The sequence below is a fragment of the Streptomyces sp. NPDC002403 genome (assembly GCF_053593015.1).
The window spans coordinates 225,506-280,375 of the sequence record NZ_JBSFBQ010000001.1; the positions used below are offsets into that span (position 1 = coordinate 225,506).

Annotated in this window: 55 protein-coding genes and 4 tRNA genes (1 of these 59 running past the window's edge); 38 read left to right on the forward strand and 21 right to left on the reverse strand. The window is 70.1% G+C overall.

The window, feature by feature from the left end:
* Window positions 1-92: 92 nt before the first annotated feature.
* Window positions 93-494 (reverse strand): hypothetical protein, encoded by a 402-nt coding sequence (locus tag ACWCPY_RS01045; RefSeq protein WP_451262206.1) that lies wholly within the window; start codon window positions 492-494, stop codon window positions 93-95.
* A gap of 424 nt (window positions 495-918) precedes the next feature.
* Between ACWCPY_RS01045 and ACWCPY_RS01050 the strand changes: the two genes are divergently transcribed.
* Together ACWCPY_RS01050 and ACWCPY_RS01055 are read left to right on the forward strand one after the other, a co-directional pair.
* The gene (locus tag ACWCPY_RS01050) at window positions 919-1,494 is read left to right on the forward strand and encodes an RICIN domain-containing protein (protein ID WP_451262207.1); all 576 of its coding nucleotides are present in this window, start codon (window positions 919-921) and stop codon (window positions 1,492-1,494) included.
* A gap of 385 nt (window positions 1,495-1,879) precedes the next feature.
* On the forward strand, window positions 1,880-2,857 hold the full coding sequence (locus ACWCPY_RS01055) for an SGNH/GDSL hydrolase family protein (protein ID WP_451262208.1): 978 nt from the start codon (window positions 1,880-1,882) through the stop codon (window positions 2,855-2,857).
* A gap of 134 nt (window positions 2,858-2,991) precedes the next feature.
* On the opposite strand, the gene ACWCPY_RS01060 is transcribed toward ACWCPY_RS01055, so the two are convergent.
* Together ACWCPY_RS01060 and ACWCPY_RS01065 are read right to left on the reverse strand one after the other, a co-directional pair.
* Complete coding sequence (locus ACWCPY_RS01060) at window positions 2,992-3,510, reverse strand: hypothetical protein (protein WP_451262210.1); 519 nt, start codon at window positions 3,508-3,510, stop codon at window positions 2,992-2,994.
* A gap of 96 nt (window positions 3,511-3,606) precedes the next feature.
* Window positions 3,607-4,056: a VOC family protein gene (locus ACWCPY_RS01065; RefSeq protein WP_451262211.1), complete on the reverse strand. Its 450-nt coding sequence runs from the start codon at window positions 4,054-4,056 to the stop codon at window positions 3,607-3,609.
* A gap of 22 nt (window positions 4,057-4,078) precedes the next feature.
* On the opposite strand from ACWCPY_RS01065, the gene ACWCPY_RS01070 reads away from it, so the two are divergent.
* The gene (locus ACWCPY_RS01070; protein WP_451262212.1) at window positions 4,079-4,693 is read left to right on the forward strand and encodes a CGNR zinc finger domain-containing protein; all 615 of its coding nucleotides are present in this window, start codon (window positions 4,079-4,081) and stop codon (window positions 4,691-4,693) included.
* A gap of 231 nt (window positions 4,694-4,924) precedes the next feature.
* Here ACWCPY_RS01070 and ACWCPY_RS01075 read toward each other — a convergent pair whose 3' ends face one another.
* From ACWCPY_RS01075 to ACWCPY_RS01085, 3 genes are all read right to left on the reverse strand, one after another.
* A complete protein-coding gene (locus tag ACWCPY_RS01075; protein WP_451262213.1) occupies window positions 4,925-6,499 on the reverse strand; it encodes an FAD-dependent monooxygenase in 1,575 nt (524 codons plus the stop codon).
* A gap of 70 nt (window positions 6,500-6,569) precedes the next feature.
* The gene (gene rarD, locus ACWCPY_RS01080; protein ID WP_451262214.1) at window positions 6,570-7,550 is read right to left on the reverse strand and encodes an EamA family transporter RarD; all 981 of its coding nucleotides are present in this window, start codon (window positions 7,548-7,550) and stop codon (window positions 6,570-6,572) included.
* A gap of 119 nt (window positions 7,551-7,669) precedes the next feature.
* Window positions 7,670-8,530, reverse strand: a complete 861-nt coding sequence (locus ACWCPY_RS01085) for an SDR family oxidoreductase (protein WP_451262215.1) — start codon at window positions 8,528-8,530, stop codon at window positions 7,670-7,672.
* Window positions 8,531-8,684: 154 nt separating this feature from the next.
* On the opposite strand from ACWCPY_RS01085, the gene ACWCPY_RS01090 reads away from it, so the two are divergent.
* On the forward strand, window positions 8,685-9,029 hold the full coding sequence (locus ACWCPY_RS01090) for a winged helix-turn-helix transcriptional regulator (RefSeq protein ID WP_451262399.1): 345 nt from the start codon (window positions 8,685-8,687) through the stop codon (window positions 9,027-9,029).
* Between the two features lie 11 nt (window positions 9,030-9,040).
* On the opposite strand, the gene ACWCPY_RS01095 is transcribed toward ACWCPY_RS01090, so the two are convergent.
* The 6 genes from ACWCPY_RS01095 to ACWCPY_RS01120 all read right to left on the reverse strand — a co-directional run bounded on the left by ACWCPY_RS01095 (window position 9,041) and on the right by ACWCPY_RS01120 (window position 18,141).
* Complete coding sequence (locus ACWCPY_RS01095; RefSeq protein ID WP_451262216.1) at window positions 9,041-10,996, reverse strand: APC family permease; 1,956 nt, start codon at window positions 10,994-10,996, stop codon at window positions 9,041-9,043.
* Window positions 10,997-11,096: 100 nt separating this feature from the next.
* Complete coding sequence (locus ACWCPY_RS01100) at window positions 11,097-12,155, reverse strand: 2-oxoacid:ferredoxin oxidoreductase subunit beta (protein WP_451262217.1); 1,059 nt, start codon at window positions 12,153-12,155, stop codon at window positions 11,097-11,099.
* Window positions 12,148-14,103 (reverse strand): 2-oxoacid:acceptor oxidoreductase subunit alpha, encoded by a 1,956-nt coding sequence (locus ACWCPY_RS01105; RefSeq protein ID WP_451262218.1) that lies wholly within the window; start codon window positions 14,101-14,103, stop codon window positions 12,148-12,150. The genes ACWCPY_RS01100 and ACWCPY_RS01105 overlap by 8 nt, the downstream gene beginning before the upstream one ends.
* Before the next feature lie 318 nt (window positions 14,104-14,421).
* Window positions 14,422-15,096, reverse strand: coding sequence for a LuxR C-terminal-related transcriptional regulator (locus tag ACWCPY_RS01110; protein WP_451262401.1), 675 nt, complete (start codon window positions 15,094-15,096; stop codon window positions 14,422-14,424).
* 124 nt (window positions 15,097-15,220) lie between these two features.
* Complete coding sequence (locus ACWCPY_RS01115; protein ID WP_451262219.1) at window positions 15,221-16,576, reverse strand: sensor histidine kinase; 1,356 nt, start codon at window positions 16,574-16,576, stop codon at window positions 15,221-15,223.
* A 347-nt stretch (window positions 16,577-16,923) separates the two neighbouring features.
* Window positions 16,924-18,141, reverse strand: coding sequence for a sensor histidine kinase (locus ACWCPY_RS01120; RefSeq protein WP_451262220.1), 1,218 nt, complete (start codon window positions 18,139-18,141; stop codon window positions 16,924-16,926).
* Between the two features lie 170 nt (window positions 18,142-18,311).
* On the opposite strand from ACWCPY_RS01120, the gene ACWCPY_RS01125 reads away from it, so the two are divergent.
* The 12 genes from ACWCPY_RS01125 (at window position 18,312) to htpX (ending at window position 29,847) form a co-directional block, all read left to right on the forward strand.
* Entirely contained in the window at window positions 18,312-18,713 is a 402-nt protein-coding gene (locus ACWCPY_RS01125; protein WP_189544080.1) for an NADH-quinone oxidoreductase subunit A, read from the forward strand.
* Window positions 18,704-19,372, forward strand: coding sequence for an NADH-quinone oxidoreductase subunit B (locus ACWCPY_RS01130; protein WP_451262221.1), 669 nt, complete (start codon window positions 18,704-18,706; stop codon window positions 19,370-19,372). The genes ACWCPY_RS01125 and ACWCPY_RS01130 overlap by 10 nt, the downstream gene beginning before the upstream one ends.
* Entirely contained in the window at window positions 19,369-20,469 is a 1,101-nt protein-coding gene (locus tag ACWCPY_RS01135; RefSeq protein WP_451262222.1) for an NADH-quinone oxidoreductase subunit C, read from the forward strand. Before ACWCPY_RS01130 ends, ACWCPY_RS01135 begins: the two co-directional genes overlap by 4 nt.
* Window positions 20,466-21,434 carry a complex I subunit 1/NuoH family protein gene (locus tag ACWCPY_RS01140; protein ID WP_451262223.1) on the forward strand — a complete coding sequence of 323 codons (969 nt, stop codon included), beginning with the start codon at window positions 20,466-20,468 and terminating at the stop codon, window positions 21,432-21,434. The genes ACWCPY_RS01135 and ACWCPY_RS01140 overlap by 4 nt, the downstream gene beginning before the upstream one ends.
* A complete protein-coding gene (locus ACWCPY_RS01145) occupies window positions 21,434-22,066 on the forward strand; it encodes a NuoI/complex I 23 kDa subunit family protein (RefSeq protein WP_451262224.1) in 633 nt (210 codons plus the stop codon). Before ACWCPY_RS01140 ends, ACWCPY_RS01145 begins: the two co-directional genes overlap by 1 nt.
* Window positions 22,063-22,617: an NADH-quinone oxidoreductase subunit J family protein gene (locus tag ACWCPY_RS01150; protein WP_451262225.1), complete on the forward strand. Its 555-nt coding sequence runs from the start codon at window positions 22,063-22,065 to the stop codon at window positions 22,615-22,617. Before ACWCPY_RS01145 ends, ACWCPY_RS01150 begins: the two co-directional genes overlap by 4 nt.
* Window positions 22,617-23,024, forward strand: coding sequence for an NADH-quinone oxidoreductase subunit NuoK (nuoK, locus tag ACWCPY_RS01155; protein ID WP_451262226.1), 408 nt, complete (start codon window positions 22,617-22,619; stop codon window positions 23,022-23,024). Before ACWCPY_RS01150 ends, nuoK begins: the two co-directional genes overlap by 1 nt.
* On the forward strand, window positions 23,021-25,021 hold the full coding sequence (locus tag ACWCPY_RS01160; protein ID WP_451262227.1) for an NADH-quinone oxidoreductase subunit 5 family protein: 2,001 nt from the start codon (window positions 23,021-23,023) through the stop codon (window positions 25,019-25,021). Before nuoK ends, ACWCPY_RS01160 begins: the two co-directional genes overlap by 4 nt.
* A 27-nt stretch (window positions 25,022-25,048) precedes the next feature.
* Window positions 25,049-26,596, forward strand: a complete 1,548-nt coding sequence (locus ACWCPY_RS01165; RefSeq protein WP_451262402.1) for a complex I subunit 4 family protein — start codon at window positions 25,049-25,051, stop codon at window positions 26,594-26,596.
* A complete protein-coding gene (locus ACWCPY_RS01170; RefSeq protein WP_451262228.1) occupies window positions 26,593-28,218 on the forward strand; it encodes an NADH-quinone oxidoreductase subunit N in 1,626 nt (541 codons plus the stop codon). The genes ACWCPY_RS01165 and ACWCPY_RS01170 overlap by 4 nt, the downstream gene beginning before the upstream one ends.
* Before the next feature lie 94 nt (window positions 28,219-28,312).
* Window positions 28,313-28,768, forward strand: coding sequence for a large conductance mechanosensitive channel protein MscL (gene mscL / locus ACWCPY_RS01175; protein WP_451262229.1), 456 nt, complete (start codon window positions 28,313-28,315; stop codon window positions 28,766-28,768).
* 215 nt (window positions 28,769-28,983) lie between these two features.
* Window positions 28,984-29,847: a zinc metalloprotease HtpX gene (gene htpX / locus ACWCPY_RS01180; RefSeq protein ID WP_451262230.1), complete on the forward strand. Its 864-nt coding sequence runs from the start codon at window positions 28,984-28,986 to the stop codon at window positions 29,845-29,847.
* A gap of 67 nt (window positions 29,848-29,914) precedes the next feature.
* Here htpX and ACWCPY_RS01185 read toward each other — a convergent pair whose 3' ends face one another.
* Window positions 29,915-30,316 (reverse strand): YccF domain-containing protein, encoded by a 402-nt coding sequence (locus ACWCPY_RS01185; RefSeq protein WP_388581837.1) that lies wholly within the window; start codon window positions 30,314-30,316, stop codon window positions 29,915-29,917.
* 305 nt (window positions 30,317-30,621) lie between these two features.
* On the opposite strand from ACWCPY_RS01185, the gene ACWCPY_RS01190 reads away from it, so the two are divergent.
* Window positions 30,622-30,894, forward strand: coding sequence for a GlsB/YeaQ/YmgE family stress response membrane protein (locus ACWCPY_RS01190; protein ID WP_451262231.1), 273 nt, complete (start codon window positions 30,622-30,624; stop codon window positions 30,892-30,894).
* Here ACWCPY_RS01190 and ACWCPY_RS01195 read toward each other — a convergent pair.
* The 3 genes from ACWCPY_RS01195 to ACWCPY_RS01205 form a co-directional block, all read right to left on the reverse strand.
* The gene (locus tag ACWCPY_RS01195) at window positions 30,855-31,565 is read right to left on the reverse strand and encodes an alpha-ketoglutarate-dependent dioxygenase AlkB family protein (RefSeq protein WP_451262232.1); all 711 of its coding nucleotides are present in this window, start codon (window positions 31,563-31,565) and stop codon (window positions 30,855-30,857) included. The two genes, ACWCPY_RS01190 and ACWCPY_RS01195, sit on opposite strands and share 40 nt — an antisense overlap.
* Before the next feature lies 1 nt (window position 31,566).
* Complete coding sequence (locus tag ACWCPY_RS01200; protein WP_451262233.1) at window positions 31,567-32,067, reverse strand: methylated-DNA--[protein]-cysteine S-methyltransferase; 501 nt, start codon at window positions 32,065-32,067, stop codon at window positions 31,567-31,569.
* Window positions 32,068-32,225: 158 nt separating this feature from the next.
* Entirely contained in the window at window positions 32,226-32,714 is a 489-nt protein-coding gene (locus ACWCPY_RS01205; RefSeq protein WP_329818595.1) for a YajQ family cyclic di-GMP-binding protein, read from the reverse strand.
* A 214-nt stretch (window positions 32,715-32,928) separates the two neighbouring features.
* Here ACWCPY_RS01205 and ACWCPY_RS01210 point away from each other — a divergent pair.
* Both ACWCPY_RS01210 and ACWCPY_RS01215 read left to right on the forward strand, forming a co-directional pair.
* Window positions 32,929-33,010, forward strand: a tRNA-Tyr gene (locus ACWCPY_RS01210).
* A 63-nt stretch (window positions 33,011-33,073) separates the two neighbouring features.
* On the forward strand, window positions 33,074-33,523 hold the full coding sequence (locus ACWCPY_RS01215) for a DUF523 domain-containing protein (RefSeq protein ID WP_451262234.1): 450 nt from the start codon (window positions 33,074-33,076) through the stop codon (window positions 33,521-33,523).
* A gap of 21 nt (window positions 33,524-33,544) precedes the next feature.
* Here ACWCPY_RS01215 and ACWCPY_RS01220 read toward each other — a convergent pair whose 3' ends face one another.
* Together ACWCPY_RS01220 and ACWCPY_RS01225 are read right to left on the reverse strand one after the other, a co-directional pair.
* A complete protein-coding gene (locus ACWCPY_RS01220; protein ID WP_451262235.1) occupies window positions 33,545-34,201 on the reverse strand; it encodes an SDR family oxidoreductase in 657 nt (218 codons plus the stop codon).
* A 34-nt stretch (window positions 34,202-34,235) separates the two neighbouring features.
* Window positions 34,236-35,537 carry an amidohydrolase family protein gene (locus ACWCPY_RS01225; RefSeq protein ID WP_451262236.1) on the reverse strand — a complete coding sequence of 434 codons (1,302 nt, stop codon included), beginning with the start codon at window positions 35,535-35,537 and terminating at the stop codon, window positions 34,236-34,238.
* Window positions 35,538-35,838: 301 nt separating this feature from the next.
* Here ACWCPY_RS01225 and ACWCPY_RS01230 point away from each other — a divergent pair.
* The 8 genes from ACWCPY_RS01230 to ACWCPY_RS01265 all read left to right on the forward strand — a co-directional run bounded on the left by ACWCPY_RS01230 (window position 35,839) and on the right by ACWCPY_RS01265 (window position 40,565).
* Window positions 35,839-35,911, forward strand: a tRNA-Thr gene (locus tag ACWCPY_RS01230).
* Window positions 35,912-35,957: 46 nt separating this feature from the next.
* A tRNA-Met gene (locus ACWCPY_RS01235) sits at window positions 35,958-36,030 on the forward strand.
* Window positions 36,031-36,119: 89 nt separating this feature from the next.
* On the forward strand, window positions 36,120-36,284 hold the full coding sequence (gene rpmG / locus ACWCPY_RS01240) for a 50S ribosomal protein L33 (RefSeq protein WP_003956487.1): 165 nt from the start codon (window positions 36,120-36,122) through the stop codon (window positions 36,282-36,284).
* 104 nt (window positions 36,285-36,388) lie between these two features.
* The gene (locus ACWCPY_RS01245) at window positions 36,389-36,841 is read left to right on the forward strand and encodes an FAS1-like dehydratase domain-containing protein (protein ID WP_451262237.1); all 453 of its coding nucleotides are present in this window, start codon (window positions 36,389-36,391) and stop codon (window positions 36,839-36,841) included.
* Window positions 36,841-37,269 (forward strand): MaoC family dehydratase, encoded by a 429-nt coding sequence (locus ACWCPY_RS01250; RefSeq protein WP_329818600.1) that lies wholly within the window; start codon window positions 36,841-36,843, stop codon window positions 37,267-37,269. The genes ACWCPY_RS01245 and ACWCPY_RS01250 overlap by 1 nt, the downstream gene beginning before the upstream one ends.
* A 117-nt stretch (window positions 37,270-37,386) precedes the next feature.
* Window positions 37,387-37,935, forward strand: coding sequence for a TetR/AcrR family transcriptional regulator (locus ACWCPY_RS01255; protein ID WP_451262403.1), 549 nt, complete (start codon window positions 37,387-37,389; stop codon window positions 37,933-37,935).
* Between the two features lie 75 nt (window positions 37,936-38,010).
* Window positions 38,011-39,441 carry an MFS transporter gene (locus tag ACWCPY_RS01260; RefSeq protein ID WP_451262239.1) on the forward strand — a complete coding sequence of 477 codons (1,431 nt, stop codon included), beginning with the start codon at window positions 38,011-38,013 and terminating at the stop codon, window positions 39,439-39,441.
* Window positions 39,442-39,455: 14 nt separating this feature from the next.
* Window positions 39,456-40,565, forward strand: a complete 1,110-nt coding sequence (locus ACWCPY_RS01265; protein ID WP_451262404.1) for a UDP-N-acetylmuramate dehydrogenase — start codon at window positions 39,456-39,458, stop codon at window positions 40,563-40,565.
* An 18-nt stretch (window positions 40,566-40,583) separates the two neighbouring features.
* On the opposite strand, the gene ACWCPY_RS01270 is transcribed toward ACWCPY_RS01265, so the two are convergent.
* On the reverse strand, window positions 40,584-41,219 hold the full coding sequence (locus tag ACWCPY_RS01270) for an NAD(P)-dependent oxidoreductase (RefSeq protein WP_451262241.1): 636 nt from the start codon (window positions 41,217-41,219) through the stop codon (window positions 40,584-40,586).
* Window positions 41,220-41,306: 87 nt separating this feature from the next.
* Between ACWCPY_RS01270 and ACWCPY_RS01275 the strand changes: the two genes are divergently transcribed.
* Window positions 41,307-41,912, forward strand: coding sequence for a TetR/AcrR family transcriptional regulator (locus ACWCPY_RS01275; RefSeq protein ID WP_451262242.1), 606 nt, complete (start codon window positions 41,307-41,309; stop codon window positions 41,910-41,912).
* Between the two features lie 11 nt (window positions 41,913-41,923).
* Here the strand turns inward: ACWCPY_RS01275 and ACWCPY_RS01280 are convergent, their stop codons facing one another.
* Window positions 41,924-42,946, reverse strand: coding sequence for an adenosine deaminase (locus ACWCPY_RS01280; RefSeq protein WP_451262244.1), 1,023 nt, complete (start codon window positions 42,944-42,946; stop codon window positions 41,924-41,926).
* A 123-nt stretch (window positions 42,947-43,069) separates the two neighbouring features.
* The gene (locus ACWCPY_RS01285) at window positions 43,070-44,296 is read right to left on the reverse strand and encodes a pyridoxal phosphate-dependent aminotransferase (RefSeq protein ID WP_329818606.1); all 1,227 of its coding nucleotides are present in this window, start codon (window positions 44,294-44,296) and stop codon (window positions 43,070-43,072) included.
* A 225-nt stretch (window positions 44,297-44,521) separates the two neighbouring features.
* On the opposite strand from ACWCPY_RS01285, the gene ACWCPY_RS01290 reads away from it, so the two are divergent.
* The 10 genes from ACWCPY_RS01290 to ACWCPY_RS01335 form a co-directional block, all read left to right on the forward strand.
* Window positions 44,522-44,594, forward strand: a tRNA-Trp gene (locus tag ACWCPY_RS01290).
* Between the two features lie 106 nt (window positions 44,595-44,700).
* A complete protein-coding gene (secE, locus tag ACWCPY_RS01295) occupies window positions 44,701-44,988 on the forward strand; it encodes a preprotein translocase subunit SecE (protein WP_072485564.1) in 288 nt (95 codons plus the stop codon).
* A gap of 74 nt (window positions 44,989-45,062) precedes the next feature.
* Window positions 45,063-45,938, forward strand: a complete 876-nt coding sequence (nusG, locus tag ACWCPY_RS01300; protein WP_451262245.1) for a transcription termination/antitermination protein NusG — start codon at window positions 45,063-45,065, stop codon at window positions 45,936-45,938.
* A 175-nt stretch (window positions 45,939-46,113) separates the two neighbouring features.
* Window positions 46,114-46,548, forward strand: a complete 435-nt coding sequence (gene rplK / locus ACWCPY_RS01305) for a 50S ribosomal protein L11 (protein ID WP_006126872.1) — start codon at window positions 46,114-46,116, stop codon at window positions 46,546-46,548.
* Window positions 46,549-46,630: 82 nt separating this feature from the next.
* The gene (gene rplA / locus ACWCPY_RS01310) at window positions 46,631-47,353 is read left to right on the forward strand and encodes a 50S ribosomal protein L1 (RefSeq protein WP_326767206.1); all 723 of its coding nucleotides are present in this window, start codon (window positions 46,631-46,633) and stop codon (window positions 47,351-47,353) included.
* A gap of 162 nt (window positions 47,354-47,515) precedes the next feature.
* Window positions 47,516-48,418 (forward strand): hypothetical protein, encoded by a 903-nt coding sequence (locus ACWCPY_RS01315; protein ID WP_451262246.1) that lies wholly within the window; start codon window positions 47,516-47,518, stop codon window positions 48,416-48,418.
* Window positions 48,419-48,693: 275 nt separating this feature from the next.
* Entirely contained in the window at window positions 48,694-49,224 is a 531-nt protein-coding gene (gene rplJ, locus ACWCPY_RS01320) for a 50S ribosomal protein L10 (RefSeq protein ID WP_266415516.1), read from the forward strand.
* A 111-nt stretch (window positions 49,225-49,335) separates the two neighbouring features.
* Complete coding sequence (rplL, locus tag ACWCPY_RS01325; protein ID WP_072485559.1) at window positions 49,336-49,719, forward strand: 50S ribosomal protein L7/L12; 384 nt, start codon at window positions 49,336-49,338, stop codon at window positions 49,717-49,719.
* A gap of 618 nt (window positions 49,720-50,337) precedes the next feature.
* Window positions 50,338-53,823 carry a DNA-directed RNA polymerase subunit beta gene (gene rpoB / locus ACWCPY_RS01330; protein ID WP_329818609.1) on the forward strand — a complete coding sequence of 1,162 codons (3,486 nt, stop codon included), beginning with the start codon at window positions 50,338-50,340 and terminating at the stop codon, window positions 53,821-53,823.
* Between the two features lie 129 nt (window positions 53,824-53,952).
* Window positions 53,953-54,870 carry the 5' portion of a DNA-directed RNA polymerase subunit beta' gene (locus ACWCPY_RS01335; RefSeq protein ID WP_362440686.1) on the forward strand. It continues 2,982 nt past the right edge of the window, so the window shows 918 of its 3,900 coding nt (coding positions 1-918); it begins with the start codon at window positions 53,953-53,955; the stop codon falls past the right edge of the window.

The following is a 54,870-nucleotide window of genomic DNA, read 5'->3' on the forward strand; positions in this document are numbered from 1 at the left end:
CCGGAGACCGCCGCCGCCGGCCTCCGGGAATCCGGCGGACCGTCCCGGTACGAGCTCGGACGAGCCCGTACCGGGACGGCGGAATTCTGTTCCTAGTGGACCGAGACGGTGAACCAGGAGTCCGCCTTGGTGCCGTTCTGGTCGCTCGCGTTGACCTTGACGACGTTCTGGGCGCTTCCGCACCCGTGCGCATCTCCCCAGGTGACCTGAAGAATGCGATTCGCCGAGTTCGCAGTGGCTTGAATAATGGACTTCGACACCCTCAGGTCGGTGTCGGAGAAGGTGACGCAGTACTCGCCCGCATTGAGGCGCTTGACCGCCTCGATCCCCTTGGCGTTGTGGATGGTCCCATTGCTCTGGACCGTGGCGGCCGCCTGTGCGTACGGAGCCTTGACGTTGTCGGCGACCGCGTATGCGACACCCGCAGTGGCGCCCGCCAGCACGACACCGGCTGTGGCGAGAACGACAGGACGAGAATTCTTGCCCTTGAACATGGCTCTCCTTGACGCTTTCAAGCCCTGTGCCCGAAAGTGAGCGCAATTGAATAGCGGCCATCGGACGACGCTCAAGAGAAATACTGTCCCGCCACACCTTCGGGTCGGTCCCTGGGGGAATTCTCGGATAAGAAGACATCTCGTGATTGCGTATCTTCTTCCTGTCCCGGGGTGATCTCCCATGCCGCATGCCCCGCCTTCCCCGGAGAGCATCCGCGGCTTTCCGGCGGAGTCCGGGGCCACCTGGTGTGCGCGGGTCGGGAAGCAGCTTGAGCGGCTCCTCGAACCGGACCGAACCGAAGCGCTTCGAGCGGCGGGGCCACTCGGTCCGCGCATCCGGATGAGCGGTGCGGCCGCCCGGGCGGAAGCGTCCCGGGATCTCGTTCCGGTCGTGACCCGGATTCGTGGTGATCGTTCCCAGGCCATGAAAAAGATCTTGGCTGCCGCCGCGCTCGCCGTCCTGAGCATCACCGTCGCCGCCCCCACCCACGCCGCCACACCCTCGGCGGTGAAGCCCCTGCACGCGAACTCCGCCTTCGCTCCCACCGCGCGGGCGGAGATCCCCGAGGCGAACAGGTACGTGATCCACAACGTGGGTTCCGCCGAGGGAACGGGCCTGGGGATCGGCCCCGTCCCGCTGATCTACCCGCCGATCGATGTCCCCGTGCGGAACCTCTCCGGCGGCTTCGTCGAGCGATGGGTGGTGACGCCGGTCGGGAACGGCCTGTACACGATCATCGCCGGACAGGGGCGGCCCGCCGAGGGCGGGCGGCCCGGCGACTACGCGCTCGTCGAGCGCGACGGTGCGGTCTTCGTCTCGGCCACGAAGCAGCCCGGCCGGTGGACGATCGAGCCGGCCGGTGGCGGCAGGTGGACCATCGGAGTCCCCAACAGCGACAGGGTCATCACCCTGAACGAGGACGACGAGTTCCCACCGGTCGTCCTGGCTCCGAGGAACGGCTCGGACGCCCAGCTGTGGGACTCGGCCCTCCTCGGCTAGGGAGCCTTCCCGCCCGTGACATCAGGCCGTCGCGGCGACAGGGCGACCGGTGAAGCCTCCACCGCACTCCCGGTCCGGGAGCGCGGTGGAGGCTTCTTCATGCCGGGCCGAGCTCGGGACGAACGGTCTCCCGCGCCCGCTCGTACAGGGCTCGGGCGTCAGGTCCCCTGATGCGTGGGGGACGAGTGGAACATGTGCGCCGTCCGCTTGCCGATGCACCCGGAGCCGACCGGCGGGTGACCGTCCGGCGCGAGCCCGCGAGGACCTTCGCCGACCGAGGCCGGAATGGAGGATTCCGCAGTAACTTTCCGTACCGGATTCAGTTCTTGCCGTGACTCGCTGTCTCAGGTTGCAGCGTCATCGAAGACGTACATCTGGAGGATTCATGGCAAGCATCCGTACTCGACTGACGGTGCTGGGCTCGGCCGTCGCTCTCGCCGCATGCGCCCAGGTGCCCGTGCAGCTCGCCGGTGCGGCCCCGGCAGCCGCCGCCGGCACCTACGACTGGGTCGCCCTGGGCGACTCGTACACCGCCGGTGTCATTCCCGCCGCCGGCGATGTCTTCGAATACCCCCGCGACGGCTGCGAGCGCACCGACCGGTCCTACCCGCAGGTCATCGACCGCGACCTCGGCGGGCTCCTCGACCTGACCAACGTCAGCTGCGGCGCCGCCACGATCGAGGACGTCACCTTCCGGGCCCAGGAGCCGATCGGGCGCCACCTGCCGCCTCTCTCCGAGGACCCGGACTACCCGTTCCCGCCGGTGCCTCCCCAGTCCGAGGCGGTGGGCCGCAACACCGACGTGGTCACGGTCGGCGTGGGCGGCAACACCCTCGGGTTCGCCGACATCCTCTTCCAGTGCCTGCAGTTGGGCGCGGGCAGCGAGGGCGCGGGCACGCCGTGCAAGGACGAGCTGTCAGCGAGCATCCCCGGCCGCCTGGCCAAGGTGCGCCACGACTACGACCAGATGCTCACCGTGCTCCACGAGCGGGCCCCGAAGGCCAAGATCCTCGCCGTCGGCTACCCCACGGTCATCCCCAAGGACACGTCCAAGTGCCGGTACAACGACTGGGAGCAGTTCGCCTCCATCACCCAGGGTGACCTGAACTGGCTGCGCCAGGACGTAATGGAACCGCTCAACAACGCCATCGAGAAGTCGGCCGGCACGCACAGTGCCAGTGACTTCGTCGACCTCTACGACAGCTCCCGGAACCACAGCGTCTGCGACGCCGGCAAGTGGGTGGAGGGCGTCTTCAGCCACTTCCCCAACGAGGTGGCCGCCGTGCACCCCAACGCCAGGGGCCACCGGAACGCGGCCGATCACGTCGCGGCGGCGATCCTGAACGCCATCAGCCCGCGCTGATCCGCACTGTCCCCGCCCGAACCGCCTCCGGCCCGGTGTCCGGGGGCGGTTCAGGGGGTGGGGGCGCCGGTCTTCGCGGTCCTGGAGGGCCCGGTCTCCCACACCGGGTCACCGGCCGGGGGATGCGGCCCGGTTCACTTGCGGCGCAGCGCGGCGCGCACGGCCTCGCCGTCCGGGCTCTCGGTCCCGGCGAGGTTGACCGCCTGATCGACCAGCCACGTGCCCCGTTCACCGGGAACGAGCCGCAGCGCGGTGTCGATGCTCACGCCGCGTGCTGCCGTACCCGGCTCGACGGTCACCCGCAGGCCGATGCCCGCCGGGTGCGGGCCGAAGGCCCCGATCTCGACCGCCTCGCCGGTGCTCACCTGTGCGTCGGAAATGTCCTGGAGCCTGGGGGTGCTGGTGATCTCCACGCACTCGGCGATGGTGGCCGCGCCCCAACTCCGGCGCAGGCGTTCGGTGCGGGCCTCGCAGGCGGCCTTCCAGTCCTGATCCATCGAGGCATGCTGATAGGCCCGGGCTGCCTCGATCGCAGCTGCTGCGGACTCCTCGTTTCCGCCACTGCCGGTGCCGTCGGCACCGCCGCAACCGGCCAGCGGCAGGATCACCGCCACCACGAGCACCGCAGTGGCGCGTCCCACCCGAGCGGCCATGTCCTGTCCCCTCACCTCTTGCCGGCCCTTTCCCCGGTGCCGTTCGGAGGATTGCAGCACAGGGCCGGAGCCCGGCCGCCCGCACGCCCGTCGGCGTCACTGCACGCAGAACTCGTTGCCCTCGGGGTCGGTGAGCACTGTCCAGCTGCCGCCCTGTTCCGCCACCTCGCGGAGCACCGTCGCGCCCAGTCCTACCAGGCGCTCCACCTCGGCCTCGCGGCGTTCCGGGCCCGCGTGCACGTCCAGGTGGAAGCGGTTCTTCACCGTCTTGGTCTCCGGGACGCGCTGGAACAGGAGCCGTCGCCCGTGGCCCGCCCCGCTGTCCTTGTCGTACGGGTCGTCGGGGTGCCGGACCCCCGCGAGGTCACGCCAGGCGCGGCGGTCGTGGGCGATGAGGGTGATGTCCTCGGGCACCGCGCCGAAGCCGAGCAGCCGCTCGATCAGGACGCTGTGGTCCTCGACGAGGTAGCCGAGGGCCTCGCCCCAGAAGGTGGCCTGGGCGTGCGGGTCGGTCGAGTCGATGACGACTTTCCAGTCCAGAGTCATGGAAACCGTTTATAGTGGTTACATGAGTGAGTCGTCAACGGCCGCGCCGGGGCTGACACTTCGTACGCGGGAGGGCCGCCCCTTCCGCTTCGATCCCGGGGCCCTGTGCCTGGAACTGCTGCCGACCGGCGGGTACGCGCGGTACGCGGCGTACGAGGTGCTGCACACCCCCGAGGACCTGGTGCGCTGGGCGGGGGAGAGCCGGCTGCCGGGCGGCCTGTCGCCGTCGGTGAGCGCGGAAGAGCTGGCGCGGGCGCACGAGTTGCGTGGAGCGCTGTGGAATCTGACCGCCGACCGGGCGCACGGCCGCGCCCTCGCCCGGGCCGATCTCGCAGTGGTGAACGCCATGGCGGCCGAGCCGCCGCTCGTCCCCCGTATCGACCCCGGCGGCGAGTCTCTCGCCTTCGCCCCGGACGCCACCGGAACCGCCCTGCTCTCGACGGTCGCCCGTGACGCGGTGGAGCTCTTCACCGGTCCGTACGCCGACCGCATCCGCGAATGCGGCTCCGACAGCTGCAAGTTGCTCTTCGTCGACACCTCGCGGCCGGGCAGGCGGCGCTGGTGCGCGATGGAGCGCTGCGGAAACCTCCACAAGGTGCGGGCACACCGAGCCCGGCACGCCCCGAAGGAGACCTGACGCCCGCAGGACCGACGCAGGGCGCGGGCCGGGAGATCGGCATCTCGCGGACCCTGCCCCTGCCGGCGGCGGCCGTCCGGGACTTCGCCGGTGGCCGGGAGGGCGCACGGCTCCGGCTCGGGCCGGTCGAGGGGGCCGGGCCGACCACGGATCCGAGCGCGGCGGAGCGCGAGGAGCGCCGTGCGCACCGGAAGCGTGTGATGGGCGAGGTCGCCGGGGCGCTCGTCCGACTCAGGCCGTACCGCCCAGCCGGTCGAGGTAGTCGCCGATCGCCCCGCTCTCCGCGGCCGGAGCGATCAGGGCCACGTGGTTGTCGGGGCGGACCAGGACGAGGAGGGCGGTGGCCGGGGTGACGCCGTATGCCGTGCGGGCGTGCCCTGCGTCGTCGGTCAGGTCGCGGGGGGTTCTGGCGTCCACCCCGTACGCCCGCACCGTGTCGCCGTACGCCGCCTCCGTCGTCCGCAGCACCTCGGCCGTGTCCGGGCCGAAGCCCAGCAGGGTGAAGTGCGGGCCCGCGAACGCCTCGAACAGGCGGGTCGGCGCGCCCGTCGCGGTGTCGCGGCAGGGGGCGTCCGGGGCGCGGTCGCCCGCCCGCAGCCGGGGGGTGGAGCCGGGGGCGGAGAGGGAACTCCACGGGTAGCCCGGGCCGAGGCCCGTCGTGTCCCCGGAGACCGCCGAATCCAGGCCGCCGCCGGGCCGCTTGATCGCTTCGAGGGTCGCCCGAAGCCGCTCGGCGGTGATGTCCAGCGTCCAGGAGGCGACGGGCAGCCGCTCCTCCTCGTAGGTGTCCAGCAGGCGGGCGTCCGACCGGTCCTCGACGACCCGGGCGAGCTTCCAGCCCAGGTTGTACGCGTCCTGGATTCCGGTGTTCATGCCCAGTCCGCCGGCGACGGAGTGCACATGCGCGGCGTCCCCGGCCAGCAGAACCCGGCCCACCCGGTACCGGTCGGCCATGCGTTCGTTGACCCGGTACGTCGACAGCAGGGTCGCCTGCGACAGGCGGTCCGCCGGGAGGCGGGTGTGCTTGGCGAACAGGCGCCGGAAGCTCTCCAGGGAGGGCGGCACCGGAGCTCCCGCCGCGTCCCGCTCCGGCCCCGCCTGGAACCACCAGCCCGTGCGCGTACCCGGGATCGGGCACAGCATCACGGCGCCGTCCTCGTCGAACCACTGGTGCCAGATGCCGCGGTCGAGGCCGTCCACCTCCACGTCCCCGCAGACCATCGCCTGCTCCTCGGTCGTCCTCCCCTCGAACGGGACGCCGAGCATCTTGCGCACCGGGCTGTGGCCGCCGTCGCAGCCCACCACGTACCGTGCCCGGATGCTCCGGCCGTCGGCGAGGGCGACGGTCACCGACTCGGGCCCCTGTGACAGACCGACCGCCTCGGCCCCGAGCTCCACGTGCACGCCGTACTCCGCCAGACGCTCCCGCAGGATCTCCTCCAGCTGCCACTGGGCGATCAGCCGGCCATGGGCGTACGGGGCCTCCGGCGTCGGGTGCGAGGACTCGGACGGATCGGCGTCGGCGACCGGCAGCCCGTCGCGGTACTTGCGCATCGGCAGCGGTCCCGATCCCGCGGCCAGCACCCGGTCGACGACGCCCAGGTCCTCCAGCACCTCCAGGGAGCGGGGATTGGGGCCCTTGGCCCGTGAGCTGCGCGGGAATTCGGGGGACCGGTCGATGATCCGTACGCCGACCGAGCGCCGGGCCAGGTCGCAGGCGAGGACCAGGCCGGTCGGACCCGAACCGACGATCAGTACGGGGGTGGGGGCGGGGGCGTTCGTGGTGGCAGGCGCGGTTGCGGGCATGAGGGCTCCTCGGTCGCGGTTCCGTGGACAACCAGGAAAACGCAACCGAGTTAAAAAAGCAACTGGGTAACTAAATCTGTGCCTGCGGGGCGGGCTCGCCGGCCGGCGGATTCGGGTGCGGTGCCTGCCGCTGCGCCGCCTGCCGGGCCTCGCGCACCTGGATCCTCGTCCGCCGTGCCGTCCTGAACGCGTCCCAGGTCAGCAGGATGAGTGCCAGCCACACCAGGGCGAATCCGGCCCACCGCTCCGGCGGCATCGCCTCGTGGAAGTAGAGGATGCCCAGCACGAACTGGAAGACCGGCGCCAGGTACTGCAGCAGGCCCAGCGTGGAGAGCGGCACCCGGATCGCCGCCGCGCCGAACAGCACGAGCGGGACGGCCGTGACCAGACCCGCCGAGGCCAGCAGCGCCGCGTGGCCGGCGCCGTCGGAGGTGAACGTCGACTCGCCCCGGGCGCCCAGCCACAGCAGATAGCCGAGCGCGGGCAGGAACATCACGGCGGTCTCGGCGGTGAGCGACTCCAGGCCGCCCATGTCGACCTTCTTCTTCATCAGCCCGTAGGTCGCGAAGGAGAACGCCAGGACCAGCGAGATCCACGGCGGACGGCCGTAGCCGATCGCCAGCACGAGCACCGCCGCGAAACCGGTGCCGACCGCCACCCACTGCACGGGGCGCAGCCGTTCGCCCAGGAGCAGGACGCCCATCGCTATGGTGACCAGCGGGTTGATGAAGTAGCCGAGCGAGGCCTCGACGACATGGCCGTTGTTCACGGACCAGATGTACAGACCCCAGTTGACCGTGATCGTGGCCGCGGCCACCGATATCAGACCGAGCTTCCTCGGCTGCCGCACCAGCTCGCCGATCCAGGACCAGCGGCGCAGCACCAGCAGGGCGACGGCGACGAAGCCCAGGGACCAGACCATGCGGTGGGCGAGGATCTCGATCGCGCCGGCGGGCTTCAGCAGCGGCCAGAAGAGGGGGACGAGCCCCCACAGACCGTAGGCGCCGATGCCGGACAGGAGTCCCGCCCGCTGTTCGTTGATCCCCTTCACGGGCCCTCCAGGCGTGTCTGCGTCAACTGCATGAAGGTAGCGCCGGGGAGGGCCCCATGTCATACCCGTATCGGGATACGGTCATGACATGGGGCCTCTGGGGTGCGGGTGAACAGGTGTTACGCAGCCGCCACCGCGGCGGCCACCGTCTCGGCGAGCGGCGTCGTCGGGCGGCCGGTCAGCCGGGCCAGGTCGCCGCTCGTGGTGGCGAGCAGGCCGCGCCCGATCGCCTCGTCGACGTCGACGAGGATCTCCGCAAAGAACTCGGGCACACCGGCGCCGACCAGGATCTCCTGGTGCACGGAGGCCGGGACGTTCCTGTACTCGATCTCCTGGCCGGTGGCCTTCGAGATCTCCGCCGCGTACTCCGCCAGCGACCAGGCGACATCGCCGCTCAGCTCGTAGACCGCGCCGATGTGGCCCTCGCCGGTCAGCACGGCGGCGGCCGCGGCGGCGTAGTCGGCACGGGTGGCGGAGGCGACCCGCCCGTCGCCCGCGTTGGCGACGACGGCGCCGTGCTCCAGGACCGGGGCGAGGTTCGCCGTGTAGTTCTCCGTGTACCAGCCGTTGCGCAGGAAGGTGTGGGGCAGCCCGGAGTCGAGGATCAGCTGCTCGGTGGCCTTGTGCTCGTCGGCCAGCCGGAAGTCGGCGTCGGGGCCGCCCAGGACGCCGGTGTACGCGAGCTGGGCGACGCCGGCCGCCTTCGCCGCGTCGATGACCGCGGTGTGCTGCGGCACGCGCCTGCCGACCTCGCTGCCGGAGATGAGCAGGACCCGGTCGCCGGCCCGGAAGGCGTCCTTGAGGGACTCCGGCCGGTCGTAGTCCGCGACACGGAGCTCGACGCCGCGGGCGGCGAGCGGGGCGGCCTTCTCCTCGTCGCGCACGACGGCGGCGATCTCACTCGCGGGCACGGTGGCCAGCAGCTGCTCGACGACGAGACGGCCGAGCGCTCCGGTGGCTCCTGTGACGACGATGCTCATGGGGGGTTTCTCCTCTTCGGTGGCGCTTGTCCGTGTTCGGGCTCGCAGGACTCACTGTAGGGGGTGCGCTAACCAATCGAAAGTACCCACTTTGAAGTAAGGTACTGGCGTGAACGTGAGTGAACCGGACCCGCGGCCCGACGTGAACCGGCCGATGTGCCCCTCCCGGCTGGTGCTCGAACATGTCACCAGCCGCTGGGGTGTCCTCGTCCTGGCCGCCCTGCTGGAGCGCTCGTACCGCTTCAGCGAACTGCGCCGCGAGGTGGGCGGCGTCAGCGAGAAGATGCTGGCCCAGACCCTCCAGACACTGGAGCGCGACGGATTCGTGCACCGGGACGCGAAGCCGGTGATCCCGCCCCGGGTCGACTACTCGCTCACCGATCTGGGCCGGGAGGCCGCCGAGCAGGTGTGGGCACTGGCCCGCTGGACCGAACGCCGCCTGGACGCGGTGCGGTCGGCGCGCGAGACGTACGACGAGCGCAAGGCACACGTCCCGTAGCGCCCGCATGGTCACTCCGGCTGGGGCGAGCGTCCCTCCTCCAGCTCGCGCAGCGCACGCGACACGTCGAACGGCAGGATCGTCACCGCCACGTGCGGCAGTTGCCCCAGTGTCTTGGCCATCTGCTCGCCCGTGCCCCGGTGCAGCAGCTTCCCGAGCCAATGGGTGTACATCCGCCGCGGCACCAGCACCGTCAGCGAGGTCCGGCCGTCCTGTGTGGTGCGGGTGGCGAGCTCCTTCATCGCGTGGCGCAGCCGCCGGTCCGGGCACGCGACCAGTTCCAGGGAGACGGACGTGGCGGCCGTCGCCTCCCACCGGGCGGCCAGCCTCCTGCCGTGCGCCTCGTCGATCGCGAAGTGCACCGCCCGGATCTCGTCCGGGCGCAGCTCGTGCGCGTACCGCAGCGCCTTGATCGTCGCCAGGTCCAGTGTCTCGACGAGGACGAAGACCAGATGGCGCAGGTCCCGGGGCCGGTCGGCGCCCGGTGACTGGAGGCTCTGGAGCGCCGCGGCCTCGCGCCGGTACTCGCGGTTGATGCGCATCAGCGCCCACACACCGAGCGGGAAGATCACCACGACCAGCCAGGCGCCCTCGGTGAACTTGGTGACCGCGAAGATCAGCACGACGGCGGCCGAGATGACCGCGGCGAGCGCGTTGACCGCGATCTTGGGCCGGCGGTACCGCTCCCGGCGCCGCAGGTGGTACGCGGTGAGACCGGCCCCGGCCATGGTGAAGGCGGTGAACACGCCGATCGCGTACAGCGCCACCAGCCTGTCCACGCTGGCCCCGGTGACCAGCAGCAGCGCCAGCGAGACGACGGTCAGCGCGATGATGCCGTTGGAGAACGCCAGCCGGTGCCCGCGCCGGGTCAGCTGCCGGGGCAGGAACCGGTCCTCGGCGACGAAGCTGGCGAGGAACGGGAAGCCGGTGAACGGTGTGTTGGCGCCGGTGTAGAGGACCAGCGCGGTCGCCAGCTGCACGAAGACCAGCCCGGCCGTCCCCAGCGGCCCGCCGCCGAAGGCGAGATGGGCCTCCTGCGCGATGACCGTCGGGGTGCCGTCGGTGTACGGGACGGCATGGGTGAAGTGCGCCAGCGTGGAGACGCCGAGGACCAGGACGCCGAGCACACAGCTCATCGTGATCAGGGTGCGGCGGGCGTTGCGGCCCTGCGGTTCGCGGAACGCGGAGATGCCGTTGGAGATCGCTTCGAGCCCGGTGAGGGACGAGCCGCCGTTGGCGAACGAGCGCAGCACGATGAAGAGCGAGGCGCCGTAGAGCCAGCCCTCGCCCTGGGTGCCGAGCGGTACGACCCCGGCGGCGTGCAGATCGGCGTGCGGCAGCTCGCCCGTGAGCCCGCGCACCGCGGCGACGACGAGGACGAGCCCGATGGCGGCCATGAAGAGATAGGCGGGCAGCGCGAAGGCCCGGCCCGCCTCGCGGATCCCGCGCAGATTCCCGTACGCGAGCAGCGCGATGACACCGACGGAGACCGGGAGCTGGAGGTGGTCGAGGCCGGTGAAGTTGTTGCCGACCAGATGGGCGAGCGAGATGAGGGCGTTGGTGCCCGCCGAGACCTGGACGGCGACGGTGACGATGTAGTCGACGAGCAGGGCCACGGCGGCGATCTGTGCGATGTTCGGCCCGAAGTTCTCCCGCGCGACGACATACGACCCGCCCGCCCGGGTGTAGATCATGACGACATCGCTGTAACAGAGCGTCAGGAGCAGCAGCACCAGCAGGATCGCGCCGGTCACCGGCATCAGAAGGGTGAAGGCGGCGGCCCCGACGACGGGCACCAGGACCCGGAGCATCTCCTCGGAGCCGTACGCGGACGAACTGATGCAGTCGGAGGCGAGCACCCCGAGCGCCGTCCGGTTGTTCAGCTTCTCCTCGCTGATGCGCTCGGTGGTGAGCGGTTTGCCGAGCAGACGCCGCTTGATGCGGTACACGGGACGGTCCAGGGTCATGGCCACATCGTGCGCGGTGACCGGCCGCACCCCTGGGACGCCGTCGCCGGACGGGCCGAAATTCAGCCCGTCCGGCGACGGCGTGATCCGGACGACGGGCTCAGCCGACGACCGTCCAGTGGTCGTTGCCGGCGAGGAGCGCGGCGAGATCGCCCTTGCCCTTCTCGTCGACGGCGGTGTCGAGCTGCTCCGCCATGAGGGTGTCGTAGACCGGGCGGTCGACGTCGCGCAGGACGCCGATGGGGGTCTGGTGGAGGGTGTCGGGGTCGGCGAGGCGGGAGAGGGCGAAGGCGGTGGTCGGGGAGGGACTGTGGGCGTCGTGGACGAGGATCCGGGACTCGTTCTCCTCGGTGACCGTCACGACCTCGAGGTCTCCGGTGGCCGGGTCGCGGACGACGCCCTTGCCGTTGTCCGCGCCGAAGCGGATGGGCTGTCCGTGCTCCAGGCGGATGACCGCGTCCTGCGCCCGGTCCTTGTCCTTCAGGGCCTCGAACGCGCCGTCGTTGAAGATGTTGCAGTTCTGGTAGATCTCCACCAGCGCCGTGCCCGGGTGGTCGGCCGCCGCGCGCAGCACGCTCGTGAGGTGCTTGCGGTCGGAGTCGATGGTGCGGGCCACGAAGGAGGCTTCCGCGCCGATGGCCAGGGAGACCGGGTTGAAGGGCGCGTCCAGCGAACCCATCGGCGTCGACTTGGTGATCTTGCCGATCTCGGAGGTGGGGGAGTACTGGCCCTTGGTGAGGCCGTAGATCCGGTTGTTGAACAGCAGGATCTTCAGGTTCACATTGCGGCGCAGGGCGTGGATCAGGTGGTTGCCGCCGATGGACAGGGCGTCGCCGTCACCGGTGACGACCCAGACGGACAGGTCACGGCGCGAGGAGGCGAGCCCGGTGGCGATGGCCGGGGCGCGGCCGTGGATGGAGTGCATCCCGTAGGTGTTCATGTAGTACGGGAAGCGGGAGGAGCAGCCGATGCCGGAGACGAAGACGATGTTCTCCTTGGCGAGGCCGAGTTCGGGCATGAAGCCCTGGACGGCCGCGAGAACGGCGTAGTCGCCGCAGCCGGGGCACCAGCGGACCTCCTGGTCGGACTTGAAGTCCTTCATGGACTGCTTGGCCTCGGCCTTGGGCACCAGATGCAGGAGCTGGTCGGTGTCAGGCATCGATGGCCTCCTTGAGTGCCGTCGCGAGCTGTTCGGCCTTGAACGGCATGCCGTTGACCTGGTTGTAGCTGTGGGCGTCGACGAGGTACCTGGCCCGGACGAGGGTGGCGAGCTGGCCGAGGTTCATCTCGGGGACGATGACCTTGTCGTAACGTCCCAGGACTTCGCCGAGGTTCTTCGGGAAGGGGTTCAGGTTGCGCAGATGGGCCTGCGCGATGGGCTGCCCGTCGGTGCGGAGCCGGCGGACGGCGGCGGTGATGGGGCCGTACGTGGAGCCCCAGCCCAGCACCAGGGTCCTGGCCCCGGAGGGGTCGTCGACCTGGAGGTCGGGGACCTCGATGCCGTCGATCTTGGCCTGGCGGGTGCGGACCATGAGGTCGTGGTTGGCCGGGTCGTAGGAGATGTTGCCGCTGCCGTCCTGCTTCTCGATGCCGCCGATGCGGTGTTCGAGACCGGGGGTGCCGGGCACCGCCCACGGCCGGGCCAGGGTGTGCGGGTCGCGCTTGTAGGGCCAGAACACCTCGGTGCCGTCGGCCAGTTCGTGGTTGGGGCCGGTCGCGAACCGGACCCGCAGATCGGGCAGCTCGTCGATCTCGGGGATCTTCCACGGCTCGGAGCCGTTGGCGAGGTACCCGTCGGAGAGCAGGAAGACGGGGGTGCGGTAGGTCAGGGCGATCCGCGCGGCGTCGAGCGCGGCGTCGAAGCAGTCCGCCGGGGTCCTGGGGGCCACGACCGGGACCGGGGCCTCGCCGTTGCGTCCGTACATCGCCTGGAGCAGATCGGCCTGTTCGGTCTTGGTCGGCAGACCGGTGGACGGGCCGCCGCGCTGGATGTCGACCACGATCAGCGGCAGCTCCAGGGAGACGGCGAGCCCGATCGTCTCCGACTTCAGCGCCACCCCCGGCCCCGACGTCGTCGTCACCGCGAGGGAACCCCCGAAGGCCGCGCCCAGCGCCGCCCCGATCCCCGCGATCTCGTCCTCGGCCTGGAAGGTGCGCACACCGAAGTTCTTGTGCTTGCTCAGCTCGTGCAGGATGTCGGAGGCCGGGGTGATGGGGTACGAACCCAGGTACAGCGGCAGGTCCGCCTGGCGGGAGGCGGCGATCAGCCCGTACGACAGTGCCAGGTTCCCCGAGATGTTGCGGTACGTACCGGCGGGGAAGGCCTGCGCGGCGGGTGCCACCTCGTAGGAGACGGCGAAGTCCTCCGTCGTCTCCCCGAAGTTCCACCCGGCGCGGAACGCGGTCACGTTCGCCTCGGCGATCTGCGGCTTCTTCGCGAACTTGGCGCGCAGGAACGCCTCGGTCCCGTCGGTCGGCCGGTGGTACATCCAGGAGAGCAGCCCGAGCGCGAACATGTTCTTCGAGCGCTCGGCCTCCTTTCGGGAGAGCCCGAACTCCTTCAGTGCCTCGATGGTGAGGGTGGTCAGCGGCACCGGGTGGACGTTGTACGCCTCCAGCGAGCCGTCCTCCAGCGGACTGCTCTCGTAGCCGACCTTCGCCATCGGCCGCTTGGTGAACTCATCGGTGTTCACGATGATTTCCGCACCGCGCGGCACATCGCCGATGTTCGCCTTCAGCGCGGCGGGATTCATCGCGACCAGCACGTTCGGCGCGTCACCCGGCGTGAGGATGTCGTGGTCCGCGAAATGCAGCTGGAACGAAGAAACCCCCGGCAGGGTCCCTGCGGGGGCGCGGATCTCGGCGGGAAAGTTCGGCAGCGTCGACAGATCGTTCCCGAACGACGCGGTCTCCGAAGTGAAGCGGTCACCGGTGAGCTGCATACCGTCTCCGGAGTCACCCGCGAAGCGGATGATCACCCTGTCGAGACGGCGGATCTCCTTCTCGCCTGCGCCCGCGTGATCGGAGCGGGGGGCGCGCTGGCCCCCGACGAGCGCCTCGCCGGCCTCATCGGCCTGTCCGGCTGGGCTACTGACCTGGCTGGTCACTGAACTGGACCTCCCTCTGGGCGGCTGCTCGGGACCCTCCGGCCCGCCGGTGGTCCCCATGCCCACCCTACTTCTGTAAGGGTCGCCTTCCCTGGATCGGTCACATGGTGGACGCCATTTCGGGACGCGATTCGATACCGGTTTGTCACGTTTTGCAAGCCCCCCAGCCGTTCGGTGAAGACGCCGTGCACTCATTCTTTGGTGCTAGGACCCCCGGTGACGATTCCCGGGCGCCGGCACCCCGCCCCGGTCACCGCGACGGCCCTGACAGGCTGCTCGCGGTGACCGTCGGCAGATATCTGACAGAGTGTCAGTTCCTCAGGAGTTCAGGTAGGTCAGAACGGCCAGCACCCGGCGGTGATCCCCGTCACTGGGGGACAGGCCCAGCTTCAGGAAGATGTTGCTGACGTGCTTCTCCACGGCGCCGTCGCTCACCACGAGCTGCCTGGCCACCGCGGAGTTGGTCCGCCCCTCGGCCATCAGACCGAGCACCTCGCGCTCGCGCGGCGTCAGCCCGGCCAGAACGTCCTGTTTACGACTCCGGCCCAGCAACTGCGCCACCACTTCCGGGTCCAGCGCCGTACCGCCCTGCGCCACCCGGACCACCGCGTCCACGAACTCCCTGACCTCGGCGACCCGGTCCTTCAGCAGGTAGCCCACGCCCCGGCTGGATCCGGCCAGCAGCTCGGTCGCGTACCGCTCCTCGACGTACTGCGAAAGGACCAGCACCCCGATCCCCGGATAGTCCTTCCGCAGCCGCACCGCGGCCCGCACGCCCTCGTCGGTGTGGGTCGGGGGCATCCGCACATCGGCGACCACCACATCGGGCAGCGCGTCCTGCCCCGCCAGATCGCCCACCGTCTTGATCAACGCCTCGGCGTCCCCGACTCCGGCGACGACGTCATGCCCCAGATCGGTCAGCAGCCGGGTGAGCCCTTCCCGGAGCAGCACCGAATCCTCGGCGATGACTACTCGCACCCTGTCCTCCACCATGAAGCCGTATCCCCCACTGTTCGCCGGTCCCGCGTGTACGGTCTCCAGCATCCCAGCATCGGTGGGGTGGTGTCCTCGGCCGCCGGGTGGAGTTCGTCCGTCCCGGGGTGGAGGCCGCGCGGGCTCAGCCGCGCCACGGCAGCTCGGCCGTGATCCGGGTCGGGCCGCCCTGCGGGGAGTCCACGACCAGGACGCCGTCCACCGCGTCCAGCCGCTCGGCCAGCCCGGCGAGCCCGCTGCCCGAGGACGCGTCGGCGCCGCCGCGTCCGTCGTCGGTGACCTGGAGCATCAGCCGGTCCGCCGCCCGCCACACGTCGACCGAGGCGTGGGTCGCCCGTGCGTGCTTGCTCACGTTCTGCAGCAGCTCGGAGACGGTGAAGTACGCGATCCCCTCGATCGCCTGGGCCGGCCGGGAGGCCAGATCCACCTCGACCGTGACGGGGACGGTGCAGCGGGAGGCGATGGCGGAGAGTGCGGCGTCGAGTCCGCGGTCGGTGAGGACGGCGGGGTGGATGCCGCGGGCGAGGTCGCGGAGTTCCTGGAGGGCGACCTTGACCTCGCCGTGGGCCTCGTCGACCATGCGGGCGGCGGCCTCGGGGTCGTCGGTCAGCTTCTCCTTCGCCAGGCCCAGATCCATGGCGAGGGCGACGAGGCGGGCCTGGGCGCCGTCGTGCAGATCGCGTTCGATGCGGCGCAGGTCGGCGGCGGCCGTGTCGACGACCACCCCCCGGTCCGACTCCAGCTCCGAGACGCGGGTCGCCAGCCGGGACGGGCCGAGGAGCCCGGCGACCATGACCCGGTCCACGCTCACCAGACCACGGATGATCCACGGCGTGACAAGGACGAACGCCAGGCCGATCGCGCTGGTCAGGGCCAGTTCGACGGAGGAGTCGAGGCGGATCTCGTGGGCCCGGTCGCTGTAGAGCTGAATGCCGCCCCTCCCGGCGTACGCCGGGAAGATCCAGCGCCACAGCGGGTACGTGAACGCGGTCCACCCGGTCGACCAGAACGTCACCGCGACACAGAAGGCGAAGATCGCCCACGGCATGTGCAACAGGGTGTAGAGCAGATGCCGCCAGGACGCCCCGCTCTTGAGGACCGCCCCCACCCAGGACATCATTCCGCCGGTCCGGCCGCGGGCCGGCTCCGGGGCCGCCACGTCCAACCTCAGCAGTCCGCGCGCCCGTGCCCGTTCCATCGCGCCGAAGCCGCGGCACATGGCCAGCGCACCGGCCAGGACCGGCACCCCGAGAAAGGTGATCAGCAGACCGACACCCAGCGTCGTCAGGGTGATCGAGAGGCTGAACAGGACGATGCCGATCGGCAGGCTCAGCAGCAGATACGTGAACTCGCGCCAGGTCCTGCCCTCGACGGGCGCGCGCAGCGCGGCGGGAAAGAAGTGCTTCACCGGGGGTTGGTCCCCGAAGCCGGCCCCGGACCGCTGGTGGTCCCGAGTGTCCGGTCCGTATGCCGTGGCCATGGGTGCTGTCCGTTTCTTCTCATCCGCATCGGCTGTTGCCCTCATGACAAGGATGCTGTTTCGCGGGGCGGCCCACCATGAGGGGGCCATCCCTCTTCGGCCGGGGGTTTTCCCCACCGTGGAGGGGCGCCGTACGGTCCTGCAAGGCGGCGCACGGCCGGGGCCAGGGCCTCTCGTTCGGATCATGCCGGGCTCGCGGGGCCTGGCCCGCACTCCCCCAAGGCCTTGAGGGCAGGGGCCCCCTCCGCGTTGTCGTCACTCGCCGGGGCTCCGCCCCGACTCCCTCCTCCGCCTTGCGATCGCACGCACCGGGTCCCCCTGATCCGGCCCGATCCGAACGAAAGACCCTAGCGGCGCACGGCCGCCCCCGTGCCCTTCGGTTCCTTGCCCGTCCGCTGCTCACGGTCCCGCCAGGGCAGTTCCGCGGTGACGGTCGTGGGACCGCCGACCGGTGAGTCGAGGACGAAGAGTCCGTCGACGGCGCCCAGCCGCTCGGCCAGGCCCGCCATTCCCGTACCGCCGTCCATCCGGGCCCCGCCCCGTCCGTCGTCGGTGACCTGGAGCAGCAGCCGGTCCCCGGTGCGCCACACCTCGACCGAGGCGCGGGTCGCCCGTGCGTGCTTGCTCACGTTCTGCAGCAGCTCGGAGACGGTGAAGTACGCGATCCCCTCGATCGCCTCCGCGGGGCGCCCCGGCAGGTCCACGCCGACCGTGACGGGGACGGTGCAGCGGGAGGCGATCGCGGAGAGTGCGGCGTCGAGTCCGCGGTCGGTGAGGACGGCGGGGTGGATGCCGCGGGCGAGGTCGCGGAGTTCCTGGAGGGCGACCTTGACCTCGCCGTGGGCCTCGTCGACCATGCGGGCGGCGGCCTCGGGGTCGTCGGTCAGCTTCTCCTTCGCCAGGCCGAGGCCCATGGCGAGGGCGACGAGGCGGGCCTGGGCGCCGTCGTGCAGATCGCGTTCGATGCGGCGCAGGTCGGCGGCGGCCGTGTCGACGACCACTCCGCGGTCCGCCTCCAGCTCGGCGATCCGGCGCTCCAGTTCGTCGGAGGGCGAGAGCAGCCCGCGCACCATCGACCGGTCCACATTGCCGAGGAGCCGTGCGATGTGCGGGAGCACCGGCCACAGGACGATGAGGCTCACGAGCGTCACCACGAAGGTGAGCACGCCCCAGGGCAGCCGGATGAAGGAGTACAGCACGGACCGCCAGCCCACCGGGTCCTTGAGGCTCGACCACAGCCAGGGGAAGAACCCCTTGTCCCGGCGCGCCAGATCCATCGGGCTCGGCTCCTCGACCCGCACCCCGAGCATCGCCCGTGCCCGGCCCCGCTCGGCCTTGCCGATCAGCCGCGCCCCGTGCAGCCCGAGGGCGAGCAGGGGCAGACCGATCACCGTGACCGCAAGTCCCACGCCGATTGCGATCATGAACACCGTGTAAACAAACCCGACGATGGCCATGGGGAGATTGACCAGGAGATGGCCGATCTCCTTCCAGGTCCATCGGTCGAGGGCGAGGCGGGCGGGCGGTGGCCGGTCGTTGTCGGGCACCTGGGGGCTCATGGTCATACGCCCCAGACTGCCGGGCCGGACCGGCGCACGCCATGGGGCTCATGGGTGAGGTGGAGTAGGGATAACCCCACCCCATGTCCGACGCGGCTGCTTACCGTCTCTTTAACAGGGCCTAGACTCCCGTGCGTACAGATCACCGGACGGATTCCAGGGAGCGAGGGGCGGACGTGGCGGACCTGCCGGAATCGACCGTTCTCGCGTCGGACTATTTCCACGGCTATTCAGTGGTCGGGCTGCTCGCCGTGATCGGCGTGCTGTTCGTCGCCGTCGCCTTCGGGGCCGGCCGACTGCTGCGCCCCGTGGTCCCGACGCCGGAGAAGCTCCTGACGTACGAGTGCGGCGTGGACCCGGTGGGTGAAGGATGGGCACATACCCAGGTCCGTTATTACGTCTATGCCTTCCTGTACGTGATCTTCGCCGTCGACTCGATCTTCCTGTTTCCGTGGGCGACCGTATTCGCGGCACCCGGATACGGGGCGACGACGCTGGTCGAAATGTTCATCTTCCTCGGTTTCCTGGCCGTTGGACTGCTCTACGCATGGAAGAAGGGCGTCCTCGAATGGACGTGACCAGCCCTCGGGCCGACGAGGGATCCGAGCCGCAGCCCGCACCGACCTTCCTGCCGGAGCCCAAGCGGCTCGGCGTCCTGTCGCGCCTGGCGCCCGAGCCGATGAAGGTGGTCCTGAACTGGGGCCGTCGCTACAGCCTCTGGGTCTTCAACTTCGGGCTCGCCTGCTGCGCGATCGAGTTCATCGCCGCCTCCATGGCACGGCACGACTTCATCCGGCTCGGTGTGATCCCGTTCGCGCCGGGGCCGCGCCAGGCCGACCTCATGATCGTTTCCGGCACGGTGACCGACAAGATGGCCCCGGCGGTGAAGCGCCTGTACGAGCAGATGCCGGAGCCCAAGTACGTCATCTCCTTCGGCGCCTGCTCCAACTGCGGCGGCCCGTACTGGGACTCGTACTCCGTGACCAAGGGCGTCGACCAGATCATCCCGGTCGACGTCTACGTCCCCGGCTGCCCGCCCCGGCCCGAGGCGCTGCTCCAGGGCATCCTCAAGCTCCAGGAGAAGATCGCCCGCGAGTCGCTGGGGGAGCGGTACGCGACGGGCGGCAGCCGTCCCTCCACCGCCGCCCTGCGCAGCGGCCTGGTCGCGCCCCCGCAGGCCCCGTCCCAGGATCCGTCCCGGGCACAGGCTCCGGCTCCGGGGGAGGACCGCGCATGACCACCAGCCCCGCCGACGCCTACGACCGTCTGCCGGACGCCGCCGCCGAGCTCTTCGGCGAGGACGCGACGGCGGAGTACACGTACGACCTGCTGACCGTCGACGTACCGGCGGCCTCCTGGACCGCGGCCCTCGAAACGGCACGCGACGGGCTGGGCTGCACGTATTTCGACTGGCTGAGCGCGGTCGACGAGCCGGGCACCGGATTCCGGGTCTGCGCGCATGTCGCGGCCCTGGCCCCGGGCCGGGTGCGCCGGCTCATGATCCGTACGACCGTCCCGCACGAGGCGGCGGTCCTGCCCACCGCCATCGACGTCTACGCGGGCGCCGCCTGGCACGAGCGCGAGACGCACGAGATGTTCGGCATCGGCTTCGAGGGTCACCCGCACCTGGTGCCGCTGCTGCTGCCCGAGGGCTTCGAGGGCCATCCGCTGCGCAAGGACTTCGTGCTGGCGGCGCGCGTCGCGAAGGCGTGGCCCGGCGCGAAGGAGCCCGGCGAGTCGGAGCACGGCGGCCCGAAGCGGCGCACGATGCTGCCGCCCGGTGTCCCCGACCCGAACGACTGGGGCCCCCTGAAGGGCCAGCTCCCGCCCGCCCCGTCCCGCCCGGCCCGCACCCCGCGCGCGGCGGGCGACCGCCCGGTGCGCCGTACCCGCAGCGCGAGCGAGGGCTCGGCCGCCCAGCGGACGGCGGCGGCAGCAGCCCCGGAGCAGGGCACGGGCACGGAGCCGGCCACGGGCACGGAGCCGGCCGCAGGCCCGGGGCCGGCGCCCCAGGCCACGACCCCGCGCCGCACCCGTAGCGCCTCCCAGGGCTCGGCGAGCCAGCAGCCGAAGACGCCGCAGCCGCAGCCGGGTACGGAGCCGGGAGCCGGGACCGGCGCCGAGCCACGCACGGCCCCCGGGACGGCGGAGCCGAGTGCCGGAGCCGGCGACGCCCCGTGGCACCACGCCCGCCCGGCCTTCGACGCGGACACCGACAAGGACGCCGACACGGGCGCCGACACGGGCGCCGACACGGATGCCGGCCCCACCCCTGGTCCCACGCCCGATCCCGACACCACCCCCGACCGACCCGCCGGAGGCGATACCGAGTGAACGACGTACTGGACGTCGCCCTCCGCCTCGTCATCGTCTTCGCCGTGTTCATGGTCCTCCCGCTCGTCGTCGGGCAGACCGAGCACAAGGTGATGGCCCACATGCAGGGCCGCCTCGGCCCCATGTACGCCGGCGGCTTCCACGGCTGGGCCCAGCTCGTCGCGGACGGCGTGAAATTCGCGCAGAAGGAAGACATCGTCCCGGCCGGTGCCGACCGCCGGATCTTCCAGCTCGCGCCGGCCGTCGCGCTGCTCCCGTACCTCCTCGTGCTCGTCGCCATCCCGATCGGCCCCGGTGAGGGCGCGGTCGGCCAGGTCGTCGACGCGGGCATCTTCTTCGTGCTCGCCGTCATGGGCGTGGGAGTGCTCGGTTCGCTGATGGCCGGCTGGGCGTCGGCGAACAAGTTCTCCCTCCTCGGGGGCCTGCGCACCGCCGCCCAGCTGCTCGCGTACGAGCTGCCGATGCTGCTCGCCGCCGCCTCCGTCGCGATGGCGGCCGGCACCGTCTCCCTCCCGGGCATCCTCGATGCCTTCGAGTGGTGGTGGCTGCCCTGGCAGATCGTCGGCGCACTGGTCTTCTTCGTGGCCGGACTCGCCGAACTGCAACGCCCGCCGTTCGACATGCCGGTCGCCGACTCGGAGATCATCTTCGGGGCGTACACCGAGTACACCGGCCTGCGCTTCGCCCTGTTCCTGCTCGCCGAGTACGCGGGCATCGTCGTGCTGTGCGGGCTGACCACCGTGCTCTTCCTCGGCGGCTGGCACGGCCCGTTCGGCGCCGACGGACTCGGCTGGGTCTGGACGCTCCTCAAGACCGCGGTGCTCGCCTTCGTCGTCATCTGGCTGCGGGTGTCCTACCCGCGGCTCCGCGAGGACCAGCTGCAGAAGCTCGCCTGGACCACGCTCATCCCGCTCGCTCTCGCGCAGATCGCGCTCACCGGCATCGTGAAGGTGGCGATCAACTGATGACCGCGTCGCCCCCGCCCTCCCGGCCCCGCATCCCCGGCTCCGGACTGGCCAAGGGCCTGGCCGTCACCCTGCGGACGATGACGAGGAAGACAGTCACCGCCCAGTACCCGGACGTCCAGCCCGAGCTCCCGCCCCGCTCCCGGGGCGTCATCGCGCTGTTCGAGGAGAACTGCACGGTCTGCATGCTCTGCGCCCGCGAGTGCCCCGACTGGTGCATCTACATCGACTCCCACAAGGAGACGGTGCCCGCCGCCACCCCGGGCGGCCGCGAACGCAGCCGCAACGTCCTCGACCGCTTCGCCATCGACTTCTCGCTCTGCATGTACTGCGGTATCTGCATCGAGGTGTGTCCTTTCGACGCGCTGTTCTGGTCTCCGGAGTTCGAGTACGCGGAGACGGACATCCTCGAACTCACCCATGAGCGCGACAAGCTCCGCGAATGGATGTGGACGGTGCCGGAACCGCCCGCGCTCGACCCGGGTGCCGAGGAGCCGAAGGAGATCGCCGCCGCCCGCAAGACGGCGGAGAAACTCGAAGCCCAGCGCGCCCAGGAAGCCCAGCAGGCGCAGCAAACCCAGCAGGACCAGGAAGCCCAGCAGAACCAGAGGGAAGCGGAGGGGGAGGAGTGACACTCGCAGCCACCGCGGCCCACTCCGGCTTCCTCTCCCCGACCGGCGTCGAGATCGCCTTCGTCCTCGTCGGCATCGCCACCCTCGGCGCGGCCCTCGTCACCGTCACGACCAAGCAGCTGGTGCACGCCGCGCTCTGGCTGGTCGTGGCGCTCGGGGGGCTCGCCGTCGAGTACCTCCTGCTCACCGCGGAGTTCATCGCCTGGGTGCAGGTACTGATCTATATCGGTTCCGTGGTCGTCCTCCTGCTCTTCGGGCTGATGCTCACCAAGGCCCCCATCGGCCGCTCCCCGGACGCCGACTCGGGCAACCGCTGGGCGGCCCTCGCCGTGGCGGCCGCCTCCGCGGGCGCGCTCGTCTGGGTCGTCGTGGACGCCTTCCGCACCACCTGGATCGACCTGGAGGGACCCGCCCAGGGCTCGACCGAGGCGACCGGCTCCTTCCTCTTCCGGCACTGGGTGCTGCCGTTCGAAGCGCTCTCCGTCCTGCTGCTCGCCGCCCTCGTCGGCGCGATCGTCCTGTCCCGCAAGCGCGGTAAGGAGCAGAGCTGATGCACCTCGCCTATCCCGCCGTGCTCGCCGCCCTCCTCTTCTGCACCGGGCTGTACGGAGTGCTCGCCCGGCGCAACGCGATCCTGGTCCTGATGTCCGTCGAGCTGATGCTCAACGCCGTCAACCTCAATCTGGTCGCCTTCGACGTCTGGCTCCGCGACACCCTGCACTCCGGCCAGGCCCTCACCCTCTTCACCATCGCCATCGCGGCGGCGGAGCTCGGCATCGGCCTGGCGATCGTCCTCGCCGTGTACCGCAACCGCGGCAGCTCGGACGTCGACCGCCTCCGCGACACCGCCGAGACCGACGCCGCCGAAGCCCTGCCGGACGACGACACCGACACCGGCACCGAAGACCAGGCCACTGCTGCGGCAGGGAAGGCAAAGAAGGCAGAGGCCACCGCGTGACCACCACGACCCTCGCCGTCCTCGTCCCCCTCCTTCCGTTCCTGGGCGCCGCGGCCGGGCTCCTGCTCGGCCGCACCGCCCCCGGCTTCGTGCGCCCCCTGGCCGTACTGCCCACGCTCGCCGCCGCCTTCCTCGCGGCCGTCGTCGCCGCACGCCAGGGCGGCGGACGGGCCATCGACGCCGCGACCCAGCTCACCCCCACCGGCTCGGTCCCGATCGACCTCGCCCTGCACCTCGACGGCTTCGCGGTCCTCGTCGCCGTCCTGGTCGGGCTCGTCGCGAGCTGCGTGCAGATCTACTCGACCGCCTATCTGCGCGACGACCCCCGCTACCCCTCGTACGCGGCCCTCGTCTCCCTCTTCACCTCCGCGATGCTGCTCGTCGTCTACTCGGGCGACCTGATGGTGCTGCTGGTCGGCTGGGAGATCATGGGCATCTGCTCGTACTTCCTCGTCGGCCACTACTGGGAGACGCCCGAAGCCCGCGCCGCCTCCCTCAAGGCCTTCCTGGTCACCAAGCTCGGCGACGTCCCCTTCCTGATCGGCCTGTTCGCGCTCGCCGCCGACACCGGCACCTTCCGCATCACCGGCATCCTGGGCGCCGTCGCCAACGGCGGCCTGGACCACCCCACCCTCATCGCCCTGCTGCTCCTCGCGGGCGTCGCCGGAAAGTCCGCGCAGTTCCCCCTGCACACCTGGCTGCCCGACGCGATGGCCGGCCCCACCCCCGTCTCCGCGCTCATCCACGCCGCGACGATGGTCGCCGCCGGCATCTACTTCGTGGCCCGGCTCCTCCCCGTCTTCGCCGAGTCCGGCGCGGCCCTCGTCGTACTCGCCGTCATGGCGGCGATCACGATGATCGGCTCGGGACTCGCCGCCCTCGCCCAGGACGACATCAAACGGGTCCTCGCCTACTCGACGATCGGCCAGCTCGGCTACATGGCCGGTGCCCTGGCCGTCGGCGACCGCGGAGCCGCCGTCTTCCACCTCCTCTCCCACGGCGCGTTCAAGGCCGTCCTCTTCCTCGCGGCCGGCGTCGTCATCCACGCCGCCGGGACCAATTCGCTGGCCGCCATGTTCCGCATGGGCGGCCTGACGAAGCGCATCCCGGACGCCTACTGGACGATGACCGTCGCCCTGCTCGCGCTCGCCGCCATCCCCCCGTTCGCCGGCTTCTTCTCCAAGGAAGCCGTCCTCGTCGCCGCCGAGCACACCGCGCTCGGGGAGCGGCACGTCGCCCCGGCCGCCGCCGGCTGGACCGTACTCGTCGCCGGACTGCTCGCCGCCGTCCTCACCGCCGCGTACGCCACCCGCCTCTGGCTCCTCGCCTTCCGGGGCCGCGGCGCCGAGGCCCCGGACCACGGCAGGCAGCCCGTCGCGATGACCGCCGTCCTCTGGGTCCTCGCCGTCCCCACCATCGCCTTCGGCCTGACCGTCGGCGTGATCACCGACTGGTTCGACGGCCACAGCCTCACCCCGACCGTCACCACCGCCGTCCTCTCCACGGGCGTCGGCCTCGTCGGCGGCCTCGTCACCTACGGCGCCTGGCGCCACACCTCGGCGCTCGTCGCCCGCACCCCCGTCGGCACAGTCGTCGCCCACCCCGAAGCCGAACCCGCCCTCATCGAGGCCCAGGCCATGACGGCACACACCGCCGCCTACGGAGCCGACGGGGACGCCCCCGACCCGGCCGACCCGGGCCGCATGCTGCTCGGCCCGCTCCACCACCACGCCGCCGCGGGCTTCCACCTCGACGCCCTGTACACGGCCCTGTTCGTCCGCCCCGTCCAGGCCGCGGCGAGCCTCGTCCGCTTCCTGGACCGCGAGGTCGTCGACACCTACGTACGCGGTTCCGGGGCCGTCGCACGCGGGCTCGGCGCCGCCGTCCGCCGTGCCCAGACCGGCAACGTGCAGACCTACCTCAGCGCACTGCTCGCCGGTTCGCTGGTCCTGGCGATCGCCGCCGTCGTCTTCGCCAACGTCAACGCCGGGTCGTGAGCCGTGATCGATATCAGTGAATCCGTGATGCAGTTCCTTCTCGCGTTCATCGTCGTCATCCCGCTCGTCGGTGCCGTGGCCGCCCTGCTCCCGGCCCCGCCCGGGCTGAGGGGATCCGGTCCCGACCAGGCCGTGCTCCGCCACGGCGTGACCGTGACCGGTGCGGTCCTGGTCGCCGCGATCGTCCTCGCCGCGGGCTTCGACCACGACCACCCGTCGAAGATGCAGGCCACCACCGACATCAGCTGGATCCCGGCGCTCGACGTCCGCATCCATCTCGGCATCGACGGCATCTCGCTCCCCCTTCTCGTGCTGACCGCGCTGCTGACCTTCCTCTGCGCGCTCTACAGCTACTTCAAGCTGCCCGCGGGCCCCTCCCCGAAGGCCTTCGTCGCTCTCCTGCTCGTCCTGGAGTCCGGCACCCTCGCGACCTTCGCCGTCCTCGACCTGCTGCTGTTCTTCCTGGCGTTCGAGATGGTGCTCATCCCGATGTACTTCCTCATCGCCCGCTGGGGCGGTGCGCAGAGGCAGGCCGCCGCCTGGAAATTCATCCTCTACACACTGCTCGGCTCGGTCGTCATGCTGCTGGGCCTGCTCCTCGTCGGACTGAAGAGCGGCACCTTCGACATGGTGGCACTCGCCACTGACAACGGCCGTGGGCTCACCACGTCCGTGCAGGTCATCGCCGTTCTGGCGATCGGTGTCGGGCTCGCCGTGAAGACCCCGATGTGGCCGCTGCACAGCTGGCTGCCGGACGCCCACACCGCGGCCCCGACCGTCGGCTCGGTGCTGCTCGCGGGCGTCCTGCTGAAGATGGGCACGTACGGATTCGTCCGCATCCTGCTCCCCATCACCCCCGACGGGATGCACACCTTCGCGCCCTACCTCGCCGCCTTCGCGGTCGTCGGCATCATCTACGGATCGCTGGCCTGCCTGGCGCTGGTCCGCCCCGGCTCCAAGGGCGACCTCAAGCGCCTGATCGCGTACTCCTCCGTCGGGCACATGGGCTTCGTGCTCCTCGGCATCGCGAGCATGACCCCCACCGGAGTCAACGGCGCGCTCTTCGCCAACATCGCCCACGGCCTCATCACCGGCCTGCTGTTCTTCCTGGTCGGAGCGGTCAAGGACCGGTACGGAACCGCCGACCTCGACACCCTGTCCGGAGCCACCGGGGCCGCGCTCTACGGCCGGGCACCCCGCCTCGGCGGCCTCCTCGCCTTCGCCGCCGTCGCGTCCCTGGGCCTGCCGGGCCTCGCCGGATTCTGGGGCGAGATGCTCGCCCTGTTCGGCTCCTTCGACCCCGCCGACGGCCTCAGCCGGCCCGCCTTCCTCACCTTCATGTCGATCGCCGCGTTCGGCACCCTGCTCACCGCCGCGTACATGCTCATGGTCGTACGCCGGGTCTGCATGGGCGAGAAGCGCGAGGAGCCGCAGCTCGCCGACGTCCAGACGTACGAGTTCGCCGCCTGGACCCCGCTCGTCGCGCTCACCGTCCTCGCCGGCCTGTGGCCCGCCGTCCTCCTCGGCCTCACCGACCCGGCCGTGCAGAAGCTCCTCGCAGGAGGCAAGTCGTGACCCCAGCCGTCGCCACCGCGGGCGCCGCCGCCCCGGACCTCGTCACCACCGCGGCCGAGAGCACCCCCAGCCTCATCCAGTCCGTCGACTGGCTCGCGATCGCGCCCCCGGTCGTCGTCGCGGCGATGGCCCTGATCGTCCTGGTCACCGACCTCTTCCTGCCCGAGCGGCGCAAGCCGCTCCTCGGCGCGCTGACCATCGCCGGCCTCGTCGCCGCACTGGCCCTCCTCGTCCCGCTGCGCGACGGCGACCACTCCACCTTCTGCGTCGACGCGGCCGCCACCGGACCCGGCTCCGCAGGAGCCTGCAGCTACACCGCCGACCACTTCGCCCTGGTCATCCAGGCCCTCGTGCTCGGCGGTGCCCTGCTCACCGCGCTGCTCTCGCTCGGCGACACCCGCAGGCTCCCCGCCGGCGAGTTCTGGTTCCTGCTGCTGGCCTCCGCGTCCGGTGCCGCGCTGCTGCCCGCCGCCCGCGATCTCGCCACCCTCGTCGTCGCCCTCGAAGTCGCCTCGCTGCCCGCCTTCGCGCTCGTCGGCATCAAGCGCGGCGACCGGCGGTCCTCCGAGGCCGCCCTGAAGTTCTTCCTCTCCTCCGTCGTCGCGACCGCCGTCATGCTGCTCGGCGTCAGCTTCGTGTACGCGACCACCGGCACCCTGCACCTCACCGAGATCGCCGCCCGGCTGGACGACGTGCCCGGCCGGTTCGACACCCTCGCCCAGGCGGGCGTCGCCCTCACCCTGGTCGGCTTCGCGTTCAAGACGGCCGCCGCGCCCTTCCACTTCTGGGTCCCCGACACCTACGTCGGCGCCCCTCTGCCGATCGCCGCCTACCTCTCGGTCGTCGGCAAGGCGGTCGGCTTCTCCGGCCTCATCCTCGTCACCGTGATCGCCTTCCCGGCGTACGCCGACGTCTGGGGACCGGCCCTCGCCGTCCTCGCCGCGCTCACCATGACGATCGGCAACGTCGCCGCCCTGCGCCAGAACGCCGGCCGGGCCCGCAGCGCGGTGCGCCTGCTCGCCTGGTCGTCCGTCGCCCAGGCCGGCTACCTCCTGGTGCCGATCGCCTCCGCCGCGTACTCCAGCGACGAACACATCGGCTCCACCGTCGCGTACGCCCTCATGTACGCCGTGGTGAACCTCGGGGCCTTCGCGGTCGCCGCCCTGGTCGCCCGTACCAGCCCCGGCAACCGCATCACCGATTACCGCGGCCTGTACGCCACCCGCCCGCTCGCCGCCCTGGCGATGGCCTTCTTCCTGCTCTGCCTGGCCGGTCTGCCGCCCGGCATCATCGGCCTCTTCGCCAAGGTCACGGTCTTCTCCGCGGCCGTCGACGCCGGACTCGGCTGGCTCGCCGTCGTCATGGCCGTCAACGTCGTGATCGCGCTCTACTACTACCTCCAGTGGACCGCGACGCTCTTCCGCGCCCCGGCGGAGGCCTCGCAGGAGGCTCCGGCGTCGGCCCGCGAAGACATTCCGGCGGACGGCGCCGTACCCGCCCCCACCAGGCACGGAGCCCCAGCCTCCGTCACCGTCGCGATCGCGCTCACGGCCGTGGCCGCAGTGGTGCTGTCGGGCGCTCCGCAGACGGTCCTCCGGTTCGCCGCCGTCAATCTCTTCTGACATACCGAAGATCGGTTTGCCCGGGACGGTCCGTACAGGGCATGGTCTTGCCCGCACACCCCCCACACGTACGCATGACAGAGGAGCAAGAGCGGTGCTGAACGGGTTCAAGGACTTCATCCTGCGCGGAAACGTCATCTCCATGGCCATCGGTCTGGCCGTCGGAGCGGCGTTCACCGCGGTCGTCACGGGATTCAGCACGGCCTTCATCACCCCGCTGATCGGCCTCGCCACCGGCTCCGTCGGAGACTTCAGCTCGGCGGAGTTCTCGGTCGAGGGCGCCATCTTCCCGTACGGGAAGTTCCTCGCCGCCGCCATCGCGTTCCTGATCACCGCCGCCGTTCTCTACTTCTGCGTGGTCGTGCCCATGGCGAAGGTCCAGGCCCGCTTCACCAAGGCCGAGAAACTCGACATCAAGGCCGCCAAGCGCGACTGCCCCCGCTGCTACACCGAGATCCCGGCCATCGCCTCCCGCTGCGCCCACTGCACCAGCGAGATCAAGCCGGAGCCCGAGGCCCTGGAGGTCGCCGGACTCCCCGCCCAGCGCTGAGTCACGCCGGGGCGGACCGGCACACGTACCGCCACTGACCCGTACGGCCCAGAGCCCGATCCGGCCACAAGCGCCGGACAGGCCCGGCCGTGCGGCGGTGCGCACAAGGGAACTAGCTCCTCTCGCCTGGCGTTGACCGGTACGGGAGGCTCCACTGGGGGAGTGGAGACCACCAAGCAAAGGGTTCCCCTGCCGCACCACTTGGAGGGCGTACCGTGCACCGCCGGCACAACGGGCTGAGAACCGCCGTACTCCTCGGGGGACTGTCCGCACTCATCATCGTCATCGGAAGCTTTTTCGGACGTACGGGACTGATCGTCGCGCTCCTCGTAGCCGTCGGTACCAACGCCTACGCGTACTGGAACAGCGACAAGCTGGCGCTCAGGGCCATGCGGGCCCGGCCCGTCAGCGAGTTCGAGGCGCCACAGCTCTACCGCATGGTCCGCGAGCTCTCCACCGCCGCCCGCCAGCCCATGCCCAGGCTCTACATCTCCCCGACACAGGCACCCAACGCCTTCGCCACCGGCCGCAACCCGCGCAACGCCGCGGTCTGCTGCACCGAGGGCATCCTGCAGATCCTGGACGAGCGGGAGCTGCGCGGCGTCCTGGGACACGAGCTGAGCCATGTCTACAACCGGGACATCCTGATCTCGTCCGTCGCCGGAGCGCTCGCCTCCGTCGTCATGTTCCTGGTCAATTTCGCCTGGCTGATCCCGGTGGGCCGGTCCAACGACGACGAGGGCCCGGGAATCCTCGGGATGCTGCTGATCATGATCCTCGGCCCGGTCGCGGCCTCCGTCATCCAGCTGGCCGTCAGCCGCTCCCGGGAGTACGAGGCGGACGCCTCCGGCGCCCAGCTGACCGGCGACCCGCTGGCCCTGGCCAGCGCCCTGCGCAAGCTCGACGCGGGAACGAAACAGCTCCCGCTGCCCCCGGAGCCGAGGATCGAGACCGCGAGCCACATGATGATCGCGAACCCGTTCCGCCCCGGCCAGGGCATGTCCAAACTGTTCTCGACGCACCCGCCCATGGCGGAGCGCATCGCCCGGCTGGAGCAGATGGCGGGCCCCCGCCGCTGAAGCGGGCCTCGCCGGGACCCGTACGACGAGCGGCCCCGGACTCCTCGTCCGGGGCCGCTCGCGTCGTTCAGCGGGCGCCGAAGGCCTCGTCGCTCGGGACCACCTCGCGGCCCAGCGGCATCAGCGAGATCGGGATCATCTTCAGGTTCGCCCAGCCGAAGGGGATGCCGATGATCGACACGAACAGCGGGATGCTGGTGATCAGGTGCCCCAGTGCCAGCCACCACCCGGCGAAGACGAGCCAGATCACGTTCCCGACGAAGGACGGCGCCCCCGCGTCGGGCCGTTCCACCGTCGTCCGCCCGAACGGCCACAGCACGTAACCGGCGATCCTCAGGGACGCGATGCCGAACGGGATCGTCACGATCAGCACGAAGCAGATGATCGCGGCGACGAGGTAGCCGAGGGCCATCCAGAACCCGCAGAACACCACCCACAGGATGTTCAGGATCAGCTGTATGAGCTTCATGGTCACTCGCCTTCCGGGGGTGTTGCCCGTCGTCGCCCTGCATGGTCAGTATCGGCCCAGGTCACGGAGAGGAGTAACCGGAGCGGGCCCGTGGAGTGACCGCCCCGCCGGCCACGCCCGAGTGCCGGTGCCGTCATTCACCATGAACGCAGGAACGGCACCGAGCAGTTGCCCGCAGCCGCCGAGAAGACCGCCCGGCACGTGAGGAACACCTCCTCCGGGCCCCGGGGGCGCCGCGCGCGCAACCACGTCACGGGCAGGGGCGTCCTGGATTCCAGGAACGAGTGATGGGTAGGTTCGCACGCATGAGCATTATCGGATGGATCATTCTCGGACTGGTGGCCGGAGTCATCGCCAAGGTCCTGCTCCCGGGCCGCGACCCGGGCGGCCTGGTCGGCACCACCCTCATAGGGATCGTCGGCGCCTTTCTCGGCGGCTGGATATCGTCGCGCTTCCTGGACCGCCCCATTTCCAACGACTTCTTCGACATGGCCACTTGGGTCGCCGCCATCGGTGGTTCGCTGATCCTGCTGATCGCCTACCGGCTACTGTTCGGGAACTCCCGCGAACGCCACTGAGGCCCGTCGCCGAAGCCGCCCAGCCCGGTCTCGCGCAGGGTCAGATTGAGCCGGCCGCGGCTCATCCCCGACGCGGGACCGGCGGTCCCGGGACAGACCTTCGGCACGCCGTGGAACGCGAAACGTGACGGCCCGCCGAAGACGAACAGATCGCCGGAGGCCAATTCCACGTCCGTATAGGGCTTCCCGCGGTTCTCCGTGTTGCCGAAGCGGAAGACGCAGGTGTCGCCGATGCTGAGCGACACCACCGGAGCACCGGACCGCTCCTCCTTGTCCTGGTGCATGCCCATCCGCGCCGCCCCGTCGTAGAAATTGACGAGCGCGGTGTCCGGCGCGTACGCCCGTACCGGGCTCTCGTCCCCGTACGCCGCCGCCAGTGCCTCGCGCCCCAACGCCGCCAGCCAGCCGGGAAATTCGGCCACCCGCGCACCGTTCACGTCGTCGGCCGTGCGCGAATAGCGGTACGGCTGCCAGTGCCACCCCACACAGACCGTCTGCACGGACATCACCCCGCCGCCCGGCAGGACCGTGTGCCGCAGTGGCACGGGCCCGCGCGCCCATTCCCGGCAGGCCGCCACCAACTCCCGCTGCCGCTCCGGCGGCAGCCACTCGGGCACATGCACGGCCCCCGGCGCGACGACCGCGCGAGGCCTCGGGAAGAGCCCGGACATCTCAGCGCACCGCCAGGGCGCCTTCCAGCCCCAGGAGCCGCTCCTTGCGCTCCAGACCGCCCGCGTAACCCCGCAGCGCCCCGTCCGCGCCGATGACCCGGTGGCACGGACGCACGATCAGCAGCGGATTGCGCCCGATCGCCGTCCCCACGGCCCGTACCCCCGCCGCCGAGGTGCCGACGCGGTCGGCGATCTCGCCGTACGACACGGTCTCCCCGTACGGGACGGTGTCCAGGGCGGCCCACACCCGGCGCTGGAAGTCGGTGCCCACGCCGTCCGCGTACACGATGTCGAAGCGGGTCAGCCGTCCCGCGAAGTACTCCCGCAGCTGGGCGGCGATCCCCGCGAAGGCCTCCGGAGCGTGGACCCACCCGTCCTGGACGGCCGCGGCGCCCTTCTGGCCGGGCAGCGAGAGCGAGGCGAGCGCCGGTCCGCCGGTGGTCTCCTCGCCGACCAGCAGCAGTTCACCCAGCGGGCTGTCGACCGTTGCGTACATGGTCATGACTCGTCCCTTTCCTGCGTGTCACGCCGGATGCGACCCGATCGTCGCCCGACACGGACAAGTCTGCGTGCCTCGCGCCGACGTGACCGGCGGTTTTCGGACATCGCACCCCGGGTGCGGAGCGGTGCGTCCCGCTCCGCACACCGAAGGGGCGGGACCTACCGGTAGTTCACGAACTGCACGGCGAAGTCGAAGTCCTGGCCCTTCAGCAGCGCCTGCACGGCCTGCAGGTCGTCCCGGCTCTTCGAGCTGACCCGCAGCTCGTCGCCCTGGACCTGGGCCTTGACGCCCTTGGGGCCCTCGTCGCGAATGATCTTCGCCACCTTCTTGGCGTTCTCCTGGGAGATGCCCTCCTCGATGGTGGCGAAGATCTTGTACTCCTTGCCGGACAGCTGCGGCTCGCCCGCGTCCAGCGACTTCAGCGAGATGCCCCGCTTGATCAGCTTGGACTGGAAGATGTCGAGGATCGCCTTGACCCGCTCCTCGCCGTTCGCCTCCATCAGGATCTTCTCGCCGGACCAGGCGATCGAGGCGTTGGTGCCCTTGAAGTCGTAACGCTGCGAGATCTCCTTGGCGGCCTGGTTGAGGGCGTTGTCGACCTCCTGCCGCTCGACCTTCGAGACGATGTCGAAACTGGAGTCGGCCATGACGTGTGGCTCCTTGTATCGGGGATGCGGAAACGGGGGGTGCATACGGACGGCGGCAGGCCTGTCGGCCCCGCGACGCCGATCAAAGCCTAGCCACCCGCGCCCGATCGGGCCGCTGATCAATCCGGTGGCGAAGCACCCCTGGGCATCGGGTATCGTTTACGTCGTTGCCACGGAGCACCGCCGAAAAGCGGGTCTCACGGCAGCAAACCCCGGCGGTGTGCCCGAGTGGCCAAAGGGAGCAGACTGTAAATCTGCCGGCTCAGCCTACCCAGGTTCGAACCCTGGCGCCGCCACATGGTAAGGCCCCTGTCTCAGACAGGGGCCTTCTTTGTTTTCTGCTGCGAGGGGCCGTGAACATGGAATCCGTACTGGTCAGCGCCTGCCTGCAGGGTGTGCCCTGCCGCTTCGACGGACGCGGCAAGGACTCCGACGCGGTGACCGCGGCCATCGGCGACCGCCGCCCCGTGGCCTTCTGTCCCGAGGTCTCCGCCGGACTCCCCACCCCACGCCGCCCCGCCGAGATCACCGGCGGCGACGGCCATGACGTGCTGGACGGCCGCGCCCGCGTCGTCGACGACACCGGGCACGACGTGACGGCGGAGTTCGTGGACGGCGCGGAGCGGGCCCTGGAGGCCGCGCGCCGGACCGGCTGCACCGAGGCGCTGCTGATGGCGCGCAGCCCTTCCTGCGGACGCGGAACGGTCTACGACGGTACGTTCACGGGCGCGCTCCACGAGGGCGACGGCGTCACCGCCGCGCTGCTGGAGCGCCACGGCATCACCGTCCGCCCGGCGCCGGGCGCCTGACTCCGAGCGGCCCCGGCCCGGTCAGTTCCCCGCGACGTCCTTCACCGCGACCGACACCGGCACCTTCCCCGAGATCAGCTCCAGCGTCAGCCCCGCTGTCGCCGGGGTCTCCAGCAGCTCCAGCAGCGCCGCCGCCACGTCGTCGCGCGGCACCGGCCCCCGACCGGTCGACGCGGTCAGCAGGACTTCCCCCGTGCCCGCGTCGTTCGTCAGCATGCCGGGGCGCAGGATCGTCCAGTCGAGCGCGGACCTGGAGCGCACATACGCGTCCGCGGCGCCCTTGGCCCGCAGATACGCGTCGAAGACCTCGTCGCCCGGATGGTCGGGGTCGGCGCCCATCGACGAGACCACGACGTAGCGCCGTACACCCGCCCGTTCCGCCGCGTCCGCGAACAGCACCGCCGCCCCGCGGTCCACCGTCTCCTTGCGTGCCCGGCCGCTGTCCGGGCCCGCGCCGGCCGCGAACACCGCCGCGTCGGCGCCCCGCAGCACCTGCGCCACCTCCTCCACGGAGGCGGATTCGAGATCCAGGACCACCGGCTCGGCACCCGCCGCCCGGAGGTCCTCGCCCTGGTCCGGATTGCGGATGACGCCCACGGCTTCGTCCCCGCGCGCGGCGAGCAGCCGCTCCAGCCGCAGCGCGATCTGACCATGTCCACCTGCGATGACAATGCGCATGCTCACGACCGTACGCCGCGAGGGCCCACCGCGCTCAGGGCCCGCCGCACGGACCGGAATCCGGCCTTCCCTGGCGGGGCAGATCGAGGGCGACGACGGCCTCGGATTCGCAGTACTCGCGCACCGCGCTGGTCCGCGCCACCACCCGGCCGCGATGCACCACGATCCGGCTGTACGCGAGCGAGAGCACGCCCGGGAGCTGCTCCCCGCGCACGGCCAGCAGCTCGGCCGGGAAGCCCGCCTCGACCCTGATCCCGGGCAGCCCCGTCGCCGCCCTGGCGACCGAGGACACCGCCTCGTAGGCCTCCGTGGCGGGCAGCCCGTGCTGCGAGGCGAGCAGATAGGCGGCCTCCAGGGGGTCGCCGCGGCCCACGGGGTTCACGACGTCCCGCAGCGCACCGCTGCCCGCCGCGACCCGCACCCCCGCCGAGCGCAGCAGCCGTACGGGCGCGGTACCCCGGTCCTCCGCGCCGCAACAGCCGCCCTGCGGGAGGCAGATGACCGTCACCCCGGCCGCGGCCAGCTGGTCGGCGGCGCGGCCCGCGGCCTGCGGGGGAAGCCGGGAGAGGCCGGCGCACGGGCCGAGGGAGACGCCGGGCCGCAGCCCTCCGGCCATGGCGGCCAGCCGGCCGAGCCGGGCCGGATCGTCGCCGTCCGTGTGCAGGTCGACCGGGCAGCCCTGCTCGGCGGCGACCTCCAGGACGGCCTCCGCGTACCCCGCCGGGTCCGGATCGAGGTCCGGGCAGCCGCCGACCGCGTCGGCCCCCATCTTCACCGCGTCGCGCAGCATCGCCAGGTTGCCGGCGCCCGCGACGCCGGTGAGCAGCCGGGGCACGGCGACCGTGCTCAGATCGGCCAGACCGTGCAGCGAGCGGCGCGCCTGGAGCACGGCTTCGAGCGAGGCGAGGCCCTGGACGTCCCCGATCCGCACGTGCGAGCGCAGCGCCGTGGCGCCGTGCCCGAGCTGCAGCAGGGCGGCCTCGGTGGCGCGGCGGCGGATGTCCTCCGGGCGGTGCGACACCGGTCCGGGGTCGTCGGGCCCGGTGCCGCCGGCGGTGAGCGCGGTGTCGCTGTGGGCGTGGGGGTCGGCGGGGGCGGGGAGCAGCAGATAGCCGCGCAGGTCCAGCCGCGGACCGGGTGCGGCCAGGCTGCCCGCGGTGCCGACGGCCTCGATGCGGCCGCCGCCGAGCCGTACGTCCACGACGCGGCCGTCGGCGAGACGGGCGTCGCAGAGCACCAGGCCGGTCCCGGCCGGGTCGGCGCTGTCGGGGCTGCTGGTCGGTCCGGCCGCGTCCGCGGCGTGGTCGTCCGGCTGCCACGGCTGGCTGTCGGGCATCGCGCTCCAGGGAAGGGGGGCAAGATCACGCAGAGTGAGTCGAGCCTAGGGGCGTGTTCGGCCGGGTTCGAGGAGGAGCGAAATAGTCGTACCGGTGTGGCCCTGGGGGTGCGTGGGGCGGGGACGCACGACCGTGGCGGCGGTGCCCCGCGGGAGGGCCGAGGCGCTGCTCAGGCGGCCGACGGGCGGTCCCGGGGGCCCTCGGCCGGGGGATCGGCGGGGTGCCGATCAAGGCCGGTGGACGGGGCTCCGAAACGGATTTGGGCGATCGGCGAGAGACCGTGTAATGTCTTCATCGCTCGCCCCAATAGCTCAGTCGGTAGAGCGTCTCCATGGTAAGGAGAAGGTCTGCGGTTCGATTCCGCATTGGGGCTCTGGTGATCGGGAAACCCCGCTTCGGCGGGGGGACTCATTCATCAAAGCGGTGTAGCTCAGTCGGTAGAGCAAGCGGCTCATAATCGCTGTGTCACCGGTTCAAGTCCGGTCACCGCTACTTACGGTAGCCGATTGTGGGGTCGGTCCTTCGATCGGCTACTCTTTTTTGCGTTCATCCGTCCATCCGTCCGTCCAAGGAGCACTCACGTGGCTGCCACCGACGTCCGCCCGAAGATCACGCTGGCCTGCGTGGAGTGCAAGGAGCGGAACTACATCACCAAGAAGAACCGGCGCAACAACCCGGACCGTCTTGAGATGAAGAAGCACTGCCCGCGCTGCAACTCGCACACCGCGCACCGCGAAACGCGCTGAATCAGGCTCGTACACGAGGCCGTCCCCTTTGGGGGGCGGCCTCGTGTCGTTGTATGAAGGCTGTTCTTCGGCCTGTTCATCTTTCATCAGGAGGTAGCGAGCCCATGGCGCTCGACCAGTCCTTCGTCGGACGGACCTATCCGCCCACCCCGCCGTACGAGGTCGGCCGGGAGAAGATCCGCGAGTTCGCCGAGGCGGTGGGCGACCCGAATCCGGTGTACGTCGATCCCGAGGCCGCCAAGGCGTTCGGCCACAGCGATGTGATCGCGCCGCCGACCTTTGTCTTCTCGATCACCTTCAAGGCCGCCGGGCAGGTGGTGCAGGATCCGCAGCTGGGCCTGGACTACAGCCGGGTGGTGCACGGCGACCAGAAGTTCGTCTATGTGCGGCCCGTCCGGGCGGGGGACCGGCTGACGGTCACCTCGACGATCGAGGGCATCAAGTCCTTGGCGGGCAACGACATCCTGGACGTCCGCGGCGAGGTCCACGACGAGTCCGGTGAGCACGTGGTGACCGCGTGGACGAAGCTGGTGGCGCGCGCCGCCGAGGAGGCGTGATGACGGCGAAGGTCGCATACGAGTCGGTCGAGGTCGGTACGGAGCTGCCGGCGCAGTCCTTCCCGGTGACCCGGGCGACGCTGGTGCAGTACGCGGGTGCCTCCGGTGACTTCAACCCGATCCACTGGAACGAGAAGTTCGCCCGCGAGGTCGGGCTGCCGGATGTGATCGCGCACGGCATGTTCACCATGGCCGAGGCGATCCGGGTGGTCACCGACTGGGTCGGTGACCCGGGTGCGGTCGTCGAGTACGGGGTGCGGTTCACCAAGCCGGTCGTCGTGCCGAACGACGACGAGGGCGCCCTGATCGAGGTCAGCGCCAAGGTCGCCGCCCTGCTGGACGACAAGCAGGTGCGGGTGGACCTCACGGCCATGAGCGAGGGCAAGAAGGTGCTGGGCATGTCCCGCGCCGTGGTGCGGCTCGGCTGAGGCCGTACCGCGCGGGAGGGACGAGGGGCACGGTCCATCGGGCCGTGCCCCTCATCCGTGCCCGCGGGCCGGTTGACCAAGTTAGTGATTGACTACTAACTTACCCGCATGGCAAGGATGAGTGCGGAAGAGCGGCGAGAGAGTGTCATCCGTGCGGCGATCGCCGAGTTCTCCCGCGGCGGGTACGGCGGCACCTCCACCGAGGTGATCGCCAGGCGCGTCGGTGTCTCGCAGCCCTATCTCTTCCGGCTCTTCCCCAATAAGCAGGCGATGTTCCTCGCGGCCGTCGAGCGGTGTTTCGCGGACACCCGGAAGGTCTTCGCCGAGGCCGCGGAGGGGCTTGAGGGCCATGCGGCGGTGAAGGCGATGGCCGTCGCGTACCAGCGGCTCATCGTCGACGACCCCGACAAGATCCAGATGCAGATGCAGACCTACGCGGCGGTCGCGAGCGCCGACGCCTCCGGGGAGCGGGAGCTGGGTGACGCGGTGCGCGCCGCCTGGCTGGGGCTGTGGGACGACGTCCACCTCGCCCTGGGTGCCGACTCCAAGGAGACGACGACGTTCCTCGCGTACGGGATGCTCGTCAACACGCTGGCCTCGCTCGGCTTCCCGTCCGGGCACCGGGTCTGGTCGGGGTTCTACGACGAAGCCAGGCCGATCGCCTGAACAGTGCGACCCGGGTTCCGCCCGGTTTTCTGCCCAAAGAAGTTAGTCATTGATAACTAACCCCCAGGGGGAGCAGTGAACCAGCACACAGCAGGCCGCTCGGGAGCGGTCTGGGCCCTCGTCATCACCGGCGTCGCCGGATTCATGGCGGCCCTCGACAACCTCGTCGTCACCACCGCCCTGCCGTCCATCCGCAAGAGCCTCGGCGGCGAGCTGCCCGAGCTGGAATGGACGGTGAACGCCTACACCCTCACCTTCGCCGTCCTGCTGATGCTCGGAGCGGCCCTCGGCGACAGATTCGGCCGCCGCCGGCTCTTCCTCGCCGGGCTCACCGTCTTCACCGGCGCCTCCGCCGCGGCCGCCCTCTCGTCCGGGATCAACGAGCTCATCGCCTTCCGGGCGGTCCAGGGCGTGGGTGCCGCGATCATGATGCCGCTGACACTCACCCTGCTCACGGCCGCAGTGCCGCCCGCCCGCCGCGGCGCCGCGCTCGGCATCTTCAGCGCCGTCACCGGGCTGGCCGTGGCCAGTGGGCCCCTGATCGGCGGCAGCCTCACCGAGCACCTGTCCTGGCAGTGGATCTTCTGGCTGAACGTCCCGGTCGGCGTGGCCCTGCTGCCGCTGGCCCGGCTGCGCCTGACCGAGTCGTACGCGCCGGGCGCACGGCTCGACATCCCCGGCACGCTCCTGGTCAGCGGCGGACTGTTCGGCATCGTCTACGGCCTGGTCAACGCCAACTCCGACGGCTGGACCAGCCCCACCGTCCTCGGCGCGCTGATCGCGGGCGGAGCGCTCGTGGCCGGCTTCATCCACCACGGCTTCCGCGCGAAGCGCCCCATGCTGCCGATGCGGCTCTTCCGCGACCGCGCGTTCTTCGGGATCAACATGGCGAGCATGCTGATGTTCCTGGGCATGTTCGGCTCGATCTTCCTGCTCAGCCAGTACTTCCAGGGCGTGCTGGGCTACTCGCCCACCGAGGCGGGCCTGCGGATGCTGCCCTGGACCGGAATGCCCATGCTGGTCGCGCCCGTCGCGGGGATACTCTCCGACCGGTTCGGCGGCCGCCCGGTGGTCGTGGCCGGGCTCGCGCTCCAGGCGGCCGGCCTCGCGTACTTCGCGATGATCATCGCGCCCGACGCCTCGTACGCCTCGCAGCTGCCCGGCCTGATCGTCGGCGGGGTCGGCATGGCCCTGTACTTCGCACCCGCCGCCAGCCTCGTGATGTCCAGCGTCCGGCCCGAGGAGCAGGGCATCGCCTCCGGCGCCAACAACGCCCTGCGCGAGGTCGGCGGGGCCCTCGGGGTCGCCGTGCTCGCCACGGTCTTCTCCTCGCGGGGCGGTTACGGCTCCGCGCGCGCCTTCACGGACGGGACCGTTCCGGCGGTCTGGATCGGCGCCTCGGCGGTGGCGCTGGCCGCCGTCGTCGCCCTGCTGATCCCGCGCCGCCGCAGTACTCCGGCCCCGGAGTCCGCGACGGCCGGGAAGCCGGTCCCCGTCGCCGCGTGAGCCGCGGTTCACCCCTGCGGTCCGTGCCCCGCCCGAGCGGTGGGGGCACGGACCGTACCCTTGTCCCCGTGCAGGAACTCCATGACGCCCCCCTCGCCCCCCTGACCACCTTCCGGCTGGGCGGCCCCGCCTCCCGCCTCCTCACGGCGACCACCGACGCCGAGGTGATCGAAGCCGTGCGCGAGGCCGACGGGAGCGGCACCCCGCTCCTCGTCATCGGCGGCGGCAGCAATCTGGTCATCGGCGACAAGGGCTTCGACGGCACCGCCCTGCGCATCGCGACCGAGGGCTTCGCGCTGAACGGCACGACGCTGGAGCTCGCCGCCGGCGAGATCTGGACGGACGCCGTGGCCCGTACGGTCGAAGCCGGCCTCGCGGGCATCGAGTGCCTGGCCGGAATCCCGGGCTCCGCGGGTGCGACACCGATCCAGAACGTCGGCGCGTACGGCCAGGAGGTCTCCTCCACCATCACGGAGGTCGTCGCCTACGACCGGCACACCGAGGAAACGGTCACCATCCCGAACGCCGACTGCGCGTTCTCGTACCGGCACAGTCGCTTCAAGGCCGAACCCGACCGTTTCGTGGTGCTGCGTGTCCGCTTCGAGCTGGAGGACGCGGGCGGTCTCTCCGCGCCGCTGCGGTACGCCGAGACGGCTCGCACCATGGGCGTCGAGCAGGGCGAGCGGGTGCCCGCCGCGTCCGCCCGCGAAACGGTGCTCGCGCTCCGCGCCGGCAAGGGCATGGTGCTGGACCCGGAGGACCACGACTCCTGGTCGGCGGGCTCCTTCTTCACCAACCCGATCCTGGAGGAGGCGGAGTACGAGGCGTTCCTCGCCCGCGCCCAGGACCGGCTCGGCCCCGGGACGACGCCCCCCGCCTTCCCCGCGGACGGGGGACGCGTCAAGACCTCGGCGGCCTGGCTCATCGACAAGGCCGGTTTCACCAAGGGGTACGGCACCGGACCGGCCCGTATCTCCACCAAGCACACCCTCGCCCTCACCAACCGCGGCGAGGCGACCACCGAGGACCTCCTCGCCCTCGCCCGCGAGGTCGTCGCCGGAGTCCGCGAGGCCTTCGGCGTCACGCTCGTCAACGAACCGGTGACGGTCGGCGTCAGCCTGTAGGGCCCATCGGTACGCCGCTCAGTACGCCACGCCCACGCCCTGCTTCACCGACGCCGGGTCGTCGACCAGCGCCAGCATCGCGTGCGCCACATCGGCGCGCGAGATGCTCCGGCCGCTGCGCGGAGTGCTGCCGACCACCGTGCGGTACGTCCCCGTCAGCGGCCCGTTCGTGAGCTTCGGCGGCCGTACGGACGTCCAGTCCGCCGTGGACCGGGCCAGCGCGGCCTCCATCCGTGTCAGGTCCGCGTAGACCTCCTTGAGGATCGCCCCGATCGCCTTGCGGGCCAGCCGGTCCGGCAACGGGTCGTCGGCCGGACGGGGGCCGACCGGGGCCGCGCTGACCACCAGCAGCCGCCGCACCCCCTCGGCCTCCATCGCCGCCAGCACCGCCCCGGTGAGCCGCTCGGCGACCCCGTCCGCCTTCCGGCCGCGCGAGCCGAGTGCGGAGAGCACCGCATCGCGGCCCGCGACCGCCTCGCGCAGCGCTTCCGGATCGTCCACGCGCGCGACCGTGTGGACCTGCACGTCGGAGAGCGGGACGGGCAGCCGCGCCGGGTCGCGGACCACCGCCGTCACCTGGTGGCCCGCCGCCAGCGCCTGGCGGACGATCTCCTGACCGACGCCGCCCGTCGCGCCGAACACCGTGATCCTCATTGCGCACCCTCCCAGGGTGAGTAAGTATTCACTCACCCATAGAGTGAGTGGATACTCACTACCTCGTCAAGCTTCGCTGGAGTGCACATGGAGCAGAAGCCGGCCCGCGTCCGCATCATCGACGCCGCCCATCAGCTGATGCTCACCATCGGCCTGGCCCGCGCCACCACCAAGGAGATCGCCAGAGCCGCGGGCTGCTCGGAGGCCGCGCTCTACAAGCACTTCGCGAGCAAGGAAGAGCTGTTCGTGGTCGTGCTCAAGGAACGGCTGCCCAGGATCAACCCGCTGCTGGAACGGCTCGTAGCGTCCCCGGGGGCGGGGGAGCGCACCGTCGAGCGGAACCTCACCGAGATCGCCCGCCAGGCCGCGCTCTTCTACGAGCAGAGCTTCCCGATCGCCGCCTCGCTGTACGCCGAACCCAGGCTCAAGGAACGCCACCACGAGGCGATGAGGGAGCTCGGCACCGGCCCGCACATGCCCATCCGGGGCCTGGACGCCTATCTGCGCTCCGAGCAGGCGGCCGGCCGGGTGCGCTCCGACGCGGACACCTACGCGGCCGCGTCGCTGCTGCTCGGGGCCTGCGCGCAACGGGCGTTCGCCTACGAGGCCACGGCCGACGGGACGCCCCCGCAGCCCCTCGACGAGTTCGCCGCGTCCCTGGCGAGGACGCTGATGCGGGGTGTCGGCGCGTAACCGCTCGCCTTCTAGTCCGCGGGCTTCGCCAGCCAGTCGTCGACGCCCGCCAGCAGCTCCGCCCGGACCGGGGCGGGCGCGGCCGAGCCCCGTACCGACTGCCGGGCCAGCTCCGCGAGCTCCTCGTCCGTGAACGCGTGATGGCGCCGCACGAGGTCGTACTGCGCGGCCAGCCGGGAACCGAAGAGCAGCGGATCGTCCGCGCCCAGCGCCATCGGCACCCCGGCCTCGAACAGCTTGCGCAGGGGTACGTCGGCGGGCTTCTCGTAGACGCCCAGCGCCACGTTCGACGACGGGCAGACCTCGCAGGTCACCCGGCGCTCCGCCAGCCTGCGCAGCAGCCGCGGGTCCTCGGCGGCCCGTACCCCGTGTCCGATCCGGGCCGCGTCGAGATCGTCCAGACAGTCCCGCACGCTGGCGGGGCCGGACAGCTCACCGCCGTGCGGCGCCGCCAGCAGCCCGCCCTCGCGGGCGATGGCGAAGGCCCGGTCGAAGTCCCGGGCCATCCCGCGCCGCTCGTCGTTGGAGAGCCCGAATCCGACCACGCCCCGGTCCGCGTACCGCACCGCGAGCCGGGCGAGCGTCCGGGCGTCCAGCGGATGCTTCATCCGGTTCGCCGCGATCACCACCCGGATCGGCAGCCCGGTCCCGCGCGAGGCGCTGTCCACCGCGTCCAGGATGATCTCGATCGCCGGGATCAGCCCACCGAGCAGCGGGGCGTACGAGGTGGGGTCGACCTGGATCTCCAGCCAGCCGGAGCCGTCCGCGACGTCCTCCTGGGCCGCCTCGCGCACCAGCCGCTGAATGTCCTCGGGCGCCCTGAGGCAGGACCGGGCGATGTCGTAGAGCCGCTGGAAGCGGAACCATCCGCGCTCGTCCGTGGCCCGCAGCTTGGGCGGTTCGCCGCCGGTCAGGGCGTCGGGCAGGTGCACGCCGTACTTGTCGGCGAGTTCGAGCAGGGTCGTCGGCCGCATCGACCCGGTGAAATGCAGGTGCAGGTGGGCCTTGGGCAACAGCCGTACATCACGCTCCATCCCAAGATCCTGCCGCACACGTGGGGTCGAGCGGTAGCCGCTTTCCCCATCGGGTTGACGCCCGAACGCAGAAGCGACCCCCGGCCGGGCGCCGGGGGTCGCTTCTGCTGAATCCAGTACCTGTCAGGCCTTGGCCTCGCCCAGCAGCTTCTGGATCCGCGAGACGCCCTCGACGAGATCCTCGTCGCCCAGCGCGTACGAGAGGCGGAGGTAGCCCGGCGTGCCGAAGGCCTCGCCCGGCACGACCGCGACCTCGGCCTCGTCCAGGATCAGCGCCGCCAGCTCGACGGAGGTGGCCGGGCGCTTGCCGCGGATCTCCTTGCCGAGCAGCTCCTTCACCGAGGGGTACGCGTAGAACGCGCCCTCGGGCTCCGGGCACAGCACCCCGTCGATCTCGTTGAGCATCCGGACGATGGTCTGCCGGCGCCGGTCGAAGGCGGTACGCATCTCGGCGACCGCGTCCAGGTTCCCGGAGACGGCGGCCAGCGCGGCGACCTGGGCCACGTTGGAGACGTTGGACGTGGCGTGCGACTGGAGGTTGGTCGCGGCCTTGACGACGTCCTTCGGGCCGACGATCCAGCCCACCCGCCAGCCGGTCATCGCGTATGTCTTGGCGACGCCGTTGACCACGATGCACTTGTCGCGCAGCTCGGGCACGATCGCGGGCAGCGAGGTGAACTTCGCGTCGCCGTAGACCAGGTGCTCGTAGATCTCGTCGGTCAGCACCCACAGGCCGTGCTCGACGGCCCAGCGGCCGATCGCCTCGGCGTCGGCCTCGCTGTAGACGGCACCGGTGGGGTTCGACGGCGAGACGAACAGGACGACCTTCGTGCGCTCGGTGCGCGCCGCCTCCAGCTGCTCCACCGAGACCCGGTAGCCGGTGGTCTCGTCCGCCACGACCTCCACCGGGACACCGCCGGCCAGCCGGATCGACTCGGGGTAGGTGGTCCAGTACGGGGCGGGGACGATGACCTCGTCGCCCGGGTCGAGGATCGCGGCGAACGCCTCGTAGATGGCCTGCTTGCCGCCGTTGGTCACCAGGATCTGCGAGGCGTCGACCTCGTAGCCGGAGTCGCGCAGCGTCTTCTCCGCAATGGCGGCCTTGAGCTCCGGAAGGCCTCCCGCCGGGGTGTAGCGGTGGTACTTCGGGTTGCGGCAGGCCTCGATCGCGGCGTCGACGATGTAGCCGGGGGTCGGGAAGTCGGGCTCACCGGCACCGAAGCCGATCACCGGACGGCCGGCGGCCTTGAGGGCCTTGGCCTTGGCGTCGACGGCGAGAGTGGCGGATTCGGAGATCGCACCGATGCGGGCGGAGACCCGGCGCTCGGAGGGGGAAGTTGCAGCGCTCATGGCCCCCATGGTCCCAGACCGGAATCCCTGTCGGCGCAGGGGTTTCAGGGACCGGACACGACTCGGACAGCATGCGGACAACATGCGACCAGGAGCGGTCGGGAGCTATCTGTTCGACGCCGGGCCGCTGAACACGTACACTCACCTGTCGTTGGCCTTCACCAGCCGCACCGTTCCTGCACCGGAACCATCCGGGAAGATGCGGTAGGTTGGTGGAAACCACAAAGGGTCGTAGCTCAATTGGTAGAGCACTGGTCTCCAAAACCAGCGGTTGGGGGTTCAAGTCCCTCCGGCCCTGCTACACACTCCTTCGCCAGGATGTGTGCGCATGTACGTACTTCTATGCACCGCCGTGCGGCTCCACCGGGCGCGGCACGGCCATGACCCGGAATCAGGTGAGAAGCGTGACGGACGCCGTGGGCTCCATCGACATGCCTGATGCCGAGGATGAAGTACCCGAGTCGAAGAAGAAGACCCGGAAGGGCGGCAAGCGCGGAAAGAAGGGCCCTCTGGGCCGCCTCGCGCTGTTCTACCGCCAGATCGTCGCCGAGTTGCGCAAGGTCGTCTGGCCGACTCGTAGTCAGCTGACGACGTACACCAGCGTGGTGATTGTCTTCGTCGTCGTCATGATCGGTCTGGTTACCGTGATTGACTTCGGATTCCAGCGGGTCATCAAGTACGTCTTCGGCTGATCCCGCGGAGGGCGCCTCATGGGCGCCCCTTTCGCATGTTCCACCCATTTGTGATCCAGGAAGAAGCAGCCACCGTGTCTGACCCGAACCTGAACGACGCCGTCGAGCCGACGGCGGGCGCCTTCGAGTCCGCCGAGGACGAGCTCGACATCGTCGAGGCGGCGGACGCCGAGGAGCCGGACCAGGCCGAAGCTGCCGACGCCGCCGCTGGTGAGCCCGCCGAGCAGGCCGCCGTGAACGTCGAGGACGAGGACGAGGAAGAGGCCGCGGAGGCCGACGCCGAATCCGAGAGCGACGAGGACGACGAGGAGGAGGCCGAGTCGGCCGCCCCCGTCGACGCCGTCACCGCCCTGCGCGACGAGCTGCGTGGCCTTCCCGGCGAGTGGTACGTCATCCACACGTACGCCGGCTACGAGAAGCGCGTGAAGGCCAACCTGGAGCAGCGCGCCGTCTCGCTCAACGTCGAGGACTTCATCTACCAGGCCGAAGTGCCCGAGGAAGAGATCGTCCAGATCAAGAACGGCGAGCGCAAGAACGTCCGCCAGAACAAGCTCCCGGGCTACGTCCTGGTGCGCATGGACCTGACGAACGAGTCCTGGGGTGTCGTCCGCAACACTCCCGGTGTCACCGGCTTCGTGGGCAACGCCTACGACCCGTACCCGCTGACCCTGGACGAGATCGTCAAGATGCTCGCCCCGGAGGCCGAGGAGAAGGCCGCCCGCGAGGCCGCCGAGGCCGAGGGCAAGCCGGCTCCGGCCCGCAAGGTCGAGGTCCAGGTGCTCGACTTCGAGGTCGGCGACTCGGTCACCGTCACCGACGGCCCGTTCGCGACGCTGCAGGCGACGATCAACGAGATCAACGCCGACTCGAAGAAGGTCAAGGGCCTCGTCGAGATCTTCGGCCGCGAGACCCCGGTCGAGCTCAGCTTCGACCAGATCCAGAAGAACTAGCGGCTTCCGCCAGTTCCTGGACACATGCCTACCGAGCAGGTCAGACCGGCTGAGAAGCCCGTCTGACCTGCTCGGTTTTTGGTCGCGCAGCTATACCCGTTATCGTTGTGCGGTATGCCTCCATCCGGATGATCGGACGGCGGCGAAACACTCTCACTAGGACCCGGAGAGAGCAATGCCTCCCAAGAAGAAGAAGGTCACGGGGCTTATCAAGCTCCAGATCAACGCCGGCGCGGCCAACCCGGCCCCGCCGGTCGGCCCCGCGCTCGGCCAGCACGGCGTCAACATCATGGAATTCTGCAAGGCCTACAACGCCGCGACCGAGTCGCAGCGTGGCATGGTCGTGCCGGTGGAGATCACGGTCTACGAGGACCGTTCCTTCACCTTCGTCACCAAGACTCCGCCGGCCGCGAAGCTGATCCTCAAGGCCGCGGGCGTGGAGAAGGGCTCCGGCGAGCCGCACAAGACCAAGGTCGCCAAGCTGACGGCTGCCCAGGTCCGTGAGATCGCCACGACGAAGCTCCCCGACCTGAACGCCAACGACCTCGACGCCGCGTCGAAGATCATCGCTGGCACCGCCCGTTCCATGGGCATCACGGTCGAAGGCTGATTCAGCCCCTCACATCCCCAGTGGTAGGGCCAAGCGCTGGCCCGCACCACGACTCCACACCCTGAAACCAACAGGAGTAGAAGTGAAGCGCAGCAAGAACCTCCGCGCTGCGGACGCCAAGGTCGACCGGTCGCGCAACTACGCGCCGCTCGAGGCCGTCCGTCTCGCCAAGGACACCGCCTCCACCAAGTTCGACGGCACCGTCGAGGTCGCGTTCTGCCTGGGTGTCGACCCGCGCAAGGCCGACCAGATGGTCCGTGGCACCGTGAACCTCCCGCACGGCACCGGCAAGACCGCCCGGGTCCTGGTCTTCGCGACCGGTGACCGTGCTGCGGCCGCGGAAGCCGCGGGCGCCGACATCGTCGGCGCCGACGAGCTCATCGACGAGGTGGCGAAGGGCCGTCTGGACTTCGACGCCGTCGTCGCCACCCCGGACCTCATGGGCAAGGTCGGCCGCCTCGGCCGGGTGCTCGGTCCGCGTGGTCTGATGCCGAACCCGAAGACCGGCACCGTCACCCCCGATGTCGTGAAGGCTGTCAACGACATCAAGGGCGGCAAGATCGAGTTCCGCGTCGACAAGCACTCGAACCTGCACTTCATCATCGGCAAGGTCTCGTTCGACGACACCAAGCTGGTGGAGAACTACGCAGCGGCGCTGGAGGAGATCCTCCGTCTGAAGCCGTCCGCCGCCAAGGGCCGCTACATCAAGAAGGCCACCCTGGCCACCACGATGGGCCCCGGCATCCCGCTGGACGCCAACCGCACCCGTAACCTCCTCGTCGAGGAGGACCCGGCCGCCGTCTGAGCCCTCGCGCTCGGCAGTACGCCGCGTCACGTGTGACATTGACGGGCCCCGCAACCTTTCGAGGTGCGGGGCCCGTCCTTGTATCCGTATTGCCGGAGGCTGTGTCGGACCTGTGCGTTAGCGTGAGGCCCCGACAGAGCCGAACGAGGGGTGGAAGCTGACATGAGGACCAGTACCGTGCGACGCGTGTGTCTGTCGGTGGCAGCGGCAGCGGCGCTGACGTCGGTCGCGGCCTGCAGCGGATCGGACAGCGGCACGAGCGACAACAAGGGCAGCGGCGTCGTGAAGACCGACGCGATCGCCGCGCTGCTCGACGTGCAGAAGAAGACCGGTGGGGAGAGCTCGGCGAAGGTCGAGGGCACCACCCAGATGGGCACCACCATGTCCATGGAGCAGACCGGCGTCATCGACTGGGCCGACGGCCTCACCGGCGCCATGGAGATCACGTACACCGGCGGCAGCATGGCGGACGCCATGAAGCAGTCCGGCGGCACCGGCACGATGCAGGCCCGCTACTTCAAGGACGGCTACGTCGTCAACATGGGCGACGGCTTCGCGAAGCAGACCGGCGGCAAGCACTGGATCAGCTACGGCTACGCCGACCTGGCCAAGCTGGCGGGCGCCTCCGGCGAGGCGATGAAGCAGCAGATGCAGAACACCACGCCGGACCAGGGCGTGAAGTCGCTGCTGGCCTCCGGTGACGTGAAGAAGGTCGGCAAGGAGGACGTCCGGGGCGTCTCCACCACGCACTACTCCGGCACCGTCGACGTCGCCGCCCTGACCGCGAAGAACTCCCAGCTCGACGCCGACCAGCTGGAGCAGCTGAAGAAGCAGCTGAGCGACGCCGGCATCACCACGGAGACGGTCGACCTCTGGGTCGACGACAACGACCTGCTGGTCAAGAAGACCGAGCGCGGCCAGATGAAGACCGGCGAGCTCAACTCCACGGTGTTCTACAGCGACTACGGTACGAAGGTCTCGGTCGAGCAGCCCCCGGCCTCCGACACGGTCGACTTCGCCGAGCTCCTGAAGCAGCAGCAGGGAACGGGTGCGGGCACGTCCTGACCCTCCCCGGCCGCCCGGAGCGGGACGGATTTGCTCGGCGCGACCACGGTCGCGTACTCTCCTACAGAAGCCAAAGACCGCTGGTCGTTGCTGCGCTCTCGCAAGAGGGAACAGTGACCGAAGGATCCGTTGAGTACGGGCGACCTGCGCAGGTGACTGTGGAAAGCTCCCGGACTTCGTTCGGTCGAGCTACGCCCTGGCGCCCGCGCCGGGGCGTTTCGTCTTTCCCGGCCCCTTCTGAGCGGTCCTCATCACCCGGAAGGAGGCCGACGCTCATGGCAAGGCCCGACAAGGCTGCCGCGGTAGCCGAGCTGACGGACCAGTTCCGCAGCTCGAACGCCGCCGTGCTGACCGAGTACCGGGGTCTCACCGTGGCGCAGCTCAAGACGCTGCGTCGTTCGCTCGGTGAGAACGCCCAGTACGCCGTGGTGAAGAACACGCTGACCAAGATTGCGGCCAACGAGGCCGGGATCACTTCGCTGGACGACCAGTTCACTGGTCCGACGGCGGTTGCCTTCATCACCGGTGACCCGGTGGAGTCGGCGAAGGGTCTTCGTGACTTCGCCAAGGAGAACCCCAACCTCATCATCAAGGGCGGTGTCCTTGATGGTAAGGCGCTGACCGCGGATGAGATCAAGAAGCTCGCGGACCTCGAGTCCCGCGAGGTTCTGCTCGCCAAGCTGGCGGGCGCCATGAAGGGCAAGCAGACTCAGGCTGCTCAGGTCTTCCAGGCGCTCCCGTCGAAGTTCGTCCGCACCGCGGAGGCGCTTCGTGCCAAGCAGGCCGAGCAGGGCGGTGCCGAGTAATTCGGCTCGCGCAATGATCGTCGCTCACTAGGGCGACGGTCGCAGCGGGCCGAACGTACGCCCGCCGACATGTACATCCGGCACCTGCCGAATTAGTGGAAGGACGCCATCATGGCGAAGCTGTCCCAGGACGACCTGCTCGCGCAGTTCGAAGAGATGACCCTCATCGAGCTCTCCGAGTTCGTGAAGGCCTTCGAGGAGAAGTTCGACGTCACCGCCGCTGCGGCCGTCGCCGTCGCCGGCCCGGCCGGCCCGGGTGCCGTTGCCGAGGCCGTCGAGGAGCAGGACGAGTTCGACGTCATCCTCACCGGCGCCGGCGAGAAGAAGATCCAGGTCATCAAGGTCGTGCGTGAGCTGACCTCGCTGGGTCTGAAGGAGGCCAAGGACCTCGTCGACGGCACCCCGAAGCCGGTCCTCGAGAAGGTCGCCAAGGAGGCCGCCGAGAAGGCTGCCGAGTCCCTCAAGGCCGCCGGCGCTTCCGTCGAGGTCAAGTGACTCAGGGAGTCCGCTGACTCCTTCTGACGCCTCCTGCCGTACGGCACGGACGTCATCACACGAAGGGCGATCACCCATCCGGGTGGTCGCCCTTCGGCGTACCCGAGGCGGCTGCCTTGCTCTTCCGGTGGCGACGAGTATGGTGATCATCGCCGTTGCCTCTCCGGGACGGCCGACCGGCGCCGGGTGGCGGTCGGGTGAGGACCTCGGGGCTCTGCCCCCGCAGGGGGGCCTTGACGAACCGCACGCGGCGCGCAATTCTCAGGACGCGTCGTCACATCGATCCGAATCCGAGGCATGGATCGAGTGAGAAGCGGGCAGTAAAGAAGAGCGCACCACGCGCGAGGGCTAGCCATAGGTGTTGAGAACAGCTGTTGAGAGCAACGTGGGTCTCTGAGAACCCCGACTGGACATCAGTGTGCCGTTTGGCTACACTGACCCTTTGCGCTGCCTGTTAGCTGCCCCCTGCCCGTCACCAGGGGCATGCCCTCGCTTCAGCATCGATGACTGATCGTCTCTGACCTGGCCTTTTCGGTCGAATCAGGAATTGACTGTCACCGTGTCCGGCTTGGGACCGGTACGCGCGTAGTGAGTCCGAGCCCTCGGAAGGACCCCCTCTTGGCCGCCTCGCGCAACGCCTCGACCGCGAATACGAACAACGGTGCCAGCACCGCCCCGCTGCGCATCTCCTTTGCAAAGATCAAGGAGCCCCTCGAGGTTCCGAACCTCCTCGCGCTGCAGACCGAGAGCTTTGACTGGCTCCTCGGCAATGCCGCATGGAAGGCTCGCGTCGAGGCTGCTCTGGACAGCGGACAGAACGTCCCGACCAAGTCCGGCCTGGAAGAGATCTTCGAGGAGATCTCGCCGATCGAGGACTTCTCCGGGTCGATGTCGCTGACTTTCCGCGACCACCGCTTCGAGCCCCCGAAGAACTCGATCGACGAGTGCAAGGAGCGCGACTTCACGTTCGCCGCCCCGCTCTTCGTCACCGCTGAGTTCACCAACAACGAGACCGGCGAGATCAAGTCCCAGACGGTCTTCATGGGCGACTTCCCGCTCATGACCAACAAGGGCACCTTCGTCATCAACGGCACCGAGCGTGTCGTCGTGTCGCAGCTGGTCCGCTCGCCGGGTGTCTACTTCGACTCCTCCATCGACAAGACGTCCGACAAGGACATCTTCTCCGCCAAGATCATCCCGTCCCGGGGTGCCTGGCTGGAGATGGAGATCGACAAGCGCGACATGGTCGGTGTCCGCATCGACCGCAAGCGCAAGCAGTCCGTCACCGTTCTCCTGAAGGCTCTCGGCTGGACGACCGAGCAGATCCTGGAGGAGTTCGGCGAGTACGAGTCGATGCGCGCCACCCTGGAGAAGGACCACACCCAGGGCCAGGACGACGCGCTGCTCGATATCTACCGCAAGCTGCGTCCGGGCGAGCCGCCCACCCGTGAGGCCGCTCAGACGCTGCTCGAGAACCTCTACTTCAACCCGAAGCGCTACGACCTCGCGAAGGTCGGCCGCTACAAGGTGAACAAGAAGCTCGGCGCCGACGAGCCGCTCGACGCCGGTGTGCTCACCAGCGACGACGTCATCGCGACGATCAAGTACCTGGTCAAGCTGCACGCCGGTGAGACCGAGACGGTCGGCGAGTCCGGCCGCTCGATCATGGTCGAGACCGATGACATCGACCACTTCGGCAACCGTCGTATCCGTAACGTCGGCGAGCTGATCCAGAACCAGGTCCGTACGGGTCTCGCCCGTATGGAGCGCGTCGTGCGCGAGCGCATGACCACCCAGGACGTCGAGGCGATCACGCCGCAGACCCTGATCAACATCCGGCCGGTCGTCGCCTCCATCAAGGAGTTCTTCGGCACCAGCCAGCTGTCCCAGTTCATGGACCAGAACAACCCGCTGTCGGGCCTGACGCACAAGCGTCGTCTCAACGCCCTCGGCCCGGGTGGTCTCTCCCGTGAGCGGGCCGGCTTCGAAGTCCGTGACGTGCACCCGTCGCACTACGGCCGCATGTGCCCGATCGAGACGCCCGAAGGCCCGAACATCGGTCTGATCGGCTCGCTGGCCTCCTACGGCCGGATCAACGCGTTCGGCTTCATCGAGACGCCGTACCGCAAGGTCGTCGACGGCCAGGTCACCGACGAGGTCGACTACCTGACCGCCGACGAGGAGGACCGCTTCGTCATCGCGCAGGCCAACGCGCCGCTCAGCGACGAGCTCCGCTTCGTCGAGAACCGCGTGCTGGTCCGCCGCCGTGGCGGCGAGGTCGACTACGTGCCCGGCACGGACGTCGACTACATGGACGTCTCGCCGCGCCAGATGGTGTCCGTCGCGACCGCGATGATCCCCTTCCTGGAGCACGACGACGCCAACCGTGCCCTCATGGGCGCGAACATGATGCGTCAGGCGGTGCCGCTGATTAAGTCGGAGGCCCCGCTCGTCGGCACCGGCATGGAGTACCGCTGCGCCACCGACGCCGGCGACGTGCTCAAGGCCGAGAAGGACGGTGTGGTCCAGGAGGTCTCCGCGGACTACATCACCGTCACCAACGACGACGGCACGTACACCACGTACCGCATCGCCAAGTTCATGCGCTCCAACCAGGGCACCTCGGTCAACCAGAAGGTTGTCGTCTCCGAGGGCGACCGGGTCGTCGCCGACCAGGTCCTCGCCGACGGTCCGGCCACCGAGAACGGTGAGATGGCCCTCGGCAAGAACCTGCTCGTGGCGTTCATGCCGTGGGAGGGTCACAACTACGAGGACGCGATCATCCTGTCGCAGCGCCTCGTGCAGGACGACGTCCTCTCCTCGATCCACATCGAGGAGCACGAGGTCGACGCCCGTGACACCAAGCTCGGCCCGGAGGAGATCACCCGGGACATCCCGAACGTCTCCGAGGAGGTCCTCGCCGACCTCGACGAGCGCGGCATCATCCGTATCGGTGCCGAGGTCGTCGCCGGTGACATCCTCGTCGGCAAGGTCACGCCCAAGGGTGAGACCGAGCTGACCCCCGAGGAGCGCCTGCTCCGCGCGATCTTCGGTGAGAAGGCGCGCGAGGTGCGCGACACCTCGCTGAAGGTGCCGCACGGTGAGATCGGCAAGGTCATCGGCGTCCGCGTCTTCGACCGCGAAGAGGGCGACGAGCTGCCGCCGGGCGTGAACCAGCTGGTCCGCGTCTACGTCGCGCAGAAGCGCAAGATCACCGACGGTGACAAGCTCGCCGGCCGTCACGGCAACAAGGGCGTCATCTCGAAGATCCTGCCGATCGAGGACATGCCGTTCCTGGAGGACGGCACCCCGGTCGACATCATCCTCAACCCGCTGGGTGTCCCGTCCCGAATGAACCCGGGACAGGTCCTGGAGATCCACCTCGGCTGGCTCGCCAGCCGCGGCTGGGACGTCTCCGGTCTCGGTGACGAGTGGGCCAAGCGCCTGCAGGCCATCGGCGCCGACCAGGTCGCCCCCGGCACCAACGTCGCCACCCCCGTCTTCGACGGTGCGCGCGAGGACGAGATCTCCGGTCTCTTCGAGGCCACGATCCCGAACCGCGACGGCGACCGCCTGGTGCAGCCCTCCGGCAAGGCCAAGCTGTTCGACGGCCGCTCCGGCGAGCCGTTCCCGGACCCGGTCTCGGTCGGCTACATGTACATCCTCAAGCTGCACCACCTCGTCGACGACAAGCTGCACGCTCGTTCGACGGGTCCGTACTCCATGATCACCCAGCAGCCGCTGGGTGGTAAGGCACAGTTCGGTGGTCAGCGATTCGGTGAGATGGAGGTGTGGGCCCTTGAGGCATACGGCGCCGCATACGCCCTCCAGGAGCTCCTGACGATCAAGTCCGACGACGTGACCGGCCGTGTGAAGGTCTACGAGGCCATCGTCAAGGGCGAGAACATCCCCGAGCCGGGCATCCCTGAGTCCTTCAAGGTGCTCATCAAGGAAATGCAGTCGCTCTGCCTCAACGTGGAGGTGCTGTCCTCGGACGGCATGTCCATCGAGATGCGCGACACCGACGAGGACGTCTTCCGCGCGGCGGAGGAGCTCGGTATCGACCTGTCCCGGCGCGAGCCGAGCAGCGTCGAAGAGGTCTGACGGGTTGGCCGGCCGGATCCCCGTGATCCGGCCGGCTCTCCCCGGACCCGTTCAGACCATTGCTGAAGTGCCCCGATTTCTCGCCTGACGCGAGGGGGCTCGAACCCCCGAAAGAGGGATTGACGACAAGTGCTCGACGTCAACTTCTTCGACGAGCTGCGGATCGGCCTTGCCACCGCGGACGACATCCGGACCTGGTCCCACGGCGAAGTGAAGAAGCCGGAGACCATCAACTACCGCACGCTCAAGCCCGAAAAGGACGGACTCTTCTGCGAGAAGATCTTCGGTCCGACCCGGGACTGGGAGTGCTACTGCGGCAAGTACAAGCGTGTCCGCTTCAAGGGCATCATCTGTGAGCGCTGTGGCGTCGAGGTCACGCGCGCCAAGGTGCGCCGTGAGCGCATGGGCCACATCGAGCTTGCCGCTCCCGTCACCCACATCTGGTACTTCAAGGGCGTCCCGTCGCGTCTGGGCTACCTCCTCGACCTCGCGCCGAAGGACCTCGAGAAGGTCATCTACTTCGCCGCGTACATGATCACGTTCGTGGACGAGGAGCGCCGTACGCGCGACCTGCCCTCGCTGGAGGCGCACGTCTCCGTCGAGCGTCAGCAGATCGAGAACCGTCGCGACGCCGACCTGGAAGCCCGCGCCAAGAAGCTCGAGACCGACCTGGCCGAGCTGGAGGCCGAGGGCGCCAAGGCCGACGTGCGCCGCAAGGTGCGCGAAGGTGCCGAGCGCGAGATGAAGCAGCTGCGCGACCGTGCGCAGCGCGAGATCGACCGCCTCGACGAGGTGTGGAGCCGCTTCAAGAACCTCAAGGTCCAGGACCTGGAGGGCGACGAGCTGCTCTACCGCGAGCTGCGTGACCGCTTCGGCACGTACTTCGACGGCTGCATGGGCGCCGCCGCGCTGCAGAAGCGCCTGGAGTCCTTCGACCTCGACGAGGAGGCCGAGCGCCTCCGCGAGATCATCCGTACCGGCAAGGGCCAGAAGAAGACCCGTGCGCTCAAGCGCCTCAAGGTCGTCTCCGCGTTCCTGCAGACCAGC

What these genes read in the sequence shown, in the direction of transcription:
- ACWCPY_RS01095 (WP_451262216.1), bottom strand. Translation starts at nt 10,996, where the DNA reads ATGACCCTGGACCGTCCCGTGTACCGCATCAAGCGGCGTCTGCTCGGC.
- ACWCPY_RS01090 (WP_451262399.1), top strand. Translation starts at nt 8,685, where the DNA reads ATGTGCCCCTCCCGGCTGGTGCTCGAACATGTCACCAGCCGCTGGGGT.
- ACWCPY_RS01275 (WP_451262242.1), top strand. Translation starts at nt 41,307, where the DNA reads ATGGAGCAGAAGCCGGCCCGCGTCCGCATCATCGACGCCGCCCATCAG.
- ACWCPY_RS01085 (WP_451262215.1), bottom strand. Translation starts at nt 8,530, where the DNA reads ATGAGCATCGTCGTCACAGGAGCCACCGGAGCGCTCGGCCGTCTCGTC.
- ACWCPY_RS01200 (WP_451262233.1), bottom strand. Translation starts at nt 32,067, where the DNA reads ATGACCATGTACGCAACGGTCGACAGCCCGCTGGGTGAACTGCTGCTG.
- ACWCPY_RS01190 (WP_451262231.1), top strand. Translation starts at nt 30,622, where the DNA reads ATGAGCATTATCGGATGGATCATTCTCGGACTGGTGGCCGGAGTCATC.
- ACWCPY_RS01120 (WP_451262220.1), bottom strand. Translation starts at nt 18,141, where the DNA reads ATGACCATGAGCCCCCAGGTGCCCGACAACGACCGGCCACCGCCCGCC.
- ACWCPY_RS01070 (WP_451262212.1), top strand. Translation starts at nt 4,079, where the DNA reads ATGAGTGAGTCGTCAACGGCCGCGCCGGGGCTGACACTTCGTACGCGG.
- nuoK (WP_451262226.1), top strand. Translation starts at nt 22,617, where the DNA reads ATGCACCTCGCCTATCCCGCCGTGCTCGCCGCCCTCCTCTTCTGCACC.
- rplJ (WP_266415516.1), top strand. Translation starts at nt 48,694, where the DNA reads ATGGCAAGGCCCGACAAGGCTGCCGCGGTAGCCGAGCTGACGGACCAG.
- ACWCPY_RS01165 (WP_451262402.1), top strand. Translation starts at nt 25,049, where the DNA reads ATGCAGTTCCTTCTCGCGTTCATCGTCGTCATCCCGCTCGTCGGTGCC.
- ACWCPY_RS01215 (WP_451262234.1), top strand. Translation starts at nt 33,074, where the DNA reads ATGGAATCCGTACTGGTCAGCGCCTGCCTGCAGGGTGTGCCCTGCCGC.
- ACWCPY_RS01065 (WP_451262211.1), bottom strand. Translation starts at nt 4,056, where the DNA reads ATGACTCTGGACTGGAAAGTCGTCATCGACTCGACCGACCCGCACGCC.
- ACWCPY_RS01060 (WP_451262210.1), bottom strand. Translation starts at nt 3,510, where the DNA reads ATGGCCGCTCGGGTGGGACGCGCCACTGCGGTGCTCGTGGTGGCGGTG.
- ACWCPY_RS01205 (WP_329818595.1), bottom strand. Translation starts at nt 32,714, where the DNA reads ATGGCCGACTCCAGTTTCGACATCGTCTCGAAGGTCGAGCGGCAGGAG.
- ACWCPY_RS01250 (WP_329818600.1), top strand. Translation starts at nt 36,841, where the DNA reads ATGACGGCGAAGGTCGCATACGAGTCGGTCGAGGTCGGTACGGAGCTG.
- ACWCPY_RS01245 (WP_451262237.1), top strand. Translation starts at nt 36,389, where the DNA reads ATGGCGCTCGACCAGTCCTTCGTCGGACGGACCTATCCGCCCACCCCG.
- ACWCPY_RS01130 (WP_451262221.1), top strand. Translation starts at nt 18,704, where the DNA reads ATGGACGTGACCAGCCCTCGGGCCGACGAGGGATCCGAGCCGCAGCCC.
- ACWCPY_RS01110 (WP_451262401.1), bottom strand. Translation starts at nt 15,096, where the DNA reads ATGGTGGAGGACAGGGTGCGAGTAGTCATCGCCGAGGATTCGGTGCTG.
- rplK (WP_006126872.1), top strand. Translation starts at nt 46,114, where the DNA reads ATGCCTCCCAAGAAGAAGAAGGTCACGGGGCTTATCAAGCTCCAGATC.
- ACWCPY_RS01225 (WP_451262236.1), bottom strand. Translation starts at nt 35,537, where the DNA reads ATGCCCGACAGCCAGCCGTGGCAGCCGGACGACCACGCCGCGGACGCG.
- ACWCPY_RS01050 (WP_451262207.1), top strand. Translation starts at nt 919, where the DNA reads ATGAAAAAGATCTTGGCTGCCGCCGCGCTCGCCGTCCTGAGCATCACC.
- ACWCPY_RS01255 (WP_451262403.1), top strand. Translation starts at nt 37,387, where the DNA reads ATGAGTGCGGAAGAGCGGCGAGAGAGTGTCATCCGTGCGGCGATCGCC.
- ACWCPY_RS01100 (WP_451262217.1), bottom strand. Translation starts at nt 12,155, where the DNA reads ATGCCTGACACCGACCAGCTCCTGCATCTGGTGCCCAAGGCCGAGGCC.
- ACWCPY_RS01145 (WP_451262224.1), top strand. Translation starts at nt 21,434, where the DNA reads ATGACCGCGTCGCCCCCGCCCTCCCGGCCCCGCATCCCCGGCTCCGGA.
- ACWCPY_RS01285 (WP_329818606.1), bottom strand. Translation starts at nt 44,296, where the DNA reads ATGAGCGCTGCAACTTCCCCCTCCGAGCGCCGGGTCTCCGCCCGCATC.
- ACWCPY_RS01185 (WP_388581837.1), bottom strand. Translation starts at nt 30,316, where the DNA reads ATGAAGCTCATACAGCTGATCCTGAACATCCTGTGGGTGGTGTTCTGC.
- ACWCPY_RS01115 (WP_451262219.1), bottom strand. Translation starts at nt 16,576, where the DNA reads ATGGCCACGGCATACGGACCGGACACTCGGGACCACCAGCGGTCCGGG.
- ACWCPY_RS01220 (WP_451262235.1), bottom strand. Translation starts at nt 34,201, where the DNA reads ATGCGCATTGTCATCGCAGGTGGACATGGTCAGATCGCGCTGCGGCTG.
- ACWCPY_RS01055 (WP_451262208.1), top strand. Translation starts at nt 1,880, where the DNA reads ATGGCAAGCATCCGTACTCGACTGACGGTGCTGGGCTCGGCCGTCGCT.
- ACWCPY_RS01195 (WP_451262232.1), bottom strand. Translation starts at nt 31,565, where the DNA reads ATGTCCGGGCTCTTCCCGAGGCCTCGCGCGGTCGTCGCGCCGGGGGCC.
- rplL (WP_072485559.1), top strand. Translation starts at nt 49,336, where the DNA reads ATGGCGAAGCTGTCCCAGGACGACCTGCTCGCGCAGTTCGAAGAGATG.
- ACWCPY_RS01315 (WP_451262246.1), top strand. Translation starts at nt 47,516, where the DNA reads ATGAGGACCAGTACCGTGCGACGCGTGTGTCTGTCGGTGGCAGCGGCA.
- ACWCPY_RS01075 (WP_451262213.1), bottom strand. Translation starts at nt 6,499, where the DNA reads ATGCCCGCAACCGCGCCTGCCACCACGAACGCCCCCGCCCCCACCCCC.
- ACWCPY_RS01270 (WP_451262241.1), bottom strand. Translation starts at nt 41,219, where the DNA reads ATGAGGATCACGGTGTTCGGCGCGACGGGCGGCGTCGGTCAGGAGATC.
- ACWCPY_RS01135 (WP_451262222.1), top strand. Translation starts at nt 19,369, where the DNA reads ATGACCACCAGCCCCGCCGACGCCTACGACCGTCTGCCGGACGCCGCC.
- ACWCPY_RS01280 (WP_451262244.1), bottom strand. Translation starts at nt 42,946, where the DNA reads ATGGAGCGTGATGTACGGCTGTTGCCCAAGGCCCACCTGCACCTGCAT.
- ACWCPY_RS01045 (WP_451262206.1), bottom strand. Translation starts at nt 494, where the DNA reads ATGTTCAAGGGCAAGAATTCTCGTCCTGTCGTTCTCGCCACAGCCGGT.